Origin of the sequence: Halorubrum halophilum (genome assembly GCF_000739595.1) — an archaeon.
Taxonomy (GTDB): domain Archaea; phylum Halobacteriota; class Halobacteria; order Halobacteriales; family Haloferacaceae; genus Halorubrum; species Halorubrum halophilum.
Window position 1 is genome coordinate 111,659 of sequence record NZ_BBJP01000030.1, and the last position, 56,765, is coordinate 168,423.

General features: G+C 66.6%; 51 protein-coding genes, 1 tRNA gene and 2 pseudogenes (2 of these 54 running past the window's edge). 25 read left to right on the plus strand and 29 right to left on the minus strand.

What is annotated here, in order from left to right:
• The 3 genes from uvrB to ACP96_RS10655 all read left to right on the plus strand — a co-directional run.
• On the plus strand, positions 1 to 498 hold the 3' end of the coding sequence (gene uvrB, locus ACP96_RS10645; protein WP_050033295.1) for an excinuclease ABC subunit UvrB. The gene continues 1,557 nt to the left of window position 1, outside the view; 498 of the gene's 2,055 nt are visible here — the last part of the coding sequence; its start codon lies beyond the left edge, outside the window; its stop codon occupies positions 496 to 498.
• A 115-nt stretch (positions 499 to 613) separates the two neighbouring features.
• Entirely contained in the window at positions 614 to 1,144 is a 531-nt protein-coding gene (locus tag ACP96_RS10650; protein ID WP_050033296.1) for a hypothetical protein, read from the plus strand.
• Between the two features lie 77 nt (positions 1,145 to 1,221).
• A complete protein-coding gene (locus tag ACP96_RS10655) occupies positions 1,222 to 1,812 on the plus strand; it encodes a hypothetical protein (protein ID WP_050033297.1) in 591 nt (196 codons plus the stop codon).
• 53 nt (positions 1,813 to 1,865) lie between these two features.
• Here ACP96_RS10655 and ACP96_RS10660 read toward each other — a convergent pair whose 3' ends face one another.
• Positions 1,866 to 3,095, minus strand: coding sequence for an SPFH domain-containing protein (locus ACP96_RS10660; protein WP_050033298.1), 1,230 nt, complete (start codon positions 3,093 to 3,095; stop codon positions 1,866 to 1,868).
• Positions 3,096 to 3,260: 165 nt separating this feature from the next.
• Here ACP96_RS10660 and ACP96_RS10665 point away from each other — a divergent pair, with 165 nt between their 5' ends.
• A complete protein-coding gene (locus ACP96_RS10665) occupies positions 3,261 to 4,565 on the plus strand; it encodes an O-acetylhomoserine aminocarboxypropyltransferase/cysteine synthase family protein (RefSeq protein WP_050033299.1) in 1,305 nt (434 codons plus the stop codon).
• A gap of 27 nt (positions 4,566 to 4,592) precedes the next feature.
• Here the strand turns inward: ACP96_RS10665 and ACP96_RS10670 are convergent, their stop codons facing one another.
• The 8 genes from ACP96_RS10670 to ACP96_RS10705 all read right to left on the minus strand — a co-directional run bounded on the left by ACP96_RS10670 (position 4,593) and on the right by ACP96_RS10705 (position 12,624).
• On the minus strand, positions 4,593 to 5,003 hold the full coding sequence (locus tag ACP96_RS10670) for a PIN domain-containing protein (RefSeq protein WP_200895673.1): 411 nt from the start codon (positions 5,001 to 5,003) through the stop codon (positions 4,593 to 4,595).
• Complete coding sequence (locus tag ACP96_RS10675) at positions 5,000 to 5,254, minus strand: DUF7557 family protein (protein ID WP_050024415.1); 255 nt, start codon at positions 5,252 to 5,254, stop codon at positions 5,000 to 5,002. The genes ACP96_RS10670 and ACP96_RS10675 overlap by 4 nt, the downstream gene beginning before the upstream one ends.
• 105 nt (positions 5,255 to 5,359) lie before the next feature.
• Positions 5,360 to 6,190, minus strand: a complete 831-nt coding sequence (locus ACP96_RS10680; RefSeq protein WP_050024416.1) for an ABC transporter permease — start codon at positions 6,188 to 6,190, stop codon at positions 5,360 to 5,362.
• A complete protein-coding gene (locus ACP96_RS10685; protein WP_050033300.1) occupies positions 6,187 to 7,152 on the minus strand; it encodes an ABC transporter ATP-binding protein in 966 nt (321 codons plus the stop codon). Before ACP96_RS10685 ends, ACP96_RS10680 begins: the two co-directional genes overlap by 4 nt.
• Before the next feature lie 43 nt (positions 7,153 to 7,195).
• Complete coding sequence (gene ligA / locus ACP96_RS10690) at positions 7,196 to 9,340, minus strand: NAD-dependent DNA ligase LigA (RefSeq protein WP_050033301.1); 2,145 nt, start codon at positions 9,338 to 9,340, stop codon at positions 7,196 to 7,198.
• 106 nt (positions 9,341 to 9,446) lie between these two features.
• Positions 9,447 to 9,776: a DUF7344 domain-containing protein gene (locus tag ACP96_RS10695; protein WP_202593939.1), complete on the minus strand. Its 330-nt coding sequence runs from the start codon at positions 9,774 to 9,776 to the stop codon at positions 9,447 to 9,449.
• 132 nt (positions 9,777 to 9,908) lie between these two features.
• Positions 9,909 to 11,189, minus strand: coding sequence for an RNA-guided endonuclease InsQ/TnpB family protein (locus tag ACP96_RS10700; protein ID WP_050024417.1), 1,281 nt, complete (start codon positions 11,187 to 11,189; stop codon positions 9,909 to 9,911).
• 259 nt (positions 11,190 to 11,448) lie between these two features.
• Positions 11,449 to 12,624: a metal-dependent hydrolase family protein gene (locus ACP96_RS10705; protein ID WP_202593940.1), complete on the minus strand. Its 1,176-nt coding sequence runs from the start codon at positions 12,622 to 12,624 to the stop codon at positions 11,449 to 11,451.
• 113 nt (positions 12,625 to 12,737) lie between these two features.
• Here ACP96_RS10705 and ACP96_RS10710 point away from each other — a divergent pair, with 113 nt between their 5' ends.
• Positions 12,738 to 14,399, plus strand: a complete 1,662-nt coding sequence (locus tag ACP96_RS10710) for an HVO_2922 family protein (protein WP_050033302.1) — start codon at positions 12,738 to 12,740, stop codon at positions 14,397 to 14,399.
• Between the two features lie 43 nt (positions 14,400 to 14,442).
• Here ACP96_RS10710 and ACP96_RS10715 read toward each other — a convergent pair whose 3' ends face one another.
• Together ACP96_RS10715 and mdh are read right to left on the minus strand one after the other, a co-directional pair.
• Complete coding sequence (locus ACP96_RS10715; protein ID WP_050033303.1) at positions 14,443 to 14,715, minus strand: glutaredoxin family protein; 273 nt, start codon at positions 14,713 to 14,715, stop codon at positions 14,443 to 14,445.
• A gap of 497 nt (positions 14,716 to 15,212) precedes the next feature.
• A complete protein-coding gene (mdh, locus tag ACP96_RS10720; protein WP_050033304.1) occupies positions 15,213 to 16,127 on the minus strand; it encodes a malate dehydrogenase in 915 nt (304 codons plus the stop codon).
• A gap of 128 nt (positions 16,128 to 16,255) precedes the next feature.
• On the opposite strand from mdh, the gene ACP96_RS10725 reads away from it, so the two are divergent.
• The 3 genes from ACP96_RS10725 to ACP96_RS10735 all read left to right on the plus strand — a co-directional run bounded on the left by ACP96_RS10725 (position 16,256) and on the right by ACP96_RS10735 (position 20,202).
• The gene (locus ACP96_RS10725; protein ID WP_050033305.1) at positions 16,256 to 16,849 is read left to right on the plus strand and encodes a DUF7474 family protein; all 594 of its coding nucleotides are present in this window, start codon (positions 16,256 to 16,258) and stop codon (positions 16,847 to 16,849) included.
• A gap of 78 nt (positions 16,850 to 16,927) precedes the next feature.
• Positions 16,928 to 18,343: an MFS transporter gene (locus ACP96_RS10730; RefSeq protein WP_394296548.1), complete on the plus strand. Its 1,416-nt coding sequence runs from the start codon at positions 16,928 to 16,930 to the stop codon at positions 18,341 to 18,343.
• A gap of 62 nt (positions 18,344 to 18,405) precedes the next feature.
• Positions 18,406 to 20,202, plus strand: coding sequence for a sensor histidine kinase (locus ACP96_RS10735; RefSeq protein ID WP_050033306.1), 1,797 nt, complete (start codon positions 18,406 to 18,408; stop codon positions 20,200 to 20,202).
• Between the two features lie 55 nt (positions 20,203 to 20,257).
• On the opposite strand, the gene ACP96_RS10740 is transcribed toward ACP96_RS10735, so the two are convergent.
• The 3 genes from ACP96_RS10740 to ACP96_RS10750 form a co-directional block, all read right to left on the minus strand.
• A complete protein-coding gene (locus tag ACP96_RS10740) occupies positions 20,258 to 21,001 on the minus strand; it encodes a DNA polymerase sliding clamp (protein ID WP_050024422.1) in 744 nt (247 codons plus the stop codon).
• Positions 21,002 to 21,062: 61 nt separating this feature from the next.
• Complete coding sequence (locus ACP96_RS10745) at positions 21,063 to 21,380, minus strand: hypothetical protein (protein WP_050024423.1); 318 nt, start codon at positions 21,378 to 21,380, stop codon at positions 21,063 to 21,065.
• A 131-nt stretch (positions 21,381 to 21,511) separates the two neighbouring features.
• Positions 21,512 to 22,912, minus strand: a complete 1,401-nt coding sequence (locus ACP96_RS10750) for a phosphoglucomutase/phosphomannomutase family protein (RefSeq protein ID WP_050024425.1) — start codon at positions 22,910 to 22,912, stop codon at positions 21,512 to 21,514.
• Positions 22,913 to 23,423: 511 nt separating this feature from the next.
• Here ACP96_RS10750 and ACP96_RS10755 point away from each other — a divergent pair.
• The 3 genes from ACP96_RS10755 to rio1 all read left to right on the plus strand — a co-directional run bounded on the left by ACP96_RS10755 (position 23,424) and on the right by rio1 (position 25,682).
• Positions 23,424 to 23,972, plus strand: coding sequence for an NADPH-dependent FMN reductase (locus ACP96_RS10755; protein ID WP_050024427.1), 549 nt, complete (start codon positions 23,424 to 23,426; stop codon positions 23,970 to 23,972).
• 87 nt (positions 23,973 to 24,059) lie between these two features.
• Positions 24,060 to 24,611, plus strand: a complete 552-nt coding sequence (gene hjc, locus ACP96_RS10760) for a Holliday junction resolvase Hjc (protein WP_050033307.1) — start codon at positions 24,060 to 24,062, stop codon at positions 24,609 to 24,611.
• Positions 24,612 to 24,695: 84 nt separating this feature from the next.
• Positions 24,696 to 25,682 (plus strand): serine/threonine-protein kinase Rio1, encoded by a 987-nt coding sequence (gene rio1 / locus ACP96_RS10765; RefSeq protein WP_050033308.1) that lies wholly within the window; start codon positions 24,696 to 24,698, stop codon positions 25,680 to 25,682.
• Between the two features lie 18 nt (positions 25,683 to 25,700).
• Here rio1 and ACP96_RS19800 read toward each other — a convergent pair.
• Positions 25,701 to 26,054, minus strand: a pseudogene (locus ACP96_RS19800) (type II toxin-antitoxin system PemK/MazF family toxin).
• A complete protein-coding gene (locus ACP96_RS10775; RefSeq protein WP_050024432.1) occupies positions 26,054 to 26,422 on the minus strand; it encodes a MarR family transcriptional regulator in 369 nt (122 codons plus the stop codon). The pseudogene ACP96_RS19800 and the gene ACP96_RS10775 overlap by 1 nt, the downstream one beginning before the upstream one ends.
• 181 nt (positions 26,423 to 26,603) lie before the next feature.
• Between ACP96_RS10775 and ACP96_RS10780 the strand changes: the two genes are divergently transcribed.
• The 3 genes from ACP96_RS10780 (at position 26,604) to ACP96_RS10790 (ending at position 30,361) form a co-directional block, all read left to right on the plus strand.
• Positions 26,604 to 27,146: a KH domain-containing protein gene (locus ACP96_RS10780; protein ID WP_004047627.1), complete on the plus strand. Its 543-nt coding sequence runs from the start codon at positions 26,604 to 26,606 to the stop codon at positions 27,144 to 27,146.
• A gap of 599 nt (positions 27,147 to 27,745) precedes the next feature.
• Positions 27,746 to 29,398 carry a thermosome subunit alpha gene (thsA, locus tag ACP96_RS10785; RefSeq protein ID WP_080509926.1) on the plus strand — a complete coding sequence of 551 codons (1,653 nt, stop codon included), beginning with the start codon at positions 27,746 to 27,748 and terminating at the stop codon, positions 29,396 to 29,398.
• 306 nt (positions 29,399 to 29,704) lie between these two features.
• On the plus strand, positions 29,705 to 30,361 hold the full coding sequence (locus tag ACP96_RS10790; RefSeq protein WP_050024433.1) for a lactate utilization protein: 657 nt from the start codon (positions 29,705 to 29,707) through the stop codon (positions 30,359 to 30,361).
• A 365-nt stretch (positions 30,362 to 30,726) separates the two neighbouring features.
• On the opposite strand, the gene ACP96_RS10795 is transcribed toward ACP96_RS10790, so the two are convergent.
• A tRNA-Lys gene (locus ACP96_RS10795) sits at positions 30,727 to 30,800 on the minus strand.
• Positions 30,801 to 30,911: 111 nt separating this feature from the next.
• On the opposite strand from ACP96_RS10795, the gene ACP96_RS10800 reads away from it, so the two are divergent.
• Positions 30,912 to 32,288 (plus strand): M20/M25/M40 family metallo-hydrolase, encoded by a 1,377-nt coding sequence (locus ACP96_RS10800; RefSeq protein ID WP_050033309.1) that lies wholly within the window; start codon positions 30,912 to 30,914, stop codon positions 32,286 to 32,288.
• Here ACP96_RS10800 and ACP96_RS10805 read toward each other — a convergent pair.
• Positions 32,261 to 32,929, minus strand: coding sequence for a DUF7119 family protein (locus ACP96_RS10805; RefSeq protein WP_050033310.1), 669 nt, complete (start codon positions 32,927 to 32,929; stop codon positions 32,261 to 32,263). The two genes, ACP96_RS10800 and ACP96_RS10805, sit on opposite strands and share 28 nt — an antisense overlap.
• Before the next feature lie 123 nt (positions 32,930 to 33,052).
• On the opposite strand from ACP96_RS10805, the gene ACP96_RS10810 reads away from it, so the two are divergent.
• Positions 33,053 to 34,174, plus strand: coding sequence for an aminopeptidase (locus ACP96_RS10810; RefSeq protein ID WP_050033311.1), 1,122 nt, complete (start codon positions 33,053 to 33,055; stop codon positions 34,172 to 34,174).
• Between the two features lie 361 nt (positions 34,175 to 34,535).
• Here ACP96_RS10810 and pheT read toward each other — a convergent pair whose 3' ends face one another.
• Entirely contained in the window at positions 34,536 to 36,305 is a 1,770-nt protein-coding gene (gene pheT, locus ACP96_RS10815; RefSeq protein WP_050024434.1) for a phenylalanine--tRNA ligase subunit beta, read from the minus strand.
• A complete protein-coding gene (gene pheS, locus ACP96_RS10820; protein WP_050033312.1) occupies positions 36,305 to 37,813 on the minus strand; it encodes a phenylalanine--tRNA ligase subunit alpha in 1,509 nt (502 codons plus the stop codon). Before pheS ends, pheT begins: the two co-directional genes overlap by 1 nt.
• A gap of 341 nt (positions 37,814 to 38,154) precedes the next feature.
• On the opposite strand from pheS, the gene ACP96_RS10825 reads away from it, so the two are divergent.
• A complete protein-coding gene (locus ACP96_RS10825) occupies positions 38,155 to 38,457 on the plus strand; it encodes a HalOD1 output domain-containing protein (RefSeq protein WP_050024438.1) in 303 nt (100 codons plus the stop codon).
• A 24-nt stretch (positions 38,458 to 38,481) separates the two neighbouring features.
• Here ACP96_RS10825 and ACP96_RS10830 read toward each other — a convergent pair whose 3' ends face one another.
• From ACP96_RS10830 to ACP96_RS10840, 3 genes are all read right to left on the minus strand, one after another.
• On the minus strand, positions 38,482 to 39,195 hold the full coding sequence (locus ACP96_RS10830; RefSeq protein WP_050033313.1) for a hypothetical protein: 714 nt from the start codon (positions 39,193 to 39,195) through the stop codon (positions 38,482 to 38,484).
• Between the two features lie 68 nt (positions 39,196 to 39,263).
• Positions 39,264 to 39,914, minus strand: a complete 651-nt coding sequence (locus tag ACP96_RS10835; RefSeq protein ID WP_050033314.1) for a MinD/ParA family ATP-binding protein — start codon at positions 39,912 to 39,914, stop codon at positions 39,264 to 39,266.
• Positions 39,911 to 40,738, minus strand: coding sequence for a DUF7857 domain-containing protein (locus ACP96_RS10840; RefSeq protein WP_050033315.1), 828 nt, complete (start codon positions 40,736 to 40,738; stop codon positions 39,911 to 39,913). The genes ACP96_RS10835 and ACP96_RS10840 overlap by 4 nt, the downstream gene beginning before the upstream one ends.
• Before the next feature lie 217 nt (positions 40,739 to 40,955).
• Here ACP96_RS10840 and ACP96_RS10845 point away from each other — a divergent pair, with 217 nt between their 5' ends.
• Positions 40,956 to 41,378 (plus strand): arsenate reductase/protein-tyrosine-phosphatase family protein, encoded by a 423-nt coding sequence (locus tag ACP96_RS10845; RefSeq protein ID WP_268762289.1) that lies wholly within the window; start codon positions 40,956 to 40,958, stop codon positions 41,376 to 41,378.
• Positions 41,379 to 41,383: 5 nt separating this feature from the next.
• Positions 41,384 to 42,361, plus strand: coding sequence for a halo transducer protein (locus ACP96_RS10850; protein WP_050033316.1), 978 nt, complete (start codon positions 41,384 to 41,386; stop codon positions 42,359 to 42,361).
• Positions 42,362 to 42,408: 47 nt separating this feature from the next.
• Here the strand turns inward: ACP96_RS10850 and ACP96_RS10855 are convergent, their stop codons facing one another.
• The 6 genes from ACP96_RS10855 to ACP96_RS10880 are packed head-to-tail and all read right to left on the minus strand — an operon-like array spanning position 42,409 to position 48,965.
• Complete coding sequence (locus ACP96_RS10855) at positions 42,409 to 43,425, minus strand: phosphate uptake regulator PhoU (RefSeq protein WP_050033317.1); 1,017 nt, start codon at positions 43,423 to 43,425, stop codon at positions 42,409 to 42,411.
• 2 nt (positions 43,426 to 43,427) lie between these two features.
• Positions 43,428 to 44,105 carry a phosphate signaling complex protein PhoU gene (phoU, locus tag ACP96_RS10860; protein WP_394296549.1) on the minus strand — a complete coding sequence of 226 codons (678 nt, stop codon included), beginning with the start codon at positions 44,103 to 44,105 and terminating at the stop codon, positions 43,428 to 43,430.
• Positions 44,102 to 45,016: a phosphate ABC transporter ATP-binding protein PstB gene (gene pstB, locus ACP96_RS10865; RefSeq protein ID WP_050033318.1), complete on the minus strand. Its 915-nt coding sequence runs from the start codon at positions 45,014 to 45,016 to the stop codon at positions 44,102 to 44,104. The genes phoU and pstB overlap by 4 nt, the downstream gene beginning before the upstream one ends.
• Positions 45,013 to 46,581, minus strand: coding sequence for a phosphate ABC transporter permease PstA (gene pstA / locus ACP96_RS10870; protein WP_050033319.1), 1,569 nt, complete (start codon positions 46,579 to 46,581; stop codon positions 45,013 to 45,015). The genes pstB and pstA overlap by 4 nt, the downstream gene beginning before the upstream one ends.
• Positions 46,578 to 47,702, minus strand: coding sequence for a phosphate ABC transporter permease subunit PstC (pstC, locus tag ACP96_RS10875; RefSeq protein ID WP_050024671.1), 1,125 nt, complete (start codon positions 47,700 to 47,702; stop codon positions 46,578 to 46,580). Before pstC ends, pstA begins: the two co-directional genes overlap by 4 nt.
• Before the next feature lie 45 nt (positions 47,703 to 47,747).
• Positions 47,748 to 48,965 carry a substrate-binding domain-containing protein gene (locus ACP96_RS10880; protein WP_050033320.1) on the minus strand — a complete coding sequence of 406 codons (1,218 nt, stop codon included), beginning with the start codon at positions 48,963 to 48,965 and terminating at the stop codon, positions 47,748 to 47,750.
• 417 nt (positions 48,966 to 49,382) lie between these two features.
• Between ACP96_RS10880 and ACP96_RS10885 the strand changes: the two genes are divergently transcribed.
• The 6 genes and pseudogenes from ACP96_RS10885 to ACP96_RS10900 all read left to right on the plus strand — a co-directional run.
• Positions 49,383 to 49,871 carry a type II toxin-antitoxin system death-on-curing family toxin gene (locus ACP96_RS10885; RefSeq protein WP_050024675.1) on the plus strand — a complete coding sequence of 163 codons (489 nt, stop codon included), beginning with the start codon at positions 49,383 to 49,385 and terminating at the stop codon, positions 49,869 to 49,871.
• Positions 49,872 to 49,896: 25 nt separating this feature from the next.
• Complete coding sequence (locus tag ACP96_RS19225; protein WP_200895680.1) at positions 49,897 to 50,037, plus strand: hypothetical protein; 141 nt, start codon at positions 49,897 to 49,899, stop codon at positions 50,035 to 50,037.
• Positions 50,038 to 50,206: 169 nt separating this feature from the next.
• Positions 50,207 to 50,389 (plus strand): annotated as a pseudogene (locus tag ACP96_RS19525) (tyrosine-type recombinase/integrase); the annotation flags it as partial.
• A gap of 42 nt (positions 50,390 to 50,431) precedes the next feature.
• Positions 50,432 to 50,710: a ribbon-helix-helix domain-containing protein gene (locus ACP96_RS17710; RefSeq protein ID WP_082222504.1), complete on the plus strand. Its 279-nt coding sequence runs from the start codon at positions 50,432 to 50,434 to the stop codon at positions 50,708 to 50,710.
• Between the two features lie 197 nt (positions 50,711 to 50,907).
• Positions 50,908 to 55,923, plus strand: coding sequence for a DUF4011 domain-containing protein (locus tag ACP96_RS10895; RefSeq protein WP_050033322.1), 5,016 nt, complete (start codon positions 50,908 to 50,910; stop codon positions 55,921 to 55,923).
• Between the two features lie 338 nt (positions 55,924 to 56,261).
• Positions 56,262 to 56,765, plus strand: partial view of an ATP-binding protein gene (locus ACP96_RS10900; protein ID WP_050033323.1) — the 5' portion only. The gene runs 888 nt beyond the window's last position; the window shows 504 of its 1,392 coding nt (coding positions 1-504); the start codon lies at positions 56,262 to 56,264; its stop codon lies off the right edge, out of view.

Consider the following 56,765-nt stretch of genomic DNA (forward strand, 5'->3'; position numbering starts at 1 on the left):
GAGGGGCTCGACATCCCGGAGGTGAGCCTCGTCGCCATCCTCGACGCCGACCAAGAAGGGTTCCTCCGCTCCACGACGACACTCGTCCAGACGATGGGGCGCGCCGCCCGCAACGTCAACGGCGAGGTCGTTCTCTACGCCGACCGAACCACCGACTCGATGGAGGAAGCCATCGAAGAGACCCAGCGCCGCCGCGAGATCCAACTGGAGTACAACACCGAACACGGCTACGAGGCGACCACCATCGACAAGCCGGTCAGCGAGACGAACCTCCCGGGGTCGAAGACGGACACCTCGAGCGTGAGCGTGGGTGACGTCGAGAGCGAAGACGAGGCGAAAGCGCAGATCGAGGCGCTCGAAGACCGGATGGACGAGGCCGCGAGCAACCTGGAGTTCGAACTGGCGGCCGACATCCGCGACCGGATCGCGGAGCTGCGGCGCGCGTTCGACCTCAACGGCGGCGACGACGGCGTGCCGGCGCCGGCGATAGACGAGTAGCGGTCGCGGTCGGCGCGCGTCGCCTCCCGGCGCCGTCGTTCGCGCCGCCGCTCCGATTCTCAGCCGCGTCACCGTGGCGACGGGGTTTTTACCTCGCTGGGTCGCAGTCGGGCACATGTACCGTCGCGCGGCCGTCGCCGGCGCGCTTGCCGTCGCCACCGCCGGGTGCGTCGACCGCCTCCACGACGTCGCCGCCTCGACCCCCCGCGACCTCGGCGTGCGGAGCCGGTACGTCGACGGCAACCCGATGGTCGACAGCCGCAGCGTCCTCGCGCGCCCCGAGGAACTGCTGACGCACGCGGCCTCCTTCCGATCCGCCGCCGCGGCCCGCGGCGCGCTCAAGCCCGACGCGACCGAATCGCGAGCGTTCGTCGAGCGCACCGACTTCGTCGACGACGGCGGCGACGCGATCCTCGTGATCGCACAGCGGCTCACCGTGCCCGAGGTTCGCCTCCGGCTCGGCGGGATCAGCCGCACGGGCGACCACTCGCTCCGGATCGCGGTCGACCAGAGCGGCGTCCGCGGCGAGGTCGAGGCCGACGAGCCGGTCGTCAAGACGCTCCTGATGCGGCTCACCGACGAGCGCGGGCCGCCGGAGCGCGTGATCGTCTCCATCGGCGGCGAGCGCGCCGGCATCACGGTGTGAGCGCGGCCGAGGTTCGATCCCCGCTACCCCGGCCCGGTCCCGCGATCGTTTTGTGCTCGGGCTGCATCCGATCGACCATGTCACTCCGCAGTCGACTCCTCGGGTCGGCCCTCCTCGTGGTCGGCGTCGCCGCGATCGGGCTAGCCGGAACGGTCGCACCCGGCTTCGTCCCCTCGCCGTCGTCGCCCGACGGAATCGCGTTCGTCACCCCTTCCCCCGTCTCTCTCCTCGCCGCTCCCGCGCTCCTCGCGGCCGGCTCGGTCCTGCTCGTCGGCGGCGCGGCCGCCGCGGGCGGCACCGACCGCTCCGCGCGCGCCGCGCTGGTCGCGCCTGCGCTCGGCGCGGCCGCCGCGGTCGCGTTCGGCGTCGGTCTCGCCCTGGCGCCCGCATCGGTCCCCGAGACGGCAACGAATCCGGCGGCGCACGCGGCCCTCATCGGCTCGGGCAGCGGGATCGCCGCCGGCGCCGTCGTCGGCGGCGCCGTGGCGCCGGTGGTTCAGGCGACGGTCGCGGAGGACACCCCCGCCCTGCTTGCGGGATCGACTCTGCTACTCGCGGCGCTCGCAGCGGGGGCGTCCGACCCGGTTTCGCTGATCACCGGCGGAGTCGGCGGCGCGGTCGCCGTCGGCCTCCTCTGGACGGTCGACCCCGATCGCTGGCGGCCCTGACTCGGCTCCGTTCTGGCGTCTCTCGTCGATCGAAAGCGGCGCAACCGCTTCGATCAGTCGCTCGGGCGCTCGCTTTCGGTCTCCAGTTCGATGTCGCGGTCGGCCTCGCGGGTTTCCTCCTCCTGGCGGGCGAGGTCGACGTCGCGGGCCGTGTCTGCGTCGCGCGTCTCGTCGGTTCGGAGATCGCTGTCGGCCACCGTGTCGAGCTGTTCGAGCGCGCTCTCGATGTCTTCCAAGCCGAGCATCTTCTCCGTCTCCTCGTCGAACTCCTTGCTCTCTAACCCCTCCATCTCCTGCACGTCGGAGCCGGAGAGCGCCTTGCCGTAGCGACCGACGAGGCTGGTGAGCTCCTGCGGGAGGACGAAGGTGGTAGACTCGCCCTTGCCGATCTCTTCTAAGGTCTCCATGCCGCGCTCGATGATGGCGCGTTCGCCCATCGACTCGGCGGAGCGGGCACGGAGGACGGTCGAAATCGCGTCCCCCTGCGCTTCGAGGATCTGCGACTGCTTTTCCCCCTGCGCGCGGATGATGTTCGACTGCTTGTCACCCTCGGCCTGCTCGACCGCGGAGCGGCGTTCCCCCTGCGCTTCGAGGATCATCGCGCGCCGGCGGCGCTCGGCGCCGGTCTGTTGTTCCATCGCGCGCTGGACCTCCTGTGAGGGGCTCACCTCGCGGACCTCGACCGCCTCGACGCGGATCCCCCACTCGTCGGTCGGCTCGTCCAACTCCTCGTTGATGCGGTCGTTGATCTGGTCGCGCCGGGAGAGCGTGTCGTCGAGTTCCATGTCGCCGAGGACGGCGCGGAGGGTGGTCTGTGCGAGGTTCGAGACGGCGTTTTTGTAGTCGTCGACCTCTAAAAAGGCCTTTTTCGCGTCCATCACCTTGATGTAGACGACCGCGTCCGCGGTCACCGGCGAGTTGTCCCGCGTGATCGCCGACTGGCTCGGCACGTCGATCGTCTGGGTCCGCATGTCGAACGCGTACGTGCGGGAGACGAACGGCGGGATGAGGTGAACGCCCGGTTCGAGCAGTTTGCGAAATTCGCCGAACACGGTGAGCGCCTCCTTGTCGTAGGCGTCGACGATCTCGACGGCGCTGACGACCGTGACCGCCGCCACCAACACCGCGAGCGCGCCGACCCCGAAGACGAGGCTCTGGCTGAGGAGGGCGAAGCCGACGAGGAGCGCGCCCGCGAGGGCGACGTACCGCCAGACAGCGTCCGGGATCGACCCCGTCGCCTCCCCGATTTCGAGGGCGTCGTCGCGCGGACCTTGAGTTCCCATAGCCGATATTACGGGCCGACGCTGTTAACGGTTGGCACGAGAAGGGTCGTTCGGCTCGAAATTGCCGGGGTTCGCGGATGTCCGACTCCGAGATCCTCTCCGAGGTACCGGAAACGCCCGCAAGGTCCGGGCGGCTTTAAGCGCTCGGCGCGCGGACGCAGGGATATGCCAACCGACGAGGACGACGTCGACCGCGAGTTCAGCACGCGAAGCGTTCACGCCGGGTCGGACCCGGACCCCGCGACCGGGGCCCGCGCGACGCCGATCTACCAGACGACCTCCTACGAGTTCGAGGACGCCGACCACGCCGCTCGGCTGTTCGCGCTGGAGGAGGCCGGCAACGTCTACTCGCGGATCATGAACCCGACGAACGCCGCCCTCGAAGAGCGGATCGCCTCGCTCGAAAACGGGGTGGGCGCGGTCGCCACCTCTTCCGGGATGGCGGCGCTCGATCTCGCGACGTTCATGCTCGCGTCCGCGGGCGACAACATTGTGTCGTCGTCCGCGCTGTACGGTGGGACCTACACCTATCTCACGCACTCGGTCGAGCGCCGGGGGATCTCGACGCGGTTCGTCGACCCGCTCGACTACGAGGGGTACGCCGACGCCATCGACGAGGACACCGCCTACGTCCACCTCGAGACCATCGGCAATCCCGCCCTCGTCACGCCCGACATCGAGCGGATCGCCGACATCGCCCACGAGCACGGCGTTCCCCTGTTCGTCGACAACACGTTCGCGACCCCCTACCTCTGCCGCCCGCTCGACCACGGCGCGGACCTCGTCTGGGAGTCGACGACGAAGTGGCTCACGGGCAACGGGACCACCGTCGGCGGGATCTTGGTCGACGGCGGCTCGTTCCCGTGGAGCGAGTACGCCGAGAAGTATCCCGAAATCGCACAGGACAACCCCGCGTACCACGGGATCAACTACGTCGAGGCGTTCGGCGACGCGGCGTTCACCTTCGCCGCGGTCACCCGCGGCCTGCGCGATCTGGGCGATCAGCAGTCGCCGTTCGACGCGTGGAACACCCTCCAGCAGACCGAGTCGCTCCCGCTGCGGATGGAGCGCCACTGCGAGAACGCCGGGATCGTCGCCGAGTACCTCGACGAGCACGACGACGTGGCGTGGGTGAACTACCCCGGCTTGGAGAGCCACGAGACCCACGAGGAGGCCAGCGAGTACCTCGAGGGCGGCTACGGCGGCATGATCACCTTCGGGCTCGAGGGCGGCTACGAGGCTGCGAAGGGAACGGTCGAGAACGCGGACCTCGCCTCCCTGCTCGCGAACGTCGGCGACGCGAAGACGCTCGTCATCCACCCGGCGTCGACGACCCACCAACAGCTCACCGAGGAGGAACAGGAGGCTGCGGGCGTCACCGGCGATATGGTGCGGCTCTCCGTCGGCATCGAGGACCCGGCCGACATCGTCGCCGACCTCGAAGCGGCGATCGAGCGCGCGTCGGCGTAGGCCGGCAGGGAGATCAGTCGGGGAACGTCACTCCGGTTCGTACACGGCGACATCGAGGACCGACCGCACCGTATCGCTGTCGAACGTCTTCTCGGCGGTCGCAAACGTCCCGCCGTGTTCGACCGCTGAGGCCGCGATGAGCGCGTCGAGCTGATCGACAGGGGAGCCCTCTTCAAGGAGGTCGTCTTGGAGCCGTCGCGCTTCGGTTGCGGTCCGCTCCGTGACATCGAGCACTCGCATCGACCCGGTCACTGCCTGCCGCATTGTTGCGGGCTCGACGTCAATGTAGCCGTAGGTCGCTCCCATCAACGCCTCGTACAACACGATCGACGAGACGGCCCACGGATCGCTTTCGTGTACCGTGAGAAACTCCCTCGCCGCGTCCGTCCCGTTTAGGTAATCGCTGAGAACGTTGTTGTCGAGGACCAGCACGCTCACGCGTCCCGCCCGTCGTGCGATTGATCACCCGTCTGTTCGACGGCCCGGTCCATCGACTCGCGCATCGAGTCCCGCAGGTCGGCCATGCCCTCGCGGCTCGCCTCGGGATCGCCGCTGGCGACGCCGAACCCCTCCCACTTATCCGTCGAAGCGAGTCGTAGGATGACGTCGTCGTAGCTTTCGTCGTCTCGCTTGTGGAGGTCGAGCCGCTCTTTCGCGTCCCGAGAGACACGGATGGAGGTGTCTCCCATTATGTATGCAAATACGTATGCATCAGTGATAAAGATGCGGTCGCGCGGGCTCGGAGCCGTGGGCGCGTCCGGTGCCCACGCGCGTCGTTCCGCTCAGAAACGGCCCTACAGGTCGTCGCTGTCGAACTTCCAGAGCCCGACCAGCGGCGGCGCGATCGTCCAGAACACGAGCATTGACACCGCCGAGATCTGCCGGTTGACGCTCTCGCCCGTGAACAGCTGTTCGCCGAGGAACGCGCTGGACAACAGTTCGACACCAGATATCGGGTTCGAGACCCGCAGGAACACGCGGACCTGCTGTTGGGAGACCGGAAGCGGGTCGATCAGCCCGCTCGCGGCGTCGAGAAGTTGCCCGGTGACGAAGCCCCATAGCACCACGAACAAGACGAAGATCGCGACCCCGCCGATAAGCGCGCGGCGCTGCGTCTCCGCGGCCGCCGAACAGCCGACCGCGATGGCGACGAAGACGACCCCGAGCACCGCCGCGAAAACGGTGTACCCGAGGAACGCGCCGACGTTGAACGTCGCGAGCGCCCCGGTCTGTGCGAGCCCGAACAGCACGAGCGCCGGCAGCAGGAAGCCGGTGAGGACCGCGAGCGCGAGCGCGGCGCCTCGCCCGATCACCTTTCCGAAGACCACGTCGGCCCGGGAGTGCGGCAGCGACAGGAGCAGCTTCAGCGAGCCCGACTCGCGCTCGCCGCTGACGGCGTTGTACCCGACGACGACGCCGACCAGCGGGACGAGCGTCGTCACGAGGAAGGGACCGACGGCGAAGCTCAAGAGGGCCTCGGTCGCGAACTGCTCGCCCTGGCCGGTCGGCCTGACGACGTACGCGAAGACCGCGACGAGCAGCGAGAACAGCGCCACGAGCGCCAACATCCCGCGGGAGCGCACCGCGTCCTGAAAGTCCTTCTCCGCGATCGCGGCGAGGGTCATCGGCTCACCTCCTCGGGCTCTTCACCGGCACCTTCGCCCGGCGCGTCGCCCTCGGTGTACGCCAAGAAGAGGTCTTCGAGCGACGCCTCGCGGGTGTGGAAGTCGGCGACGGCGACGCCGGCGTCCTCCAAGGCGCCGATGACCCGCGTCTTCGCGCCGTCGGCGCAGCTCACGACGAGGGCGTCGCCGTCGCGGTCGACGCGGCTCACGCCGTCAAGGTCGCGGACGGCGTCGACGGCCGCGTCGCTCGCACCGTCCGCGTCGCCGCCGGCGATCGCGATCTCCAGCGTCTCCTCGCCGCCGACTGCCTCGCGGAGCCCCTCGACGGAGTCCTCGGCGACGAGTTCGCCCTCGCGGAGGATGCCGACGCGGTCGCAGACGGCCTCGACTTGTTCGAGGATGTGCGAGGAGAAGAAGACGGTCGCGCCGCGGTCGGCCTCGGCCCGGACGATCTCGCGCATTTCCTTCGCCCCCGCCGGGTCCAGCCCGGAGGAGGGCTCGTCGAGGATGAGCAGGTCGGGGTCGCCCGCGAGCGCCATCGCGAGCGCGAGCCGCTGGCGCATCCCCTTCGAGTAGCCGCCGGCCTTGCGGTCGGCGTCGTCGAGGATCCCCACGCGGTCGAGGAGGGCGTCGGGGTCGTCGTCCGCCTCCTTCGATCGAACCGCGAATTCGACGTGTTTCCGTCCCGAGAGCCGGTCGTACACCGCGAACCCGTCGGGGAGCACGCCGGTCCGCCGGCGGATCGCGACGCCGTCGGCCGTGGCGTCCTGTCCGAGCACGCGCACCGTCCCCTCGGTCGGCCGGACGAGGTCGAGCACCATGTCGATGGTCGTCGACTTGCCGGCGCCGTTCGGGCCGAGGAAGCCGTACACCTCTCCCTCTTCGACGGTGAGATCGAGGCCGCGAACGGCCGTGACGTCGGCGAACTCCTTGGTCACGCCCCGCAGTTCGATGGCGGTCATACCGCCTCGTTGCCGCGTCGCGGGATAAAGGGTTGTGGGTTCGCTACTCCTCGGGCGGCCACGCGACCCCGCGCTCGGCGAGCAGATCGGCGAATCCCTCCTCGTCGACGACGGGCACGTCCTCCGCGTCAGCGTCGTCGCGCTTCGACCGTCCCGGGCTCTCACCGGCGACGAGGTAGTCGGTGTTCCCCGAGACGCTCGACGTGGCGTCGGCGCCGTGGGCCTCCACGTGCGCCTGCGCCTCGCTCCGGGTCGTCGACAGCGACCCGGTGAACACGAACGTCAGCCCGTCGAGCGCGTCGCCGGTCTCGACGTCGACCGACTCGGGATCGACCCCGCGCTCGCGAAGCCCCTCAATCGCCGCCCGGTTCTCGTCGGCGTCGAGGAACGTCCGGATCGATTCGGCCACCTCGGGGCCCACGTCGTCGACGGCGCGGAGCGCCGCCTCGTCGGAGCCGAGGATCGCGTCGAGATCCCCGAAGTGAGTCGCCAGCGCCCGGGCCGTCGTCGCGCCTACGTCCGGGATCCCGAGCCCGGCGAGGAAGTCGTCGAGCGGCGGCTCCTTCGTGGCCTCCAGCTCCCTGATCAGGTTCGCGGCGCTCGTCTCTCCCCACCCTTCCAGCGCGGCGAGGTCGTCGACCGTGAGGTCGTAGAGGTCCGGCAGCGACTCGACGAGGCCCGCCTCGCGGAGCTGTTCGACGCGCTCGGGACCCAGCCCCTCGACGTCGAGCGCGTCTCGGCGCGCCCAGTGTTCGATCGCCCGTTTCAGCTGCGCCGGACAGCCCAGCCCGCCGGTACAGAACGCGAGCGGGCCGTCGCGCTCGACCGGCGCGTCGCAGATCGGGCAGGTCTCGGGGAAGGCGTAGGTCCCCTCGGAGCGCTTCTCGACCACCTCGGGGACATAGGGAATCACGTCGCCGGCGCGGTAGACCCGCACGCGGTCGCCGACGTTCACCCCGAGCGCCTCGATCTCGGCGGGGTTGTGCAGGGTCGCCCGCGAGACGGTGACGCCGCCCACGTCGACCGGATCGAGTTCGGCGACGGGGGTGAGCCGGCCCGTCCGGCCCACCTGCACCGTGACGCCCTCCACCGTCGTCGTCGCGGTGCGGGGCGGGAACTTGTACGCGAACGCCCAGCGCGGCGCCCGCGCGGTCGACCCGAGCGCCTCGCGGTGCGCGCGGTCGTCCACGGAGATGACGACCCCGTCGATCGCGAAGTTCAGGTCCTCGCGCTCGGCCATAAGCCGGTCGCGGTAGTCGAGCGCGCCCTCGATGTCGTCGACGCGCTCGACCCGGTCGGTCCGCCGGAGCCCGAACGCGTCGAAGGCGTCGAACTCCGCCCAGTGGGTGTCGGGGCGCTCTACAGGTGAGCCCTCGCCGTCGTTTTCCCACCCCAACACGTCGAAGAAGAAGACCTCGAGGGGGCGCTCGGCGACGATCGAGGGGTCCAGTTGGCGGAGGGTGCCGGCGGCGGCGTTGCGGGGGTTCGCGAACGGCTCCTCGCCGCGCTCCATCAGCTCCTCGTTGTACGCCTCGAAGGCGTCGCGGGGCATGTACGCCTCCCCGCGGACCGCGAGCCGGGCGGGCGGGTCGCCGCGCAGTTTCCCGGGGACGGATCCGATCGTCCGGACCTGCTCGGTCACGTCGTCGCCCTCGACCCCGTCGCCGCGGGTGGCGGCCCGGGCGTACTCGCCGTCCTCGTAGACCACCTCGACGGAGAGCCCGTCGAACTTCGGCTCGCAGACGTACTCGACCGCGTCCGGGTCGAACCCCTCGGCGTCGAGCCCCCGCCGGACGCGCTCGTCGAACTCGCGGACCGCCTCGGCCTCGGTCGCGTTGTCGATCGAGCGCATCGGCGCGACGTGCTGGATCGTCTCTAGTTCGTCAAGGGGGGTGCCGCCGACCCGGCGGGTCGGCGAGTTCTCGGTCGACAGGTCGAACGCGTCCTCCAGCTCCTCCAGCCGGGCGAACAGCCGGTCGTACCTCTCGTCGGCGATCAGGGGGTCGGCCTCGACGTAGTACCGGTAGTCGTGCTCGCGGACCGCCGCCCGGAGCAGCGACGCCTGCTCGGCGGCCTCGTCCGCGGAGAGCGCCGCGACCGGCTCGAAGTCGGTCGGCGGCGACTCCACGTAGGGGTTCTCGTCCGGGTCCGCGTGCCGGGGCGACGACCCGGAGTGCGCGCTCGTCATCGCCCGATCCTTGCGTCGGCTCGGGTTAAAAGCGACCGTTCGGGGGCGGCTCGTGTTCGGATTCGGTTCCGAGCCGCGTTGCGACGCTTTCAACGTGGCCGTCGGCTCACAACCAGTCGGCGGAGAGTTCGTCTTCGTGGTCGTCTAGCAGTTCGAGTAACGGCCTGATCTCGTCGAATTTCGGTCCTTTCGTCACCTTGTGTGAGTCCTTGTCCCAGTCGATAAACCCGTGGTTGGCCAGCTTCGGCAGGTGAATGTGATGCATCGACACCAAGCGTTCGACGGCGTCGGATTCGCTTTCCGAGTCGACGAGAACGGCCAGTACGTCGTCCTGCGGGTTGTGCTCCAGTAACGCAACCAACATTCTCCGTCGTTGAACGTTGGCTAGCGAGTTCATCATCGCGTCAAATGAGGTCCTCAGCCCAGCTGTCTTCACACCCCAATATCGGCCTGCACGCGGATAACACGCCAACAAGTTCATACCAGCTAGACGTTTGATTGACATCCTCCCCGCGCTGAAGCGCGAGGATTCCCACGGCACCGTGCCGCTTGGTTGGGATATTGTGGTTTACGACGTGACCCGTTCTTGAGGCGCGAATGCGCCAGTTTCCTTGTCAAACAGGAACGTCGATGGCTGTGCCAACCAGCCGTTACTCCTATCACCGCTATCCGTGACGAGACTCGGAGATACTTTCTGTCGAATGTTCTCTGCACCGTTCACATCAGCGTTCGCTACCGTCCCGCAGTCGTCGCACACGTACAATCCGCGTTCGACGCGGTTTGCCTTTCGCGTGCGACCACAGCACGAACACGAGTTCGACGTATCGCGTTCGGACACCTGCTCAACTGCGATGTCTTCCATCTCGGCTTTGTATTCGAGCAGCTCGGTGAATCGGTCGAACGCCCACGAGTGCAAGTCGAGGTTGCCGTGTTTTCCCCAGTTTTTCGACTCATCGGTCTCCTCGTCCTCGCGGATACCGGAGAGGTTGCCAACCACGATGGTTCCAACGCCCTCATCAACACATCGCTGAACGATGTGCTTGGAGAGCGTATGGAAATAGTGAGTGCGGCGAGCAGACTTCTTCTGGTTCAGCCGCGTGGCCTGCTCGGAGTTCGAGTCGTCACACTGAGCGATCCGCTTGCTGAAGTAGTAGTCGTCCTGTTTCAGACAGTTCAGAGGATACAGCTCGGCGTGGCCGTCCTCGTAGGCGAGCGCGGCGAAGTTGTTGATACCGAGATCAACACCCACAGTCTTCTCACCGGGAGATTCGGCCACCTCGCTCTCGACTTTGCACACGAAGTGTAGCTCCCACTCCTCATCCGTCCAAACTGCCCGCACTTGCTGGACGTTCTCCACGGCAGAGAGGTCAACGTCGGGCCGTGTTTGGAATTTGCAGAGGATGAAATCCGACCAATACTCTTTGAGATTCGATCCCTGCGAGAGTCGGACGCGGTCGTGCTGGGTGTCGAGCTTGAACCCAGCGGCTTTGAACGTCACCGTCGAACGCGGGTGTTCGTCACCGTGTTTACGGTAGCCGGGCGGGTTCGCTCTCGCATCTCCGTTTTGTCGTTTGCCGTACCAACCGTTGAACGCCTCAGCGAGTTCTTGAAGGACTCGCTGACTTGACTGAGAATGGAGGTCATCATAGCGTTCGTGATTTTTGAGGTACGTGGTGAGTTCGTTGTGGTTGGGAATGTAATCGATTTCATCCCAGATCCGGCTGCATGTCCACCGTCCGACGTTCCAGAGTTTCGAGGCTGCGAACCCGAGGGCGTCAAGGTCGTCTGACACCCGTGACTGATTCCGAATGGACGCAGTGTAGGTGCGAGTAACGACCTTTTTCGCCATACGTAACCTATGTAGATAAACTTACTTGAAGACTTGGATTGGAGCAGCGTGGAATATCCAGCCGTGCCATCGAACGGTGGACTGTGGAGGTAGTGTCGGATTCATCCCCGCGCTAAAGCGCGAGGCTTTCTCCTCAATACTGCGTAACTGAGTGACAGGTCCGATCAAACGCGTCCCCGTTCGCTCGACACGCGTCCCGTACCGGCCACACCGACCGGACTGCACCAGTTTCCGAGGGGTTCGACGGAGCCGGAAGCGCTTATTCCGTCCGCTCGCCCGCGGCGAACACCGCCTCCGGATCCTGCCACGCGGTCACGTCCTCTGTGGGGTCGGCATCGAGGACGACGAGGTCGGCGCGGTACCCCTCCTCGATCCGGCCCACGTCGTCGAGCCCGAGCAGGTCGGCGGCGTTGACGGTGGCCGCCTCCAGCGCGCCCTCGGGCGAGAGCCCGTGGTCGACCATGTACGCCAGCTCTCGCGGGATGTCCGCGAAGAAGTTGAAGGGGGTGCCGGCGTCGGTGCCCATCGCGATCGACACGTCGGCCTCGAGGGCGTGGTCCCACGCGTCGTCGAAGCGGTCGGCGGCGTCCTCGGCCTTCTCGACGGCGTCCTCGGGAATCCCAGCCTCGACGCCGTGGTCGACGATTCCCCGGAGCGCGCTCGCGGTCGGCACCCAGTAGGTGCCCCGATCGGCCATCATCTCGGCGGCCTCGCGGTCCATGAAGGTGCCGTGCTCGATACTCGTTATCCCGGCCTCGACCGCGTTCTTGATCCCCTGCTCGCCGTGAGCGTGAGCCGCGGTCGGGGTGTCGGTCGGCGCGGCGGCGTCGGTGAACGCCTCGAGTTCCTCCGGGGTCAGCTCCGGGGCGCCGGTCACCGCGCCCTCGGTGAGGACGCCGCCGGTCGCCATGCACTTGAGCACGTCCGCGCCCGCCTTCAGCTGCTCGCGGGCCGCCTTCCGGACCTCGCTTGGCCCGTCGGCCTCGCGCCCGAACCAGTTGCCGTGACCGCCGGTCATGATCACGTTGCGGCCGCACGCGAGGACCCGGGGACCGTCGATCTCGCCGTCGGCGACCGCCTCGCCCGCGTCGAGCGCGAGCGTCCCGCGGCTCCCCAGATCGCGGACCGTCGTGACCCCTGCTTCGAGGGCGGCTCGGAGGTTGCCGGCCGCCCGGTAGCTCGCAGTGTAGTCGCTGTCGGAGACCGCGGTGGCCACGTCGGGTCGCCCATCCATCATGACGTGGACGTGCGCGTCGATCAGCCCCGGCGCGACCACCGAGCCGCTGGCGTCGGTCTCGACGTCGACCGCCTCTCCACCGCCGATCTCGGCGACCGCGTTCGGGCCGACCGCGACGATCTCGCCGTCCGCGATCACGACATCGGCCTCGCGGGTCCCGTCGACGTCCGCCACTCGTCCGCCTCGGATCACGTGCATGTCCCCATGAGAGAGTGTTCGAGTCGTAAACGCTCGGGTCGCGGTAGTCCGTCACAGGGGGATTCGTGTCACACACCCATACTTATAACCGGTCAGCCGTCGATTTCCGGCCTATGGCAAGTGACAAGCAATCGGGATCTCCCGGCGGGCTGTACGCGCAACGCATCGGGACCCCAACCACTAACGACGAGGTGAACGGCTTCTGGCTGTTCGGGTTCGGGGTGTTGCTCGGGCTGGCCGGGGTCGTCCTGTTCTTCCTCACCGAATCGGCGACGACGACTCGGGGGATCGGCTACGCGCTGGCGGCGCTGGCTCCGCCGTTCGTCATGCTCGGCGCGGTGATACGCTTCCCGCTCCGACGAGCGGGGACGTACCTCGGCTACCTCGGGACGGCGGTCAGCGTCCTCGGCGTGGTCTGGTTCGTGAACATCTTCCCGGACGGCTGGTTCACCGCCTCCGGCGACCCGACCGTGATCGCCGTGTATGGGCTCGGACTCGGGCTCATCGGGCTCGCGGGGACGGTCGTCCCGCTCATCACCGACCCGGTCCGCGAGGACTACGAGCGGATGCAGAGCGAGACGGCCGCCGCGACGGCCGAGCGCGACGAGACGAGCGCGGAGCTCGAAGCGACGGAGTCGGAGCTGGAGTCGGCCCGCGAGGACCTGAAAGCGACCCGTGAGGAGCTGTCGGCCACCGATTCGGAGCTCGACGCGGCCCGCGCGGAGACCGCGGCGCTGCGGGAGAGCAAGGCGCGGTTCGAGCTGTTCGAGGACGCCGGCGGCAAGCCGCGCTGGCGGCTCCGCCACCGCAACGGCAACGTCATCGCGACCGCCGGGCAGGGGTACAGCAGCCGCGGCAAGGCCCAGAAGGGGCTCCACAGCGTCCGGCGGAACGCGCTCGGCGCCGGGATCCTCCGGATCGAGACCCCGGTCGCGGAGGCCGAGGCGATCGCCGACGACGACGGCCCCGAGCCCGCGGACGCCGCGGACCCGGACGTTGCCGTCCCGAGCGACGACGAGGAGATCGCGAGCAAGGCGACCTTCGAGCTGTTCGAGGACGCCGGCGCCGAGTGGCGCTGGCGGCTCCGCCACGACAACGGGAACGTCATCTCGGACTCCGGCGAGGGGTACGCCTCCAAGTCGAACGCGAAGCGCGCGCTCGGCCGGGTCCGCGAGCACGCCGCCGCCGCGGACTACCTCCGAGTCGATCCGACCGCCTTCGAGGTGTTCCGCGACGCGGCCGGCGAGTGGCGCTGGCGGCTCATCCACGAGAACGGCAACATCCTCGCTGACTCCGGCGAGGGGTACTCCTCGCGGTCGAAGGCCCGGCAGGGGCTCGACAGCGTGCGGTCGAACGCCGCCGACGCGGGCCTCGAAGCGGACGGCGAGGAGAGCGAGGAGGGGAGCGGGAACGCGACCTTCGAGCTGTACGAGGACGCCGCCGATGAGTACCGCTGGCGGCTCCGCCACCGCAACGGCAACATCGTCGCCGACGGCGGCGAGGGGTACGCCTCCGAGTCGAACGCGCGGGACGCGATCGGTCGCGTTCGGGAGTACGCCCCCGACGCCGACGTGTTGGACGTCGGCAGCGCCGCCTTCGAGATCTACGAGGACGCCGGCGGCGAGTGGCGCTGGCGGCTCCGCCACCGCAACGGGAACATCGTCGCCGACTCCGGCGAGGGGTACGCCTCCCGGTCGAACGCGGTCGAGGGCGTCACGTCGGTGAAGCGGAACGCCCCCGGCGCGGAGGCGGAGACGGTCGACGCGGCCGAGTAGGTCGGCGCTGTCCGGGACGGTTCCGATTTCTTTTAAAAGTCGATTATGACGCCGCCAGAAGCTTCAGCCGCAGTTCCCGCTCGTCGACCTCGTACTTGAACGCCGGGTGGCCGTCGACGAGCACGTAGGGGACGCGCTCGCCGTACTCCTCGGCCAGTTCGGGGTCCTCGTCGACGTCGACCATGTCGAGGTCGATCGCCACGTCGAGGTCGGCTGCGACCTCCTCGATGGTCTCGCGGGCGACCTCGCACAGCGAACAGTCCTCGCGGGTGTACACCGTGATCGGAACGGCCTCCGAGGCGTCCGTCTCGCTCATACGTGGCGGTTGGGGCGTCGAAGCCGAGTCGCTTTCGATCAGTCGGATACTCGGGGGTTGCTGGCGCGGTGAACACCTTCGAAGCCCCAGTCGCTCGCTTATAAATAGCTGACAGCGGTCCGGCGGTGAACACCTCCAAAGCCCCAGCCGCCGAGGCCGCCGCACGCTCGCTGCGCTCCTCACTCGGTCGCTATCGCTCCCTCGTTGCGGTGCTTACGTCGCCTGCGGCGGCCTCGGCGGCTGCCCCTTTGAGTCCCACCCCGCTCCGCACAGCACCGCACCTCTCACCTCCCCAGCCTCGTCGCTGGCGCCGTCGGCGCCAGCGACTCCCTCGTGCGGGCTGCTCGCGCCCGATGGGCGCTCGCAGGCGCACGCCACCGCCGCGTTCATTTATAAGCGATCACTCATCGCTGTCGCAGACTCCGGCTAGCGTCACGGAAAAACGGGAGGCTGAGATCGCGTTGCCGTCGACGACCGACGAGCGCCGGTACGCCTTTTTAAGCGATCTTCTCGTACTGCTCCGAGAGCTTCTCGGCGGCCTCGTCGAGCAGTTCCGACTCGTACTCGTCGAGGTCCCACTCGACGACCTCCTCGACGCCGTTCGAACCGAGCTTCGCGGGCACGCCGAGCGCGGTGTCGTCGTAGCCGAACTCGCCGTCGAGCACGACCGAGCAGGGGAGCACCTCGCCGGTGTCGTTCAGGATGGCCTCGACCGTGTGCGCGACGCCGGTCGCGGGACCCCACTGCGTGGCGCCCTTGCGGCTGATCACGTCCATCGCGGACTCCTGGAGGTCTTCGAGGATCTGCTCGCGCTCGTCGTCGTCGAAGCTCGGGTCGCGACCGTCGACGCGCACCTTCGAGAATACGGGGGCCTGCGCGTCGCCGTGCTCGCCGAGGATCGTCGCCTCGACGTTCTTCACGGGCGCGTCGAAGCGCTGCGAGAGGACGTACCGGAAGCGCGCGGAGTCGAGCCGCCCGCCGAAGCCGACCACCTTGTGGCGGTCGCGGTCGCCCGCCTCGTACAGGTGGCGGTTGAGCAGATCCACCGGGTTCGAGGTGGTGACGGTGACGAAGTCGTCGTTGTGCTCGGCCAGCGACGAGCCGATGTCCTCCATGATCGGCGCGTTGTCGCCGGCCAGGTCGATCCGAGTCTGGCCCTCCTTGCGCGGGATGCCGGCCGTGATCACGACCACGTCCGAGCCGGCGGTGTCCTCGTACTCGCCCTGCCGGACGGTCGTGTTCGAGTCGTAGGCGACACCGTGGTTCGCGTCGGCGGCCTGCCCGATCGTCGTCTCGCGCTGGTCCGGGATGTCGACGAAGACGAGCTCGTCGACCACGTCCCGCAGCGCGAGGTTGTACCCGGCCGCGGCACCGACGGTCCCCGCCGCACCGATGACGCTGACTTTCGTCATACTGTGAACTCGGGGTCGGACGGCGAGTAAACGTTTCGGAACCCCATAAACGTCCATGCGACTCGGGCTGTTTCCCCCGCCGACCCGTCGCGAAACCCCTAACTCCGGCGGCCGCACACACCCACTCAGTGCCGACGTTCCGCTACCCGTGTCCCGGCTGTCGGACGACCAACAGCCTCCACGACGCCGACTGCGACTTCGAGGGCGTGAGCTGGCCGACCATCGAGAAGGCGTACACGGATCTCCTGACCGTCCTCACCGCCGAGCCGGACGGGATGGCCGAGTCCACGCTCCGCGAGGCGGTCCACGGCGAGTGGAGCGGGCTCCACAAGGCCGCGCTCGGCGCCTTGGAACGCGAACAGCGCGTCGTCGAGGACGGCGACCGGCTCCGGCTGCTCACCGCCGCGGAGTTCAAGGAGCGCGTCTCCGAGCCCACCCGCGACCCGATGCGGACCGTCTACGAGCACGGCTCCGTCCCCGGCTGTCACGACAACGCCGTCTTCGCGATGGTGGCGTGGTACGAAATGGTCGGACTCTCGTGGCCCGAGACGCGCGAAAATGTGATCGAGTGGCTCCACGAGTCCGGCGCGTGGGACCGCGGCGGCTTCGAGGAGTCGACCCCGGAGGAGCTCGTCGACGCCAAGCGCCACGTGTACGACGAGGGCTACGGCTGGAAGGAGAAGGGACAGGCCGCGAAGCGCGTCATCGAGCGGCACCTGTAGCGAGGGGCAGATCCGGGACCGACCGCCGAGCTCCCCGGTCCGCCCGCTTTTTAAGTTCCCGCGCGGCGTCTCACCACCGTGACACATCCGGAGGCCGGCGCGGCGTCGATCGGGGACGGCATCGGCGATGTCGCCGAGATCGCGGCGGACGCCGACGGCCCCGGCGACAGCGACGACCCCCCGCAATCCCCCGCCGTCGCCAACCCGAGACGCGCGCTCGCCGTGGTGATCGGCGTCGTCTTCATCGATCTGGTCGGCTTCGGGATCGTGATCCCCATCCTCCCCTTCTACGTCCGGTCGTTCGGCGTCAGCGACGCCTTCATCGGGCTGCTCGCGGCGTCATACTCGCTCGCGCAGTTCCTCGCGGCGCCCACGCTCGGCCGGCTCTCCGACCGGATCGGGCGCCGGCCGGTCCTGCTCGCGTCGCTCGCGACCGCCGGCGTCGCGTGGATGACGTTCGGATACGCCGGCGAGGCCGGGGCGCGCTTCGGGGCCGTCGCCGCGCTCGCGACGCTGTTCGGCTCGCGGACACTAGCGGGCGCGATGGGCGGGAACATCGCCGCCGCGCAGGCGTACGTCGCCGACATCACCCCGCGGGACCGGCGCGCGAGCGCGCTGGGGCTCATCGGGGCCGCGTTCGGGCTCGGCTTCGTCTTCGGCCCGGCGATCGGGGGACTGCTCGCCGCCGATCCCGTGGTCACCCGCGCCGACGCCCTCTTGCCGGCGTTCATCCCGGCCACCGCCTACTCCCTCCCGAGCTTCGCGGCGGCGGGGATGAGCTTCCTCGCGGTCGCCGTCGGGTTCGTCTTCTTGGAGGAGCCGAAACGGACGCGTCCGGCGGAAGAGGCCGGCGGAAAGCGCACCACGGCTGTCGGCCAGTTCCGCGACGCCTTAGCCTCCGCCTCACTCCGCCCGCTGACGGTCGCGTACTTCGTCGTCGCCGTCGCGTTCGCTGGCGTGCAGGTGATGTTCATCCCGTACGTCGCCGACGCGTTCGGCTACGACGCCACCGCCGCGGCGTTCCTGCTCACCTACGTCGGCGTCCTCGGCGCGGTGAATCAAGGGGTTCTCGTCGGTCGGCTCTCTCGGATCGTCTCCTCGCGGACGCTCGTCGCCGCCGGGTCGGTCGTCCTCGCGGTCGCGCTCGTGGCCATCCCGACAAGCGGATTCGTCGACCGGGCTGCCGGCGACGTCGTCCTCGGCGGGCCGCCGTGGCTCACACTCCCGCTCGTCGCCCTGCTCGTCGCGCTCGCGGCGCTCTCGCTCGGGAACGCTCTCGTGAACGTCTCGCTGGCGACGCTCGTCTCGGCGTCGGCCGACGACGCCGGACAGGGGGCCGCCTTCGGGGTGACGCAGGGCGCGTCGAGCCTCGGTCGGACCGTCGGCCCGCCCCTGATGGCCGTCCTCTACACCGTCGCCGTCGCGTCCCCGTTCCTCGTCGGCGCGCTCCTCCTCGTGCCCGTGGCGGTCGCGTTCGGACGCCGAACCGGGTGACGCGAGGGGGAACGATCGCCGCACGATAGCTTTACGCCGCGGGTGTCCTTCGTACCCCACACATGGCCCTCGACCTCGTCCCAGCGTGGCCCGCCGTCGGCTCGCTCGCCGGCGGGGCGGGGGCGATCGGTCTCGCGCTGGCGATCCGCGAACACCGGGGGCGCCCCGGCGTCGACTGGTTCCTCGGGGTGTTCGCCGCGCAGGCAACGTGGTGTTGCTCCTACGGGGTCGGCCTCCTCGTCGCCGACCCGACGCTCCGGACGGCGCTGGAGACGACGATGTGGCTCGGGATCGTCTGGACCGGGATCGGGTTCCTCGGCTTCGCGCTGGAGTACACGGGCCGGAGCGACGTGGTCCGGAGCCGCCTGTTCGCGTCGGTCATCGGCTTCGGACTCCTCTCGACCGCCCTCCTCGCCACGAACTCCCTTCACGGCGCGTTCTGGACCGGGTTCGAGAGCGACCCCGCGTTCGGCGTCGAGACCGTCTCGTACGCGTTCGGCCCCTGGGCGTACCTCGTCGTCGCCGTCGAGACCGTGCTCGTCGCCAGCGCGGTCTTCCTCCTCGTCGACACCCTGCTCAGCTACGGGCCCCTCTACCGCCGCGAGAGCGCCGCGGTCGCGCTGAGCTCGCTGCCGCCCGGGTTCGCCTTGGTCGCGTGGACCCTGGAGCTCGGCCCGGTCCCGCAGCTCCAGCTCGCGCCGCTGATGTTCGTCCCGCACATGCTGCTCGACGCGTACGCGTTCGACCGCGCGGAGATGTTCGACCGCAACCCGACGACCAGCCGCGCCGCCGAGCGCACCGCGATCGACGACCTGACCGATCCCATCGTCGCGCTCGCGCTCGACAGCCGCGTCGTCCGACTCAACCCCGCCGCCGAGACGGTCTTGGGCGTCGACGCCGAGATCGCCCGCGACCGCCCGCTCGCCGACTTCCTTGATCTGCCGGTCGCCGTCGGAGGCGACACCGAAGGCGACCCGAACGCCGACGATCCCGACCCCGACGGCGGCTCCCGCGAGACGGTCGAGGTCGACTCCGCGGCCGGGACCGGCCGGCGCACGTACGCGGTGTCGACCTCGCGGCTGACCGACCCGAATGGGACCCACGTCGGGTACACGGTCGTCCTCTCGGACATCACGGAACGCGAGCGCCGACGCCAGCAGCTGGAGGTGCTCAACCGGATCCTGCGCCACAACCTCCGCAACGACGCCGGGGTCGTCCACGGCTACGGCGAGATCCTCCGCGACCGGCTCGAAGACGCCGAACTGGTCCGAATGGCCGACGCAATCGAGCGCCGCGCGGGCGCGCTGGCCGCGCTCGGCGAGAAGGCCGGCACCGTCGAGCAGCTTGTCGCCGACGGCGACGCGAGCCCCGTCGCGGTCGACGAGGTCGTTGGTTCCGCGGTCGCAGACGCTCGCGAGCGCGACCCCGACGCGAGCGTCGAGTCGGAGATCGCTGACGGCGACTGGACCACGCGCGTCAGAGAGGACGCGCTCCGAGCGATCGTCGAGAACACCGTGGAGAACGCCCTCGACCACCACGACGGCGAGGGGGCCGAGCGCGAGGACGGGGAAGCGTGGGTGCGGGTGTCGCTACGACGGAAGAGTGAGGGGAACGCGGGCGGAAGCGAAGGAAAAGACAGATTCGTCATCGTCGTCGAGGACGACGGCCCCGGTATCCCCGACCACGAGGTCGAAGCCGTCGAGTCCGGGCGGGAGACCGCGCTCGAACACGGCTCGGGGCTCGGCCTCTGGGTCGTCGAGTGGGGCGCCGCGGCGATCGGCGCCGAGGTCGACTACGCCGACCGCGAGCCGCGCGGGACGCGCGTGACGGTGTCTATCCCGGTCGTAGACGAGACGTGAATCGGGAGGAAAACCGCGATCTTCGACAGCTCCGAAACAGTCGAATTCGGCCGTGTTAGTCGCTCTGAATCCTCGGCGCGAGCATATACGTCACGTGCCCGAGCCCCTCGGCGAACCCGTAGTGGAGCTTGACGGGGAACTCCTCGCCGAGCTCGATGGTGACTTCGGCGTCGGAGGGGATCGCCTTGTTCATGTCCTTGAGGTAGTCGAGGCTGAACAGCGAGTCGGCCGGCCCGGCGGTGAGCGCGATGAGGTCCTCGCGGGCGAGCCGCAGGTCGACGTCGTCGGTGTCGCCCTCCGCCTCGATGAAGAACGCTTCGTCGGTCTCGTCGACGCGCAGGCGGATGTGGTCGGAGACCATGTCGGCGGCCTTGATCCCGCGGTCGATCTGGGCGCCCTCGACGACGATCTCGGAGGCGAGATCGAGGTCCGGGATGTCCGGCTCCTGGCGGATGGAGTCGGGGTCGATGAGCGCGAGCGTGTACGAGAGGCCGTCGATCTCGATGTGGAGCTTGCGGGTCTCCTCGTCGAGTTCGAGGTGGACCAGGTCGCCGGAGTTGGCCATGCCGGCGATGTCTTCGAGGCGCGCGAGGTTGACGCCGATGACGCCGCCGTCGGCCTCGTAGGACTCGAACGCCGCGGCTTCGAGGGTGAGGTCGACCATGCCGACGTTAGCGGGGTCGACGGCCCGGATGGAGAGCTCCTCCTCGTTTAATCGGATCTTACACTCGTCGACCAACACGCTCACCGAGTCGAGCGCGTCCTGTAGCGTCGACGCGCCCACGATGGCCTTGAACATATACGTTCGGCTAGGGCGGTATCACCTAAAAAGGCACCCGATCGGACCGGCACGGAAACCCTCAAAGCGACCGGATCAGCCGGGCGACGACGACCGCGAGCGTGACCACGATTCGCAACAGTCGGAGGCGTTCGAGCCGGTATTCCGTCTGTTCGGGATCGCGCTCCTCGTCGCGGTTCTCGTCGGTCCCCTCGTCGCCCTCCAACCGATCGCGTTCCGACCGATCGCGTTCCGACCGATCGCTTCCCACCTCCTCGGGAGGGTCGACGCCATCGCTCGCGCTCGGCCCGTCGCTCATGTCGTCCGATCCGTCGTTCGGGTCGCTCGGATCGTCACTCGGTTCGTTCGGCGTCGGGGGTGCGGAAATATCGTCGTACATGGAACCACTGCGACCGACTCGCCGGTCACACACGACGATACGGAGTTAATTTATAAGTATCTGAGCCGAACGCAAAGTGGAACTGAAAGTCGTCGGACGCAGCCGGTCGGACTCCGGTTCGACTTGGGCGCTCAGATCAGCGGCTCGACGATCTCGCGGCCCTCGGCGAGGAGGTCGTCGACCGCTGCCTCCGAGTCGGCCTCGGCGTACACCCGGAGCTTCGGCTCCGTTCCCGAGGGGCGGACGAGCAGCCACGAGCCGTTCTCCAAGAGGAGCTTGAAGCCGTCGAGGGTGACCACCTTCGCGACGCCGTGGCCCGCAACCGACTCGGGGATGTGGTCTTCGAGGTCGTCGAGGACCGCCTCCTTGCGAGCGTCGGGACAGTCGAGCGACACCCGCCCGGAAGCGATCGCCCCGTGCTCGTCGAGCAGGCGGTCGACCCGGTCGTCGAACGGCTCCGCGGCGTGGGTGCCCGCGGCGAGCAGCGCCATCAACACGCCGTCCTTCTCGCGGACGTGGCTGCGGAGGGTGAACCCGCCCGACTCCTCGCCGCCGAACAGCGCGTCGCGCTCGCCCATCGCCTCGGCGACCCACTTGAAGCCGACCGGGGTCTCGTACACGTCCTCGCCGTGCGCCTCCGCGATACGGTCGACGAGGAACGTCGTCGAGACGGTGCGGACGGCGGGTCCGGAGTCGTTCTCGAGGAGCCGGTCGTAGCAGGCGGCGTAGAAGAGGTTCGCGTTGAGCACGCCGCGCTCGGGTGTGACGACCGCGATCCGGTCGGCGTCGCCGTCGTTGGCGATCCCCAGGTCAACGTCGCTGTCGGGGTCCGTCACGCGGGCGGCCAGCGCTTCGAGGTGCTCGGCCGAGGGCTCGGGGGAGCCGCCGCCGAAGGTCACGTCGCGCTCGCAGCGCAGCCGGACGACCTCGGCCCCCGCGGACTCGAGGAGAGCGTCGGTGACGCCGCGTCCGCTCCCGTGCATCGCGTCGTACGCGACTGTGAGCCCGTCGAGATCGACGCCCTTCCCTCCGGTCGCGGCACCGACGACCTCGCGGGCCGCGTCGGCGTGGTCGCTCACGAGGTCGACGCGGGAGACCTCGCCGCGCTCGGCCTCGGGGAGCAGGTCGGGCTCCGCGAGCCGGTCGACGATGTCCTCGGTCACGTCCGGGAGAGCGGGCGCGCCGTCGTCCGGGATGAACTTCACCCCGTTGTACTCGGGCGGGTTGTGCGAGGCGGTGACCATGCACGCGCCGGCCAGCCCGCGGTCGACGATGGCGTACGCGATCACGGGGGTCGGCGCGTCGCGCTCGGGGAGGAGCACGTCGAAGCCGTTGCCGGCGAGCACCTCGGCGAGGCTCTCGGCGAACCCCTCCGAGGTCTCGCGGGCGTCGTAGCCGACCGCGACCGGCTCGTCGTGACCCGCCGCCGCGAGGTGATCGGCGACCGCCTGCCCCACGATCCGCACGCGCTCGTCCGTGAAGGTGTCGAGGGTGGCCCGCCACCCGTCCGTGCCGAAGGCAATCTCGTCCATGCTGGCCACCTCAACGGCGGGGACAATAAGACTCGGTGTCCTCTTCCGGGTCGCGAACGGTGGGGGAACGAGCCGTCGATTGCGATTTATAAACAACTGCGGTGGCGCGTGCCGACGAACGCCCGAAGGGCGTGAGTCGCACGCGCGAGGGACGCGGCGACCGAAGGGAGCCGCGAGGCTGGGGAGGTGTGAGGCTGTGGTTGCGGTGCGGGCGGGTGGGACTCAAAGGGGCAGCCGTGAGCGCCGCGGAGGCGTTCACGAGAGCTCTGCTCTCGTGAGCCAATCAGAACGCGAAGCGTTCTGATGACGACGTAAGCACCGCAAGGAAGGAGCGGAGCGACTGACTGAGGAGCGCAACGAGCGTGCGCGACTCTCACGGCTGGGGCTTTGGCGGTGTTCACCGTCGATCCGCTGTCAATCGCTTATAAGCGATCGAATGAGCCGTTAGAATCGTTCACTGCGGAGTCATCGTTCGCCCCCGTTTTTTGTCGCCTCGCCTCGAACCCGACGTATGACCCGAATCGTCGCGGTGTCCGGCAGCCGCCGGGAAGCGAGCACCACCCGGGCCGCGCTTCACGTCGCGCTCGACGCCGCGGCGGACGCCGGCGCCGAGACCGACATGATCGATCTGGGTGCGGTCGACCTCCCGCTGTACCACCCGGACGAGGACGCACAGGGCGACAGCGAGGCGCTGAAGCGGCGCGTCCGCGAGGCCGACGGCGTCCTCGCCGGCACCCCCGTCTACCGCGGCTCGTACTCCTCGACGTTCAAGAGCTTCCACGACTTCTGCGGCTCCGACGAGTACGCGAACACCGCGGTCGGACTGCTCGCGACCGCCGGCGGGGGGTCGTACGGCGGGACGCTCGAACACCTCCGATCCACGTTCCGGAACGTCCACGCGTGGACGGTTCCCCACGAAGTCGGGATCGAAGGGGCGTCGAGGGTCGTCGAGACGGACGACGCCGACACTGGTCCGCGAATCGTCGACGACGACATCCGGCGGCGTACAGAGACGCTGGGCCGGGTCGTCGTCGAGCACGCGGAGCGGCTACAGGGGTGACGGCGCTCTCGTCTCCCTCGACCCCGGGACCGCCGACCCGCCGCCCTTTTGACCGCCTCGCGTCTACGACGCGCATGACCGAATCGGGTGACGACGACCGTGTCCGCTAACCGGAAGGGCGACCGCCGCGAGCGCGAGCTGGTGAACGCCCTCGACGAGGCGGGGTTCGCCGTGATGCGCGCCCCGGCCAGCGGCGCCGCGACGGAGCGGGAGCTGCCCGACGTGCTCGCGGGCGACGGCGAGACGTTCTACGCGATCGAGGCCAAATCGAGCGCGGGCGACCCCATCTACCTCACCGGCGAGGAGGTGGAGGCGCTGCTCTTCTTCGCGCAGAACTTCGGCGCGAAGGCGCGGATCGCGGTCCGGTTCGACCGCGAGGACTGGTTCTTCTTCCACCCCGGGGACCTCTACACCACCGACGCCGGGTCGTACCGCGTCAAGAAGGAGAAAGCGCTCGCGGAGGGGACCGACTTCCCCGAGTTCGTCGGCGAGACCAAGAAAGTGACGCTCGGCGAAATCGGTGACGACGGCGGGGACGCCGAGGACGGGGCTGACCCCGAAACGGAGGAGCGCCGGGGGATCTTGGAGGCGGTGCGGGACGGGCATATGCCGGTCGAGGACGCGCTCGACGTGTTGTGACCGTCGCGTCGGCGGCGCTCCGAGACGGCCGCCACGGACCGGGACCCACCCGCTTATCCCTCGCGGCGCCGAACGTCGAGGCGAATGAGCGAGGAGTTCGTCCTGCTAGAGCCCGACGATCAGCCCGGCGACGAGTGGGAACAGCTGGACGTCTCCGACACGGAGGCGGACCGGATCGCCCTCCGGCAGGACCGGGAGTTCGACGAGTTCCGCAAGCGGATCAAGGACACCGAGCAGTTCAAACTGCAGGAGTCGGTGTTCGACGACGCGACGCTGGCGGCCGTCTACAAGCTCGTGCAGGACGGCTACGTCGACGCCTTCGGCGGCCCGGTGTCGACCGGGAAGGAGGCGAGCGTCTTCGAGGCGCTCGGCGGGCAGGCAGGCGAGCGGCCGGAACCGGGCTCGGCCGCGGCCGGGGGCGGCCCGGAGGGCGTCACGCCCGAGCGCGAGGTCGCGGTGAAGGTGTACCGGATCAACTCCTCGAACTTCCGGCAGATGCGCGACTATTTAGAGGGCGACCCGCGGTTCGACGGGATCGCGAGCGACAAGAAGGCGGTCGTGCTGGCCTGGACCCGCAAGGAGTTCGCGAACCTCGAACGCGCGCGCAAGGCGGGCGTCCGCGTCCCGGAGCCGATCGCGGTCCAGCGGAACGTCCTCGTGATGGAACTCGTGGGGCACGCCGAGGACCGGGCCCGCCGGCTCTCGGAGGTCGACGTGGAGAACCCCGAGACCGCCTACGAGGTCGTCCGCGAGTACATGCGCCGGCTCTACCGCGCCGGGCTGATCCACGGCGACCTCTCGGAGTACAACATGATCATCCACGAGGGCGAGCTGGTGATCATCGACATGGGACAGGCGGTGACGGTGCACCACCCGAACGCCGGGGAGTTCCTCGATCGCGACTGCGAGAACGTGGCGACGTTCTTCACGCGTCAGGGGATCGACGTCGACCCCGACGACCTCTACGAGTACGTGACGGAACCGGAGCCCGATCCGAGCGGGGAGCCGGAGCAGGTATCGGGAGAGGGATCGGAGCCGGAATCGGGGTCGAGCGGAGAGTCCGACGAGTAGAGCGCGGCAGTAGAGCGATCACCGACGGAGTTCCGCGACGAGCGCGTCGACCGCTTCGTTGACGGTCACATCGCGGAGGCGTCCCTGCCATCGGTCGATATCGCTTCGTGCGAGCGACTGGATACCCCATGGGACAATGCGACTCGTCGCCGGTGTTCCGCCGCGGATCCACGCTTGTTCGGGGATCTCGACGAGCCCGTCCATTCACGACCGAGTCGTCAGCGTGAGCGCGAGGTACTGCTCTCCATGGAACGGACGACCCTCATGGTTCGACACGACCAGCCACGGGCGTGCCGCTTCGTCTGTTTTGAACGGGTCGTCGCCGTAGACGACATCGCCGCGTTCGAAGATCGGTCGATCGTCGTCCGTCACTACTCATCACCGAGACTCGGATGCGGTTCGTCGGGACTGCGGTCGCGCCACGCCGCCTCGTCTTCCTCGCCAAGCTGGTCGTTGAACAGCTTCGTCGCACGCTCGTACCCGTCGTACTCCGCCAAGCGGTCCGCGTCGTCCGTGATCGCCCAGTAGGTCGCCTTGTGTTCGACGAGCCCGCGGCCCTTCAGCCGTGACAGGGCCGTGCTGACGGTGCCGGTGTCGAGATCGATCCGCGAGGCGATCTCGCGCGCCTCGAACGCCCGGTCCTCGTGCGCGACGAGAAACCCGAGCACGCGCTCCGGCGCCGAGAGCCCCGCGAGCTCGTCCTCGCTCGCGTCCTCGAAGGTGTCCCTGTCAATGGACATGAGCGGCCGATGATTCGGCGTGAAATGATAAAAGCGTTCGTGATGAAAGTACTGTAAGAGCTGTGAATAACGAGTGTCGATCAGTTAAAACCCCTCCGAGAGCGCCGGAGCGGCCCGGCACACGGCCACACACCTCTCGCGGCGGAACACGCTTAAAAGGCTCCGCCGGGTACGCTGTTGTATGCAACACGTGACGGTTCCGCAGGACCGGATCGGCGTCGTCATCGGCGCCGGCGGCGAGACGATGCGGGAGATCGAGGAGCGGGCGAACGTGCGGCTCGACATCGACTCGGAGTCGGGCAGCGTCGCCATCGAGGAGCGCGACGACCCGGTCGCCGCGTTGGTGGCGCCGGACATCATCAAGGCCATCGGGCGCGGATTCAAGCCGGAGACCGCGCTGTCGATCCTCGACCACGACCTCCGGACGCTCGACCTGATCGATCTGTCCGAGCACACCCGCAACGACAACGACCTCCAGCGCAAGAAGGGTCGGATCATCGGCGAGAACGGTCGCACGCGGGAACTCCTTGAGGAGCTGTCGGGCGCCAACGTCGTCGTCTACGGCTCGACCGTGGGCGCGGTGGGACAGCCCGAGGAGCTCGAAGTGGTCCGGCGGGCGGTCGGGATGCTGCTCGACGGCGCCCCGCACGGCGCGGTGTACTCGTACTTAGAGCGCATGTCGAACGAACTCGACGACGATGTGAGCTTCAACGCGCCGCAGTAAGCGAGCGGATTCCTCGGTGTCGTGGGCGACGTCGCCGTCGCTGTTTGTTTATAAACCGTTGTTACTGGCGACGTGGTGACTGCTTCCGAAGTCCCAGTCGACCGCTTATAAATAGTTGCTGACGGCGGATCGACGGTGGACACCTCCAAAGCCCCAGCCGGCGAGGCGGGCGCACGCTCGCTGCGCTCCTCAGTCGGGTCGCTCACTTCGTTCGCTCCCTCGTTGCGGTGCTTACGTCGCCTGCGCCCGCCTCGCCGCCTGCCCCTTTGAGTCCCACCCGACCGCACAGCACCGTAGCCTCACGCCTCCCCAGCCTCGTCGCTGGCGGCTATCGCCGCCAGCGACTCCCTCGCGCGGCGCTCCTCGTGGCCGCCGGTGGCGGCCACTCGGAGGCGCGCGCCACCGCAGTTCATTTATTAGAAGTTCACGCCCAACACTCGATCTGGAGTTCTATAAAAAGCACCGTGTGAACCCACCGCATACAGAACGATACTCCCCACCGTGTGGCGTTTCCGCATGGCCCGAGCAAAAGGTTTATATAGAATCACAAACAATCAATGGTTGTAATGTCACAGCGCCAGCGGATGGGCAATCAGCCCATGATCGTACTTTCCGAGGAGTCGCAGCGAACATCCGGAAAGGACGCTCAGAACATGAATATCACGGCCGGCAAGGCTGTCGCGGAGTCCGTCCGCACCACGCTCGGCCCGAAAGGGATGGACAAGATGCTCGTCGACTCCGGCGGGTCCGTCGTCGTCACGAACGACGGCGTCACCATCCTGAAGGAGATGGACATCGACCACCCGGCGGCCAACATGATCGTCGAGGTCTCCGAGACGCAGGAGGAGGAAGTCGGCGACGGCACCACCTCCGCCGTCGTCGTCGCCGGTGAGCTCCTCGATCAGGCCGAGGAGCTCCTCGATCAGGACATCCACGCGACGACCCTCGCGCAGGGGTACCGTCAGGCCTCCGAGAAGGCCAAGGAGATCCTCGAAGACGAGGCCATCGACGTCTCCGCGGACGACTACGACACGCTCGTCGAGATCGCCGAGACGGCGATGACGGGCAAGGGCGCCGAGAACTCCAAGGACCTGCTCGCGGAGCTCGTCGTCGACGCCGTCCTCGCGGTTCAGGACGACGACGGCATCGACACGGAGAACGTCTCCGTCGAGAAGGTCGTCGGCAGCTCCATCGACCAGTCCGAGCTCGTCGAGGGCGTCATCGTCGACAAGGAGCGCGTCGACGAGAACATGCCCTTCGCGGTCGAGGACGCCGACGTCGCGCTGTTCGACGGCGCAATCGAAGTGAAGGAGACGGAGATCGACGCCGAAGTCAACGTCACGGACCCCGACCAGCTCCAGCAGTTCCTCGACCAGGAAGAGGAGCAGCTCCGCGAGATGGTCGACCACCTCGTCGACATCGGCGCCGACGTCGTCTTCGTCGGTGACGGCATCGACGACATGGCCCAGCACTACCTCGCGCAGGAGGGCATCCTCGCCGTCCGCCGCGCGAAGTCCGACGACCTCAAGCGCCTCGCCCGCGCGACCGGCGGCCGCGTCGTCTCCAACCTCGACGACATCGAGACGGACGACCTCGGCTTCGCCGGCTCCGTGGGCCAGAAGGACATCGGCGGCGACGAGCGCATCTTCGTCGAGGACGTCGAAGAGGCGAAGTCCGTCACCCTCATCCTCCGCGGCGGCACCGAGCACGTCGTCGACGAGGTTGAGCGCGCCATCGACGACTCGCTCGGCGTCGTCCGCACGACGCTGCTCGACGGGAAGGTGCTGCCCGGCGGCGGCGCCCCCGAGGCCGAGCTGGCGCTGCAGCTCCGCGACTTCGCCGACTCCGTCGGCGGCCGCGAGCAGCTCGCCGTCGAGGCGTTCGCCGACGCGCTGGAAGTCATCCCGCGCACCCTCGCCGAGAACGCGGGTCTCGACCCCATCGACTCGCTGGTCGACCTCCGCTCCCGCCACGACGGCGGCGAGTTCGGTGCCGGTCTCGACGCCTACACGGGCGACGTGATCGACATGGAGGCCGAGGGCGTCGTGGAGCCGCTCCGCGTCAAGACTCAGGCCATCGAGTCCGCGACCGAGGCGGCAGTCATGATCCTCCGCATCGACGACGTCATCGCGGCCGGCGACCTCAAGGGCGGCGGCTCCGACGACGGCGGCGACGAGGGCGGCCCCGGCGGCGCGCCCGGCGGAATGGGCGGCGGCATGGGCGGCATGGGCGGTATGGGCGGTGCGATGTAAGCGTCCGATAGGACAACTACACCCACCCACGCCGACCGCAGCCGCTTCGCCGGACCGACCCGCCGACCGACCGTCGCGCGCCCCTTCGGGCCTCGACGACACGCGATTTTTATCGAGACGACCGATCCCTTAGTCCCCGACTTGTTGTTCGAAGCGTAGCGGTCGCTTCGTCGACACGACGATAACACCGGTGTAACCACCCGACACGGGTGTTCGCGAGCCGTTAAGTGTCGTCCGCCCCTCCTACCGATCCACGAGACGGGTGCGTCGCGAAGACGCGGCGCGACCCGTTCGATTTCCCTTACAATGCCACAGCAGAAAGCGGACTACGCGGACGACACCGAGATCGACGAGACGCTGGACCAAGTCGCCGACGACGCGACCGTCGAGGAGACGGTCGCGAACCTCGAAGACCGCGGCTTCGACGTGATCGTCGTCGACGACGCCGACGAGGCGTTGGAGACGGTCCAGTCGCAGATCCCCGCAGGGGTCTCCGTGATGAACGGGCACTCCACGACGCTCGAAGAGATCGGGTTCGACGACCTGCTCAGCGAGGGCGACCACGAGTGGGAGAGCCTCCCCGACGAGATCTGGAGCATCGACGACGACGCCGAGCGGCAGACCGCGCGACGGGAGTCGCAGACGGCCGACTACTTCCTCGGCGGTATCAACGCAGTCGCGCAGACCGGCGAGCTCGTCGCCGCCGACCTCTCCGGCAGCCGTATCGGGGCGTACCCGTTCGCCGCCGGCAACGTGGTCATCGTCACGGGCACGAACAAGGTCGTCCCGACGCTCGACGACGCGCTCGACCGGCTGGAGTCGGTCGCGTACCCGCTGGAGAACGAGCGCGCACAGGAGGCGTACGGCGTCGAGTCGTCGATCGCCAAGCAGCTCATCTACCGCCGCGAGACCGAGGAGGGCCGGACGACGGTCGTCCTCGTGCGCGAACAGCTCGGGTACTGAACCCGACACGACGCGTCGCCGTCGAACCGGCGACGCAGCACGCGTTCTCTCCCCCGGTTTTCACGTTCGTGAGCCGTGGCGCTGGGGCTCGTGGCGTTGATCGCGGCGGTACAGCGGGTCGGGAGGGATTCGGACCACGGTCGCTCCCGTTCGCTCGCAACGCTCGCTCACCTCCCGCTCCCTGATTCGAATCCCACTCCGAGACCTGTCGCTCGCGATATGCTCGCGACAGGACACGGGCCGGGAGGGATTCGAACCAAAGCCAGAGGTTCCTGCTCGCTTCGCTTCGCGGGCTGCCTCTGGCAGGGTTCGAACCCTCCCTCATCGACGGCCTTGCGGCTCGCGAAGTGCTCGCCGCGAGGACACGGGCCGGGAGGGATTCGAACCCCCGACCGTCCGGTTAAAAGCCGGACGCTCTCCCTAACTGAGCTACCGGCCCAGACACGAGCTAGTAGTGCGAGACCACGGATAAACGTTTAGAAACCGCCTGCGGCGAGGGGATTTCACTCGACCCGAAACGGTTTCCCCGAGCGCCGCCGTCGCCGACCGCATGGACTTCGACATGCGCGCGTTCGCCGCCGACCTCTGTCGGTTCGCCTCGACGGCCGGCGCGGAGGCGGCCGCCGCCGACTTCGTCGAGGGCGAACTCGACGCGCTCGGCTTCGAGACGTACGCGTGGGACGCCGACCCGGAACTCCTCGCCGACCACCCCTCCTTCCCGAACGACCTCGACGAGGCGGACGTGGCGGGGCGACGGAGCGTCGCGGGCGTGCTCGCGCTCGAGGGAGCCGACAGCGGCGATCCGGGAGGTGACACCGACACCCCCGCGGTCGTCTTGAACGGCCACATCGACGTGGTGCCGGCCGAGCCCGCGGAGTGGTCGAGCGACCCGTTCGAGCCGGTGTGGGGCGGGATCGAGGGCGAGCCGAGTGGTGAGGGCGAAGGGAACGACGACGCCGACGAGACCCTCACCGCTCGCGGCGCCGCGGACATGAAGTCGGGGGTCGCGGCGTGCGTCGGCGCGGCGCTCGACGTGCGGGAGGCCGCCGAGGCCGGGCGGCTCGACCTCCCGGACGCGGGGCTCCGGGTCGTCGTCGAGGCGGTCGCCGGCGAGGAGGACGGCGGGTACGGCGCCGCGACCGCGGCGCTCGCGAACCCGTACCCCTTCGAGCGCGACGCCGCGATCGTCGCGGAGCCGACCGAGCTACGCCCCGTGGTCGCCAGCGAGGGGTCGCTGATGGCGCGGTTAGAGCTGACCGGCCGGAGCGCCCACGCCGCCACGCGCTGGCGCGGCGAGGACGTGCTCCCGCGGTTCGAGGCGATCCGGGAGGCGTTCGCGGAGCTGGAGACGGAGCGCGGCGAGGCGGTCGAGCATCCCCTCTACGGCGAGTTCCCGGTTCCGTGGCCGGTCGTGTGCGGGACGGTCGAGGCCGGCTCGTGGGCGTCGACGGTGCCGGCGACGCTGACCGCCGAGTTCCGGATCGGCGTGGCGCCCGGCGAGACAGTCGACGAGGTCGAAGAGACGTTCCGCGCGCGGCTCGAGGAGGTAGTCGCCGACGACCCGTGGCTCCGCGAACACCCGCCGACGTTCGAGCGGTTCTCGGTGCAGTTCGAGGCGAGCGAGGTCGCCGTCGACGAGCCGATCGTGGAGGCGGCGAGAGCGGGGCTCGTCGAGGCCGGTCTCCCGGACGCGGAGCCGACGGGCGCGACCTACGGCGCGGACTCCCGGCACTACGTCGCGGCGGGGATCCCGACGGTCCTGCTCGGGCCCGGGACGATCACGGAGGCGCACTACCCGGACGAGACGATCGCGTGGGACGAAGTGGAACGCGGACGGGAGGCGATCGCGGCGGCGGTCGCGCGGTTCGCGGCGGGCTACTCCGCGTCCGACTCGGAGCGCTACGCCGGATCGGACTCGGCGAAGTAGTCGTCGAGCGCCTCCGCGACGAGGTCGCCGGGCTCGATATTCCGGTTCGAGGCGCGGCGCCTGAGCTCCACGTAGGCGTCGAGCGGGAGCCGGATCCCGACGTGGCCGAGCTCGACGCCCGCCTCGCGGACCGCGGCCTCGACGTCGCTCCCGTCGTTGACGGCGGAGGCGACGGAGCGCACCTCCCGGACCGTGAGGTCGCCGTCGATGGTCGCCCACGCCAGCAGGTAGCGGTCGGTGCCGCCGAGCCGCGCGACGTGTTTCGCCGCGCTCGGCGCGATCCGCCCGCTCGCGACCTGCCTGCGGATCGCCTGCGGGAGGTCGTGGACGCGGGCCCACTTCCGGATGAACGCCACCGACACGTCGTCGCCCGCGCGCTCGGCGGCCGCCTTGTACGAGCCGACGCCACGGACGAGCGCGGCGCAGGCGGCGGCTCCCCGGAGCATCAGCACGTGGTCGTCGTCGCCGACGTCGCCGGCCGCGAAGCGGGCGACCGTCTCGGCCGCCTCGGCGACGCTCTCCGGATCGTCGGGGTCGAACCCCACCGCCTCGGCGGCGCGCTCGCCCGTGACCTCCGGGTCCGCCCGGACGACGGGCTCGCCGACGGGAGAGCGTCTGTCCGCGGGTGACTCCTCGTTCATGTCCTACCTCTGCGTGTGCGCGCACATAAGCGGTCGGCACCGGGGCAGGTTTCGCTGACGACGGCGACGGCCGGGTCGACCCCGACGGGTAGCCCTTTTATCCGCAGACGCGGACCTCACGGCATGGACGAACGCGTACGCGAACACGCGGCAGTGCTCGTCGACTGGAGCGCGCGGGTCGAGGCCGGCGACGACGTGGTCGTGAGCGTCGCCGAGGACGCCCACGAGTTGGGCGTCGCGGTCGCCGAGGCGCTCGGCGAGCGCGGCGCGAACGTCACGACGCTGTACGGGTCGGCGGAGATGTCGCGGGCATATTTAAAGGGGAGCGAGCGGAGCGACCGCGCTTTCGACGACGACCCGGCCGTCGAGCGCGCGCTGTTCGAGGCCGCGGACGCCTACCTCCGGATCGGGGGCGGGCGCAACACCACCGCGACCGCGGACGTGTCGAGCGAGACCCGGCGGGCGTACGCGACCGCCCGCCAAGGCGTGCGCGAGGCGCGGATGGACACCGACTGGGTGTCGACGGTCCATCCCACGCGCTCGCTCGCCCAGCAGGCCGGGATGGCCTACGAGGAGTACCAGGACTTCGTCTACGACGCCGTGCTCCGGGACTGGGAGGCGCTCGCCGACGAGATGGCGGCGATGAAGGACGCCCTCGACGCCGGCGACGAGGTCCGGATCGTCACCGAGCGCGACGACGCCCCCGACACCGACGTTTCCATGTCGATCGCAGGCCGCACCGCGGTCAACTCCGCCGCCTCCGTGGCGTACGACTCCCACAACCTCCCGTCAGGCGAGGTGTTCACCGCGCCCTACGGGACCGAGGGTGAGGCGTTCTTCGACGTGCCGATGACGATCGACGCGACGCGCGTCCGGGACGTGCACCTCGTCTTCGAGGGCGGCGAAGTCGTCGACTTCTCGGCGGGCGCCGGCGAGGACGCGCTCGCGAGCGTGCTCGACACCGACGCGGGCGCCCGGCGGCTCGGCGAGCTCGGCATCGGGATGAACCGCGGTATCGACCGGTTCACCGACTCGATACTCTTCGACGAGAAGATGGGCGACACGATTCACCTCGCCGTGGGACGCGCCTACGACGCCTGCCTGCCCGAGGGCGAGTCGGGCAACGACAGCGCGGTCCACGTCGACATGATCAGCGACGTGAGCGAGGACTCGCGGCTGGAGATCGACGGCGAGGTCGTCCAGCGGAACGGCACGTTCCGGTGGGAAGACGGATTCGAGGGCTGATCGGGAGGAGTCGTCGATAGCGATACGATATTTAAAGAACGCGGCAGTGTGGTGGCGTGCGCCTGCGAGCGGGCCATCGGCCCGCGAGCAGCCCGCACGAGGGAGTCGGTCGCCCGGAGCGAAGCGACGGGCGACCGACGAGGCTGGGGAGGCGTGAGGCTGTGCTGGGCGGGTGGGACTCAAAGGGGCAGTCGCGAGGGCGAAGGCGCGCGACGTAAGGACCGCAACGAGCGAGCGTCGCGAGCGACTGAGGACCGCAACGAGCGCACCGAGCCGTCGCGGCTGGGGCTTTGGAGGTGTTCACCGTCGATCCGTCATCAACGCCGTATAAACGACCGACGGCAACCCCGAGATCGACTCCCTAGTTCTGTAACGCGTCGAGGTGGAACTCGAAGGCGGCGACGGGCACCTCGAGGTCGTGTTCGACGAGCACGGCGGGGTGGACCTCGCCGATCACGCCGACCGCCTCGCCGTCGATCACGACCGCTGCGGTCCGGCCGTCGATGAAGGAGGGGTGCTCCGTGCGCGGGGTCTCCACCTCCGCGCCGAAGTCGTCGCAGACCGCCTGTAAGCGTCCTTTCGCGGCCTCGTAGGAGGCGTCGCGGCGGGCGACCGCGCCGGCGACGTGGCGGCGCTCGGCGACGTTCGTGTCCTCGGTCTCGTCGCGCTCGGCCGCGAAGCCGACCTCCGCGACGTCTTGGGGATACGCGTTGTGGGTGTTGCGTTCGAGCAGCATCAGCAGCGACGGGAGCGCCCACGTGCGGAGCTGGGTGTACTCCTCGCTGTACGGCTCCGTGATCTCGACGGGGTCGCCGCCGCCGAAGACGCCGTCCTCGTCGTCGGCGACCGCCGCGCCGCCGGTGCCGGGCTCGATGTTCATCCGGTCGTAGTTCTCGGTCCCGCTCGTCATGTGGAAGTTGAGCAGGTCCTCGAAGCCGAGCCCGACGAGGCTCGTCCGGACCGCGTCCTCCAGCCGGGAGCGCTCGTGGCGCCCGCCGACCGTCCCCACGTCGGGGTAGCGCGGCTCCAGGTTGTCGAAGCCGTACGCCCGCCCCACGTCGTCGACCAGGTCGAGGGGATGGAGCACGTCGACGCGGTACGGCGGAATCTCCACCTCGTAGGTCACGTCCTCGTCGAGGGTGTAGGAGGCGCCGAGGCCGGCGCGCTCGAAGCAGTCGACGACCTCCTCGGGCTCGAAGTCGACGCCGAGCAGCGTCTCGATCCGGTCGTGGCTCACCGCCTTCTCGTCGGTGTCGAGGTTCGGGCGGACCAGCTCTGCGCCGTACTCGCTCGGATGGGTCGCGCCGTCGGCGTAGTGCACCTCGACCTCCTCGATGGTCGCGCCGCGGGCCGACAGGGCGTAACAGATGATGTTGCACATCCGGTCGATCGTCCACTGGTCGGTGCCGGTGAGCTCGACGAACAGCTCGCGAGAGCCCGTCGTCACCTCGGTGCGCTTCCCGTTGATGACGGGCGGGAACGAGAAGAGGCCGAGCTCGTCGTAGATCGCGGGGTAGCGATCGAGGTCCTCGACGAGGTCGGCGTACGTCCGGCCCGTGTCGTGCTCGGCGAGCACCTCGTTCGGCGTCAGCTCGTCGTTCGAATCGAGCGGGACGAACGTGTCGCCGTCGGGGTCGACGCCGCGGTAGGTGATCGACGGCTCGGCGCCCTCCTGGAGCGGTGCGCCCTTGACCATCGCGAGGTCGTGGATCCCGATCGCGCCCTTCGCGCGGCCGCGCCCCATCGTCGCGTGGAGCTTCTCCTGCAGCTGGATCAGCGAGTCGAGCGCGCCCTCGTCGAGGTCGACGCCGCGGACCACGGCGCCCGTCACGTAGGGGCGCTCGTCGGGGACCGACTCGTCGACCTCGATGGTCCACTCGGGGTCGTTCGTCTCGGGGACGTAGACGCCGCGGTCGTCGCCGTAGTGGTAGCGCAGCGAGCGCGCGACGCCCTCGACGGAGAGCCGGTCGAGGCGGTCGGGCGCGAACTCGAACTGGAGGAGGCCGTCGTCGGTCTCGCCCTCGAACTCCAAGCCGAGCCCGAACAGGTCCTGCTTGAACTCCTCGTCGCTCGTGTCGGTGCGACCCGTCAATCCGCGCAGCTCGTCGGTGTCGATGTCGACGACGGGCATCAGTAGCTCACCTCCGCGTCGCGCAGGAACTCGATGTCGGCCAACGTCCCGTGGAGGTCGCGGATGTCCTCCGCGCCCGTCGTCAACATCGCGAGTCGCTCCAAGGCGAGCCCCCACGCCATCACGTCGCAGTCGACGCCGAGCGGGCCGGTGACCTCCTCGCGGAAGACGCCGGAGTTCCCGATCTCGATCTCCTCGCCCGTCTCGGGGTGCTCTCCGAACAGCTCGAAAGAGGGCTCCGTGTACGGGTTGTAGTGCGGCTTAAAGCGGATGTCTGTGATCCCGAACTGCCGGTAGAACTCCTCGAAGGTGCCCATCAGGTCGCGCACCGAGAGGTCCTCGGCCATCACCCACCCCTCGATCTGGAAGAACTCCAGCAGGTGCGTCGGGTCCAGCGTGTCGTTGCGGTACACCTTCTCGACGGAGAAGTAGCGCTGCGGGGGCTCCAGTTCGGCGCCCGCGATCCCCGAGAGGTACCGCATCGACAGCGAGGTGGTGTGACCGCGGAGCGCGACCTCGCGGGCGAACTCCTGCGACCACGGCGAGTGGTAGCCGTCGCCGTCGATCCCCCACCCGTCGCGGTGGGCGGCCTCGACGCGGGCCATCAGCTCGTCCGGGATCCCCTCCATCGGCGGCACGTCCAGCGCGAACCGGTCCCAGTGGGTCCGCGCCGGGTGGTCCTGCGGCATGAACAGGCAGTCGTTGATCCAGAAGTCGCTGTCGGCGTGGGGGCCCTCCATCTCCTGGAAGCCCATGCCGACCAGCACGTCCTTCACGCGGTCCGCGGTCCGGCGGAGGACGTGCTTCCGACCGCCCCGCGCCGCGGGCGCGTCCGCCTCGACGTTGTACTCGGAGAACTCCACGTCGCGCCACTCGCCGCTGGCGAGCAGCTCCGGGGTGACCTGCGCGACCGTCTCGGTTGTCTCGACGCCCGCCATCAGCGCGTCGACGCCGTCGTCGGTGAGCGTCACCGACCGAGTGACCGACTCGCCGCGGTCGACGAGCCCGCGGGAGTCGAGCTGATCGAGCACGACGTCGTCGACCGCGGGGTCGTCGCCGTCGGCGAGCGCCGCGAGCGCGGCCGCCTCGGGGTCGGAATCCGGATCGGCGTCGGAGGCGACCCGAAGCTCGCCCGAGTCGATCGACCCGAATCCCTTGCGCGCGAAGTTCGAGAGCGCGATGTCGACCTCGGGGCCGTCGAGGTCGGCCTCGCCGATGACCCGTCCCATCGAGACCGCGGCCTCGTCGGCGTCGAGCGCGAGCCCGGCGCGGTGGAGCCGCGTCTCGGGGAGCCCGTCGTCGACGTACCGCCGGCCCTCGTCGGTGAGGCCGAGCGTCTCGGCGGCCGTCTCGACGACGGACAGGAGTTCCTCGTCGCGGAGATCGAAGGCGGCGCCGGTAACCGTCTCGGGCTTCAGCCCGGTCTCCGCCGCGATCTCGTCTATCGTCCGTTCGTCCGTCGCGCTCGCGGCCTCGAGGACCGCGAGCTGTCGTTCCGGGAGTCGCATTCGAGTTGTGTGTATAGGCGTCTGGCTGGTTGGTAACGGTTCCGGCACGTCGCCGTCGCGGGGCGAGCGAACGGGGTGGTCCCGCCGCCGTCGCCGCGACGCCCGCCGATCCGCCCGGTTTCACCGCCCCGCCGCGGGGCGGATCCGCCGCGCGCGACTCACACGGAGAAGAACCCGAACGCGTCGCCGTCGGCTCCGGTGGCGATGCTCGCGTCGGCGCGTTCGAGTGCCATGGTACCGCATGGCTATCGATCGGACATAGCTGTTTTGCTCGGCCGCAAAATTTCAATATCGATATGCACGGGAGGGACTTTATATACGCATTCGTCGCAAGGGCGAGTATGAGCAGCGCAACGTCGAACTCACGGGATGACGAGTCCGTCTCGGATGCGGTTCGCGTCGAACACGAGGACGGTCCGTCGCCGAGCCACGCCGTCGTCGAGGCCGTCGCCGGCGTCGCCGGTGTCGACCCGATCGACCTCGGCGACGAGGAGGGAATCCTTCTCTATGATCACGTCGACTTGGACGCGCTGGACGCGCTCGTGGCCAGTCATCGCGGATCCGGTCTCAACGTCTCGTTTTTCCTCCCCGGCTACGAGGTCAGCGTCGACGCGACGGCGGTCGTCGCCGAGCGCACGCAGTAGCACTGCACCCCCCCGAAAGGGGAACTACGACGCCGCCTCCGACTCGTCTCTCTCCCGCAACGCAGCGATCCGGTCGCCGAGCGGCGGCTGCACCTCGAACCACGTCGACCAGTCGCCGGTCGCCGGCTCGACGCCCCGGATCGCCGCGACGCGCTCGAACGCGTCGGCGACCCGGTCCGCGCCGACCGCGTCCGCGGCGCGGTCGTCGGCCGCGTACTGGACCCGCCGCCCGACCCAGAACGCCGCGAGCCCGACCGCGACGAGCGACGCGAACCCCGCCTCGAACGGCACCGTCGCGGTGACGATCGCCGCCAACACGCCGACCACCGCCGCGATCGCGACCGCGCGGAACTCGCCGTAGTACGTCTCGACGCGGCCGGCCTCGGCCGCGAAGAGGCCGATCGCCACGTCGTCGGCCACGTCGTCAAGCACGGCCTCCGAGAGGAACAGCACGCGCCGCCGTGGCGGGCCGCGGACGGCGACCTCGACGGGACCGACGCCGTCGCTCCCGGAGTCACCTCCCGGTTCGTTCCCGCCGACTTCGCCCGCACCGCGTCGCTCGATCGCGACCCGGTCAACGTCGAGTCCGGCCGTCTCGCGGAGGTAGTCGAGGCGCCCGCGCTCGGCGTCGGTCGGCTCCCGGAGGTCGCGGAACCGGTCGGCCACGTACAGGGGACCGATCTCGACGGCGAGAAGCGTCAGGACGGCGGCGCCGACGAGGAAGGCGACCGTGAGCATCGTCCGCGGGTCCGTCCCGGAGCGGTAAAAAGGCGCGACTTCGCGGCGCATCGGCAGCTCGGTCCCCCTCAGTCGGGCACCCGCCGCGCGAGTTCCCGGACCGCTTCCGCCGCGGCGCTGTCGGGCGCGGCGCCGACGACCGGTCGCTCCTCGGTGACCGAGCGCCCAACCCGCGGGTCGGCGGGGACGACCGACGCGGGCGCGCCGAGCGCGTCGGCGATCGCCTCGGTCGGCGGGTCCTCGGTCACCCGGTTGACCGCGCAGCCGACGAGCCCGGCGTCGAGTTCGCGGGCGAGTTCCCGGGTCCGGATCGCGTCGGCCAGCGCGAACGCCCGCGGCGACACGACGAGCAGGCAGGCGTTCGCGACCGCAAGCGGCACGCCAGCGTCCGCGCGCCGCCCCGCGGGACAGTCGAGGACGACGGTACCGCGCTCCCGCTCGATCGCCGTCACCGCGGCGTCGAGCCGCCGAAGGTCGGCCGCCCGCGCGCCGGCGAGGGTCCGGCCGCAGGGGACGATATCGACCGGACCCGCGCGCAACGTCTCGATCGGGTCGGCCGCGCCGGCGAGCGCGTCGTGGAGGTCCGGACCGCGCCCGCCGGGCAGGTCCGCCATCCCGAGGTCGGCGTCGACGACGACCGCGTCGAGCGCTGCGGCGACGTTGTACGCGAGCGTCGTCTTCCCGACGCCGCCCTTGCCGCCGGCGACCGCGAGGATCACACCAGCCGCTCCAGCGCCTCGACCGGCGCGTCGGTCTCCTCCGCTCGCGCCGCGAGCGACGCCGCGCGCTCGCTCAGCGCTCGGAGCCGGTTCGCGTCCGCGGCCACGCGCTTGTCGAGTCCGGTGATCCCCTCGGCGCCGTCGGCCTCCGCGACCGCCTCCGTCGCGGTCGCCAAGTCCGCGTCGGTCAACCGCTCTGCCCGATCGATCCGTTCTTCGACCGCGTTCAGTCGCGCTTCGACTGCGTCGAACCACCCCGTCGCTTCTCCCGGCGGCGACGCGGGGGCGTCGGAACCGCCGGCCGGGTCGGCGATATCGGCCGCGTCGGCACCGTCGACGGCGTGGTCCGAACCGCCGGACTCGGTTTTCAGATCCGGCTCGTCCGTCCGGTCTGCCCCACGCTCGCTGTCCACCTCGGCCGTGACCACGTCACGGGGCGGGCGGTGGTCGCCCAGTCGCCGGAGGGCGGCGGCCGTCGCCGACGCCGTCTTTTCGTCTCTCTCGCTCGATTCCGGCCCTCCCGGCTGATCCGTCGGATCGACCGCCTCCACTTCGGCGACCTCGACCGGCGGGTCGGCCGGCGGATCGGTCGACGAAACGCGGGCCGCGAAGCCGATCGCCCGCCGTTCGCCGGGGTCGAGACGCAGCGTCACGCCCGCCTCGTCCCACCCGTCTTCCGGGACACCGCCACGACGAGGCGGGAGCACGGGGGCGGCGAGTCGGCTCTCGATCCGAACGCGCCGCGGGACGGCGGCGTCGTTGCGCACGCGACACCGGACCAGCGACACGTCTCCTTCCCGGTCGATGTCCCACGCGAAGTCCATACGTCGGGTGCCGCGGTATCGTACTTAAGCTGCGGGCGAAGCGTACGTCTCGGCAGGGGTTACCCTCCGAAGCTCAGTCAGACGGATACAACCCCAATTCAGCCACTACCTCAACATACCCCTCTATAGCACTCACTATCAGTCCCAAGTAACGATTTTAGTGATTCCTCCCACATACCGAGTCGTGAGCCACCACAGCGGTCAACCGGACCACCGAATCGCATTCGTCTGTGTCCAAAACGCAGGGCGGAGCCAGATGGCGACGGCGTTCGCCCAGCGCGAGCGCGACCGTCGTGAAGCGAGTGATCAGATCGAGATAATTACCGGCGGGACACGGCCCGCAGACCACGTTCACGATGTCGTCGTTGAGGCACTGCGTGAACGAGACATCGATCTCAGCGACCGAACGCCGCGAGAGGTGACACCCGAGGAGCTACAGGCGGTAGATCTGGTCGTGACAATGGGCTGTTCGGCAGCAGACGTGTGCCCGGCAACGTGGAACGGTGAGAACCGCGATTGGGGGCTCGACGATCCACACGAACGTCCGCTCGAGGAGGTGCGCGAGATTCGCGACGAAATCGAGCGTCGTGTCGTCGCGCTGTTCGACGAGGTACTGTCGGAAACGGTATCCGCGGAGTGACACGGATGCGGAAGGAACCAGCCGATGATCGGCCGATTGAACCGAAGTCCGACGGCGACTCGCCGGATTTCGACGGACTGTCCGTCGAAAAGGCGGCGGACATCGTTGTCAATACGGAAAGAGAGTCCGACGAGGTGCGCGAAACGCTCGCGATCGTTGCGCAGGACGGGACGATCCGCCGGGCGGCCGTTGACGACGCAGTCGCGAACGCCTCGATGGTGGTGACAACCGCCGAGACACGAGTAGAACTCGCGGCCAAAAAGCTAGATAACGTACGAGAGACGGCCACCCCGGTCTCAGACCTAGACCTCGTGTCGGCACGCATCGACAACTTCGACGCACGTCTCACTACTATCGAGGACAGAGCGGACGACCTCGGAGATGTCATACAGGAGGTACTCGGCATGAAGGAGGACGGCGATCTCTACGAAATTGCGCGACGGATTAGACGGGTGACGAGCGCTGCTACCGAGATCCAACGTGCCGCCGATGACTTTCAGTTTGAGATCGACTCGTTCGAGGAGTGGCTCACCGACGCCGATCGCCGCATCGAGGAACTCACCGCCGACCTCGATGCGCTCGCGCAGTCAGTGGACGAACTCGACGACATCGCAGGGACCCTCGTTGTCGACGACAGCGACCCCGAGAGCGAGACGGCACAAACGTGGGTCGCAGCGATGGTTCGGCACCGTGTCGTGTCGTTGATGATCGCGGATCTCCGAGCAGAACTGGCGGCGCTTCGAACGTGGGCCGAGCGTGAAGGTGGTACTCCGCCGTCGGAGATCGAACCCCGGCTCGACGAGATTCAGACCAGCCATGAGATCGTCGGAGAACAACTCACAGCAGGTGCCGAACCGGAGTGGGTCGAACGGTTCGACGACCAGTTAACCGCGCTTGACGAGGCGCTCGAGGCGATGGAACCGCCGATCGCATGGGCCGAGGTCGAAGCGGTCGCCGAGGAACACCGCCCCGCGATCGAGTAGCGAACGCCGTCTCGAAGCAATAACGATTGCTTGTCCGCCCCGGACCGTCAGATATCGATGTTTTCGGCGCGAATCGTGGTTCTCGCAGCGGTGTCGGCCATATAGCGACCGCAATCAGCCGCCCGTTGGAGGTGAGAGAGCGCGTTCGACAGCGCGACTGCCACGGGCACCGATCCAACTGATTCGTCATATAAACGCCGTTCGACCGCCTCGATATCCTCGACGGCGTCGTCACATTGGCTCCTCGCTCGTTGTGCTTTCGTCATGTCCCTGTCGAGGACGGCGGTTACCGCGTTATCAACGGCGCCCGCGATGTCGTCGGCCACCGAATGCATGTCTGTGGCCACCTTGTCTGCGGGCGGCTCGGGGAGTTCTTCTCCGGTGGTCGCGATCCGAACAGCCTGATCGGCGACGGTTTCCAGACGATGAGCGAGAGCGTAGTAGGCGAACAGCTCAGGCCGGGAGACACCCAGCGCGTCGAGCTCAGCGTGCGAGACCAGTGACCGCGAGAAGTGCCGCGTGACCATCTCCGCGGAGCGGCGCGCTTCGTCAGCACGGTCACGGACTCTCGCGTGTGTGTCAGCGGCGTCAACGAACGCGGTGGTCGCGTCGCGGAGGAGTGAACCGACCACGTACTGGAGTTGTACGATCGACTGGCAGACGGAGACGGACGACGTGTCCAAGAGGTGTCTGATCGTAATCTCTGCATCCGATTCACTGAGAATATTCGTCCCGACGAGGTCCCGAACCGTCGACTGTACGGCTTTGCGCTCTGCGTCGGAGAACCCGCCCGCCCGACGCAGCGTTATCGTCTCGAACCCGACCGCATGGGCCGTTCGGGCGGCACGCGTGACGGCTTCGGTACCGCCGCCGTCGATCTCGACCGTTGCTTCGTCCAGACAGTCGACGTCTGCGTTCGAGGACCGAATGAGGATCGACCCGTCACGATGGGTGTACAACTGCAGTTGCATGCCGACTTCGAAGCCGTGGTTCGTCGCCCATCCTTTCGGAATCGAGACGGTGAACGTGCCGCCGCCGACCTCCTGCAGCTTTCTGGTCTCCATGGTCAGTAGATCAGCTCGGGCTCACCATCGTTCATGTAGAGCGTGCGCGCAGCGATGTTGACGGCGTGATCACCGATTCGTTCCAGATCGCGGATCGTGAGCAGTATTCGCGACACGTCGTCGAGCAGTTGCTCGATGTCCCACCGATCGGACTCGCTGGCGATCAGCTCGCGGACAACGGCTTCGCTGGCGTTCTGACACGACGCATCGAGTTCGTCGTCACGCTCGTCGATCGCTCGACACGCCGCGGAGTCGGCACCGACGTACGCGTCGATGGCGTCTCGGACCTGACTGGAGGCGTTCTCGCCGATCTGTTGAATCCGGACTTCGGAGGTGACTTCCGAGCTACCGGCGAGGGCGTACCGGGCAAGGTTCGTTGCGAGGTCACCGATCCGTTCCAGATCGGTGAGGATCTTGAACGACGCGGCGACGAACCGCAGATCGGAAGCGACGGGCTGTTGGAGCGCGATAAGGTCGATGCAGTTGCTTTCAAGCTCAAGATACTGCTGGTTGATTCGGTCGTCGCTCTCGATCACCTCGTGAGCCATCCCGTGGTTGTCGCTCTCGAGCGCTTCGAGCGCCCGCAGGAGCTGACCCAGCACGCTTTTGCCCATCGCCTCGACATCGGCCCGGAGCTCGTCCAACGACTCGCGATACTCTTCTCGAGGCACGACGATCACCCGAACTTCCCACTGATGTAATCCTCGACGCGCTGGCTCTCGGGGTTCTCGAAGATCTTCTCCGTGTCGTCGTACTCGACGAGTTCGCCGCCGGTGAGGAAGACGGCGGTCTGGTCGGAGACCCGGGCCGCCTGCTGCATGCTGTGGGTGACGACGACGACCGTGTAGTCCTGTGCGAGGTCCTCGATGAGATCCTCGATCTTCGAGGTGGCGATCGGATCAAGGGCTGAAGCCGGCTCGTCCATGAGGATGACCTCCGGGTCGACGGCCAGACACCGGGCGATACAGAGACGCTGTTGTTGGCCGCCGGACAACCCGAGCGCGTTATCGTCTAACCGGTCGTTCACCTCCCCCCACAGCGCGGCCCGCTCGAGCGACCGCTCGACGAGCGCTTCCTCGCGGTCTGGCTCCGCACGCCCCGTCAGCTTGGCGAGCAGTCCGGTCTCGATGTCACCGTGTTTCCGCGGTCCGTAGGAGACGTTCTCGCGGATCGACTTGGGGAAGGGGTTGGGGCTCTGAAACACCATCCCGACCCGCTTGCGGAGTTCGACGAGATCGACGCCGTCTTGGTAGATATCTTCGTCGTCGAGCTCGACCGTTCCGTCGACATTGGCGGCGCGGATACGGTCGTTCATCCGGTTGAGACACCGGAGGAAGGTCGATTTCCCGCACCCGGACGGGCCGATGAGCGCCGTCACGCTCTGCTCGGGAATGTCCATCGAGACGCCCTTCAGCGCGTGGTCGTCTCCGTAATGGACGTCGAGGTCGTCGACGGCGAGTTTCGTCTCGCCGCCGGCCTCGTAGCTCGTCCACTCCGGACGCGTCTCCTCGACGGTCTCGCCGGCGGTCGTGGAGATTCCTTGGCTGTCCGTGCGGTTCGCCGTGGTCTCTGCGGTGTCTGTCTGACTCATTGGTGAAGTTTCCGTCTGAAGTAGTAGCGCGTCGCGATACCGACCGCGTAGAAGACCAACACGACGAGCAGCAGCGTCAGCGCCAGTCCCCACGCGTACTCCTGTGGGTTCTGGATGTTCCCGCTCAGCCCCGCCGTGATGAGCGCGTACAACTGATACGGCAGCGCACTCGTCGCCTCCAACAACGCGGGGTTGCTGACGAACGGTGGTGACGCGCTCAGCTGAAAGCCGCTCAACACATTGGGGGCAGCCGATTTCGCCGGGAGGACGCCACCGCCCATGGTCAGCAGGATAGGGGCGGTTTCGCCGGCGATGCGTCCGACACCGAGGATGACGCCGGTGGTCACTCCCGGAATCGCCGCGGGGAGGACGACGCTGCGGATCGTCTGCCACTTGGAGACACCGAGCGCCGCGCTGGCGTCACGGTATTCGTCGGGTACCGCGAGTATCGCCTCTCGGCTCGTGATCAACACCAACGGTAACAGCATGAACCCGAGCGTCAACATTCCGGCTATCAGCGATTTCTGATTGCCGAAGCGCGGGATCAGGAAGGCGGCACCGAACAGGCCGAACACGATGCTCGGCGTGCTCCAGAGGCCGTTGGTCGCCACCTCGACGGCACCCGTGAACCGGCCTTGTTCGGCGTATTCGCTGAGGAACACGGCGGCGCCGACGCCGGTCGGCACGGCGAAGAGAACGGCACCGATGACCAACCAGACCGTCCCGACGAGCGCGGGGAACACGCCTGCGATATCGGCCAACAGCCCGGCACCGTTGGTCAGGAACGGCCAGCTGATGAGAGCCGCACCACCGACACCGAACCCGTTGAACAGCCCGGGAAGCCCATTCACTGTGACGAACCCGACGAGCCCGATGAGGACGACCAGTATCGAGCAGACGACGAGGTAGATGAGCACGTACGCACCGACGTTCCGTCCCCGAGCGCCGAACCCGCCGTACGCTTTCGCGGCGCTCCAACCGGCCACCAGCGAGGCGAACAACACGATCAGCGGAACGACGGTATCGCCGAACAGCGCCGCGTTGTACCCGACCAGCACCTGCTTCCACCCGGGGCCGACGACGCCGGTGACGAGGAACAGGCCGCAAAGGCCAGCGACGGCCCCCGCAGGGACCGTCGATCCGATATCTTCGCGGGGGAACGCGGTCGCCGCGAACGCGATCCCGCCGAGGATCACCCCGACTCCGAGCCGGCCGCCGGTCCCGAACCCGACCGCTCCCGACACGATCGCGCCCACGGCGAACCAGATCCCCGTGAACGCGGCCGCGGCGACGATCCCCGCGCTGGGTTGGGGTGCCGCGTCAACGTACCCGAACCGTGAGGCGACCCCGAAACCAACGACTGACGCTCCGAGCGCGAGTAGCACCGCGCCAAACGCCACCGACAGTTCGAAGCCGGCAACGGGGTCGTCGATCGTGACAACGCCCAGCAGTGCCGCCAAGCCGACCGCAAACGCGACTCCGGAGAGCCCGACCGCAGTTCCGGCGACGGCCTCGTACAGCGTGCGGTCGTCCCGGACGAGCACACTCTGGGTCGCGCGGCTCATTCGACACCTCCCAGACGGCGACGCATACGCGCCTCGATGTACTGTGAGCCGATACTCAGACACAACACGGTCACGAACAGGACGACGCCAGCAGCGAACAGCGCGCTCTCGTGGACACCGTTCGCGCTGCCGTAGCCGCGAGCGATGAGCGATGTGAGCGTCTCGTAGCCGTAAAAGACGTTCACGAGCGGCTCGCTGATCCGCGGAATCCCGGCCAACATCACCGTCGCAGCCATCGTCTCGCCGATGGCTCGACCGACACCGAGGAGGACGGCCGCTGAGACACCCGAGAACGCGGCGGGAAGCGTGATCGAGGTCATCGACTGCCAGTCGGTCGCCCCGAGCGCGAGCGACCCGTCTTTCATCACGTCCGGGACGCTCGTGAGCGCGTCCTCGGCCACGGAGACGACCGTCGGCAACGCCATCAGCCCGACAACAATCCCGACGAACAGATACGTTGAGCCGCCGTTGAGGGCGAACGCGCCGCCCGCCCACGGGTTGATAATGGTGAACCCGATGAACCCGTAGACGATCGAGGGAATTCCCGCCAGTATCTCGATGCCCGGCTTGACGAGCTCGCGGACTCGCGGCGGTGCGATCTCAGCGATGAACAGCGCCGCGGCGACGCCGAGCGGGGCCGCCACGAGCGTCGCGATGGTGGTCACCATTACCGTCCCGTGAATCATCGGGAGCAGCGAGTAGCGAACGGGCTCCGAGACGGCGTCCCAACGGGCCTGTGTGAACATTCCGAGTCCCGGAACGGAGACGCCGAACACGCTCGCCGTCTCGTACTGAAACGCCGGAATCGATTCGGCGAAGATGAACACGACGATGAGCCCGAGGGTCACGAGCGTCACCGTCGTCATCGCGAAGGTGACCGCGCGGGCGACGAGCGCCTGATGACGCGCCCAGCCGTAGCCGGTGGCAATCAGGAACGCGCCGAGCGGAACGGCGGTCCACGGCGACGCCAGGAGGAACCCGACGAACGCGGCCAGTAGCGACCCCATCGACACGAGGACCACTGCCAGCGCCTCCGGGTCGGTGTCATCGACGAACTCCTGCGTTCTGGTCAGCCGTCGCTCGATGCTAGCGCGCCAATCGGTTTGGGGGGTAAGTGACATATAATGGGGTCGGGCCGCGAAGCGAACGTCCGCGCGGCCGAGGAGTTACGCCTGATCGGGGAGCTTCTCGCGTTCGGCCTCGATGTCCGAGGTCGGCAGCGTGATGTAGTTGACGTCCTCGACGAACGTCTGCTGGCCGAACTCGGTCAGGAACATGTTGAGGAAGGCGGCCTCGCGCATGTCCGTGCCATCGGGCGTCTCGTCGTTGATCCGGGTGTACATGTGCAGGTCGCGGTTCAGCGGGTACTCAGAGTCGAAGATGGTGTTCTCGGCGTCGGCGTCCGGCTCGAACAGCGTCCCCTCGAACTCGATGCCGATCGCTTGGATACCCGACCCGGAGAACGCCAGCGCCATGTAGCCGATGGCGTTGTCGTTGTCTTGGAGCACCTGCTGGACCTGCTGATTCTGTCCGAAGCGACTGTCGACATCCATCGGCGCGTCGGCGTCGCCGAGCATGTTCAGCCGGAACGAGGTGTCCGTGCCCGACCCCTCTGCGCGGCCGACCACGAATATCTCGCTGTCCGGGCCGCCGACCTCGCTCCAGTTGGTGATGTCGCCTTGGTAGATGCCGCGGATCTGCTCGCCGGTGAGCTGTTCGACACCGGCGTCGTAGATGGCCTGACTCACGAACACCGGCTGTCCGTCGCGGCCGACGACGTGGTCGACGTAGTTCTCGTCTCGCTCCTCTTCGCTGATGTCGAGCTCCGCCGTGATCGGTCCGGAAGAATTCCCGATGTCGACGAGCCCGTCTCGAACCGCCTCGCAGCCGGTTCCCGAGTGGCTCAGCGCGACGCGGGTGGCGAACGGCGGGTTCGACCGTTCACCAGACGCCTCGAAGCCGTACAGGCTGGCGAAGTAGTCGGCGATGTTCATGTCGGTCTCGATCTGGTCCCACCCGGCGACCGACGACTCGTCGTTGGCCCCCCAGTACTCGCCGTCACTCGCCGGTGAGTTCGAGTTCCAGTAGGAGCTCCCCTTGTTCGAGATGGGGTACACTGTCGACGACCCTTCGGCCGTCACTGTCGCCGTGCTCACCGACTCGGACTCCGTCGAATCGGCTTCTTCACTCTCGCCCTCGGCGTCGCTGCCGTCGCTGCCGGCGCTGCCGGCGCTGCCGGCGCTGCCATCACCGCCATCGCCGCCGCTGTTGTTCCCGCTATCGCCACTACACCCAGCGAGGCCGGCCGCCCCGACCGCGGCCGACGTGAGCAGATACTTTCGACGTGATACCGTGTCCGCCTGACGCCCCGAATCACGTGACATCAGGTGTTTGGAGACGAGAGTCTATTAAACAGCTTTATAATAGATTACTATACGTCTCATCTCCAGTATCGCGCGGCCACTATCGAATAGTATCAGTTGCTACCGATATTGACTGATATATAGTAAAACGATCTTCCTGATGAGCCCGACGTATCGAACCCAGATCTAGACGTTCCGGTTGCTCCGGGCAAAAGTGGCGAAAACAGAGAGAAGATCACATCTATGGCGTATCCATCTTTGTCGAGGAAATATCTGTGAGAAAGCGGGTATGACGGGCGCTACATCGGCTGTCGAACGAATCGACCTTTCAGGCGTGAGACAGTCGAAATCGCCGTCCTGAAAACGGTGATTTCTGATATCACTCACCCGCCTCATCATAGCAACATCTACACTGGTGCAGTATCGAGATTGGAGCGAATGGCCGACTCGTTGTGGTACCCGTCCGTCGAAGATGTCGTCGTCATCCACGACGACGTCGTCGCGGAGTACCCCGACACGCCCGCCGGTGTTCGATCGCGTGGTGATATCGAATTCGCGTTGAACTACATCGAAGCGGGCAGTTTCGGTTCCGCACCGGACACCATCCACGAGAAGGCGTATCACCTCCTCCGGCTCCTCGTCGCCAATCACCCGTTCGTCGATGCGAACAAACGGACTGCGCTCAACGTGACGGTCGTCTTCTACTTCCTCAACGGGTACCGGTTCGAGTACGACAACGAAGTGAGAACGATCCTGAAAGAGTTCGGCACCGACGAAGCGGCCGTCGATGAGGAGGATACCACCGAGTATCTGCGATCCCACACCGAGGAGCTGGATCTGGCCGGTGAGATCGATGAGTGGCGAGACGAACTCGTCCGGTACGGGCTAGACCGGCTGACCGGCGATTCATCGGACCCGAACGATTAACGGCCTTCGAAGCGTCCGTTCAGGTATGGCCACCGAGGAAGGGACGGAAACAGCATCTCCGCTTGACAACGTGATGGAGGATATCCGGCGGGAACTGGTTCGACGGGTTGCAGCCAACGACCGAGATTCGAACCGGGACATCTACGACGCTCTCGAAAACGAATAACCGGATCCGTTGATATTTCCTGAGTTAACAGTTTTCTACGGTCTTAGTCGGTCAGTACAGGGCAACACATGTCGTTTAACACGGGATATATTACGGAACGTACGTTCAGAGACCACCAACAGATCAGGACGGTGGATCCTCACACAGACGGGTCTGTGTCGTCGCCGAATCCACTGTGAGTCCACACGCTCTCCGCCGTGGTGGGATCACTCACCACCTGAACAGCGATGTTCCGAAAGAGGTTGTCAGTGATCGTGCGAATGTGACACCGGGCGTTCTTGACGAGCATTATGACCGGCGGAGTCAGCGTGAGAAGATGGAGCAGCGGCGGGGATATCTCAGCAATATCTGATTTGCCGTAATGGTTATTTCCACACAATTTCAACACAATAGTATGTCCGAAGCCAGTTCGCCGCCCGAAAAAACGACGGTCAATATTCGAATGACGGAGACGTTTCTCGCCGATGTCGACGCAACGTGGGAAGACCTCGGGTACAACAGCCGTAGCGAGTTCGTCCGCGATGTACTTCGTGACGCGGTGAAACATCCCGAATTCAACCGCGCGGATCTCAAGGCGATCGCTGCAAGCGAAGTCCACGTTAAGGAAGGTCAAACACACTCCAGCGAGGATGTCAAAGCAGAGTATGGACGTGAAGATGCGAGTGATCGATGAGCGAGAAATGGGACTGGGAGCTCATTGACTGGTCGAAGCGACAACTCACCGTAAGTGATTGTCTGGAGGTACGAACGCAGTGAATCAACTATCGTGTTCTTCGAAGAACCGGAGAGTAGGCTCTTCCTAATACCACTACACTAGCTAGAAAGATATATCCATACTGGCCTATCTATACATCCCATCCGACTTCTATCATGAGTGAGCAGACGTTTGTATGCGACGAGTGCCAGCGGACACTGCCGCGGTGGATGAAGCACGAGGGCCGTACCTGTACGCAGTGCGCTGATAATGCGGATGCTAACTGGGACGAGCCAGCTACATCTGGGGATGCCAATGACACGGCAGACACGGGTAATCCGGAAGGCGAGGGCACTGTCGGCTCACTCCTTGATACCCCTTCGGAGCAGGAAGCTAACGATACCGCGTCTGACTCGGAGACGGCCACAGGGAGCCACATCGTGGCGCCGATGTGGGACACTACCCTCGATACCGGGACAATCGAGCGTGCGACCGATCAGACGGCCACCACAACAGACGAGACTGAGACGGCGTCCAACCCGCTCGATAAGAAAATCAACAGTTGGAAGGAACAGCTCCTAGATTTGACGCGGCGGAGCAACCTCGTCAATTTCTCGGCAACGAAAACGAAGTCACTTCCGTTCCATCGTGCTGACCCACTCACGGTTGCGAACACGATCTTCAACCGTGACCCCCTCTACATTCGCCGTTCAGCACAAGACGAGGAGGGTGGTTCACCCGCAGACCCGGACACGCTGGGGACGGACGAGGTGGCATCTATTCGGGCAAACGGCGCGACAGAGAATTCACTCAACAACATTCGCCTGCGAGAGAAACGCTTCCTCCGTGAGCGGGGCGTTGACTCGCTTTTCATAGCGTTCGGGACACTCCGATGGTACGACGTCGACCATAGCGACTCGGAGCTCCGTACGCCGCTCTTTCTCGTCCAAGTCACGCTCGAAGAAGAGACGAACCGAAACGCCGACCGTCACGACTACGAGATCACAAGCGAAGATGCCGATGTACAAATCAATCCCGCGCTCCGGAAGCTGCTGAGCGCGGAACGCGGTATTCACCTCGCGCCGGATGAGGCCTTCTCGCTTGACGAACTGGAAACGGCGTTCGCATATGTTGATGACGTTATCAGCGGCTTTGACCGCTGGCGTATCGCGCCCGAAGTAATACTGGGTATCTTCGACTTCTCGAAGTTCGGCCTCTACGCCGACCTCGAAGAAAATCGGGAGGCCATCAAAGACGATCCATTAGTCAAAGCGATTAACGGCAATCCCGACGCGTTGCCCGAGCCTGCTGCCACACCGAGTGCGGAGGAGCTCGACGAACAGGTGTCACCTGCCGATACGTATCAGGTTCTAGACGCCGATTCGAGCCAGCAAGAGGCTATCGAAGCAGCCAAGCGCGGCGTGAGTTTCGTCCTTCAGGGCCCACCCGGGACTGGCAAAAGTCAGACAATTTCGAACATCATCGCGGAGAAGATGGCTGCCGACGAAACCGTCCTGTTCGTCAGCGAGAAACAGGCCGCACTCGACGTTGTCAAAGACCGTTTAGACGATAATGATCTCGGGCGTTTCTGTTTGGAGGCCCACGGCGAGAAAGCGAGCAAGAAACAGGTGCTTGAAGATCTCGGTCGCGAGCTCAACGCCGATCCACTCCAACACCCGCGTGAACGGGATAGTGTCGTCAACAAACTGGAAACGACGAGACGAACGCTCAATCAGTATAAGGACAAGCTGTTCTACCAACCTGAGGGTCAAGACATAACACCGTACGAAGCGTTTGGGATCGTCTCCAAACGCGATGAGTGTCCCCGCATCGATGCCTCGTTTGAACAGCCAACTACGTACAGTCAATCGGAGATCCAGTCGATTGAAGAGCAGCTCGCATCGCTTGCATCCTACGAAGACGAGTTCAACCGTGACGGGAACCATCCCTGGCAACACGTCGCTATCTCACGCTGGCAGATTGATACCGCCGAGTCAGTCGAGACGACGATCTCGGAGGCTATTACGACGCTTGAGGACCTGAAACGAACACGGGAGGCCGCTGAATCGTTCCTCGACACGTCGCTGTCCTCAATAGCGGACCTGAGTGCGGCTGATGATCTCGTTACGTTACTGGTAGACATGCCGGACGTGGTCCTGACGCCAGAACATCTTGAACGAGACTTCTACGCGCGTAACGATCGTCTTCAGTCTCTCGCGACGAAGAGCCGTGAACTCACCGAGAAGCGAAGTGATCTCACTGAACACTACGAGGAATCGATCTTTAGTACGGATGCCACCGAACTTCACGGCGAGTTGAGTGGTTACGGTGTCCTCCGATATGTGAGTCCCTCGTACCGTCGACTCAAAAAACGCATTCTCTCACACGCAGCTGATGGCTACCAGCCGGGTATCGAGGGACTTCGATCGGACACGAAGGCGTTGATGCGCGTCGATACCCTCGAAGACGAACTTGAGGAGTACGATGCGATGATGGCCCAACTTGGTCATCTCTACGATGGGCCGACAACGGATTGGGAGACAGTATTGGACACCCAGACGTGGGTGGCTGCCGTCGCAGCCAACGATCTCGTAGACGCAGACGTCCTAGATGAGTTAGTCCTCGAACGCGATGTCGACGAGACAGCTGCGCTTGCGACGCGCCTCGATGGAGTCCTTGGTGACTGGGAGACAGCAAGAAACGATCTCGCGGATGTCTTCGATCTCGACGCGGTTTCGATTAACGACGCCGATATCGAAACGGCAGCCATGGATGCGGTCGAATTCTGGCTTACCGCTCGATACGATACTATCGAGGAACTGCAGTCGTGGATTCAGTATCAAGACACACGCGACGATGTTCTGGAGAGTCCGGCGGGTGAATTCCTAGAGCGATACCTTGCAGAAGGTCACGCAGCCGAGACGCTCATCGATACCTTCAAGCGGAACTTCTACACGGAGTGGCTCCACGAAATATATTCTGAGACCGGCTTCGACTCGTTCAGTGCGACGGAGTACAACGATTTACTCGAGGAGTTCCGGTATCTCGACCAACAGCAACGCGAGTACGCAAAAGCCGAGATTCAACATCGCGTCACAAATCGACGCCCGCAAACGGAACTCCAGCATGCGAGTAGCTCCGAACAGGTAACGCTGCGCCGCGAAGTCCAGAAGAGTCGCAAGCACATGCCGCTACGCGAACTCTTCGATGAGGTGTCGACGCTCATCACGACACTCAAGCCCTGTTTCATGATGAGCCCCCTCTCGGTTGCCCAGTACGTACGACATGGCTCGATTGAGTTCGATACGGTCATCTTCGACGAGGCGTCACAAATCATGCCACAAGACGCCATTAGCAGTATTATCCGCGGTGAGCAGGTAATCATCGCGGGCGACAGCAAACAGCTCCCCCCGACATCGTTCTTCCAGGCGGATGTCGAAACCGCTGATGGTGTGCGCGAGGACCTCGAGAGTATTTTGGATGAGGCCTCAACGGTTCTTCCCGAGAAGCGGTTGCTCTGGCACTACCGCAGCCGGACGAACGAGCTTATCGAGTTCTCCAACGCGAAATACTACAACGGCGCACTTCGGACGTTCCCGGATAACAACGCCGACGACGCGATGGGTGTTGACTTCGTTTACGTCGAGGATGGCCTCTACGATCGAGGTGGATCGAGCACGAACCAACCGGAGGCGGACCGCGTCCTGGAATTGGTTCGCGAGCATCTTCAGGAGCGGCCGAATAAGAGCCTCGGTGTCGTTGCGTTCAGTTCTGCACAAGCACAGGCCATTCGAGATACTATCGAGGAAGCGCGTGGCCAAGACCCCGAGTTGGATGCGTTCGTCTCGGAGGATGACGCCCTCGAGGGCTTCTTCGTGAAACCACTGGAGAACGTCCAGGGAGACGAGCGGGACGCGCTCATCTTCAGCGTCGGCTACGGACCGGATGAGGCCGGCAAGATCTCGATGAACTTCGGCCCGCTCAATCAGACGGGCGGCGCACGCCGACTGAACGTAGCCGTGACGCGTGCCAAAGAGCATATCCAAGTGGTCTCCTCGCTTCAGCTGGGCGATATCGACCTCCAGCGCACGGATAAGGGCGGTGTTGAAGACTTCAAACACTATCTCGAGTACGCAAAGCACGGCGAAGACGCATTGACTCGCTCGGACTCGGAGACACAGTTCCTCCAATTCGACTCCGAGTTCGAAGAGGCCGTCTACACAGCACTGGAGAATCGCGGCTTAGATGTCTCGACACAGGTCCAAAGCTCCGGCTACAGTATTGACCTCGCAATCAGGCATCCGGACAAACCAGGCAAGTACGTCCTCGGTATCGAGTGTGATGGCGCGGCCTACCATTCCTCGAAAACTGCCCGTGACAGAGACCGGACGCGCCAGGCCGTGCTAGAGGATCTCGGATGGACAATTCACCGCATCTGGTCGCCTGATTGGGCCTCGAACAAGGGCCGCGAAATCGAAGCCATCGAATCGAAGGTCGAGAAACTCATCGCGGATAGTCCCGTCGCTGATGGTGGCGTCTCGACGGAGGTAGCGGAGGTCACTGTTGATGCCATCCCAAAAGACGAACGAAGTGGTATCCAAGAATACACCACTGACTGGCAGGAACCACAGGTAGCGACACGTCGTGACAAGTCCTTCGACGATGTGTCGTCGCGTCGTGTTGCGTCGACACTTGTGAACGTCGTCGACGAATTCGGGCCCGAGAAACGAGAAACAATATTCCGAGCCCTCATTAGTCGGTGGAATATCACCCGTCTCGGGAAGAATATCCGCCAGTCACTCAACAAGACAGCGCGCAAGCAAAACCGACGGGATGCGGTGTGTCTTCACGACGGCGTTATCTGGCCCGGTGAGCGCCCCAACACGATTACACTCCGAACTAATACTGGGACTGCGAGTCGGTCTGCTGATGAGATTCCCCTTGAAGAGCTCGCACGGGCAGGCCATCTGATACTCGAAGCAGGTACCCGGATGACACGCGAGGATCTCGTACTCGAGATCGCACGTCTCTACGGCTATCAGCGTACTGGCTCCAAGATTAGGGCACACATCAACGATGCCGTCGACATTCTGATCTTCGAGGACTGTGCGAAACTCGGTGCGTCCGGCGAGACAATCGAATTTATCGATGTTGACGCGGACCGTATTCTGCTTAACCGAATTTACGGCTAAGTTGTACCCGCATTGTTTCGCTAACCCAAAATCTCGTTTATAGCCAAGGGACTCTGTTGAACCTCTACAAATTCGCCACCATCTATGAAATGTGAGATCACCCAGAAATAACAAGTTATTGTTATATTTTCTCAAATGAGGCAAACAACTTATAAAATCGTTTCGTAATTTGGGACGAAAGGTAGTATTTCCAACAGACTTGCCGCCGTATATGTCTGGTCTCGGATCTATTCTAATTTTGCGTTGGTTGAATCCTCAGTCGATGATATCTCTAGATATGATATTCCAGAATATGATTATTCAGAATATTTTTATTTCAGACCCACTAACTCAGCGCCATGAAAGACTTCGTGAACCGCCCGGAGGAGTTAGATCGGCTTCACAGCCTTTTCGACTCGGAGAACGCGGATCTCGCTGTCGTGTACGGGCGGCGACGGCTGGGAAAGACGAGACTCGTCACAAAGGCGCTTGAGGGACGAGAGAACGCGGTCTTCTATCAGGCACGACAGAAGACGCGGGAGCTCCAACTGGAACAGTTCGTCGAGGCTGCGGCTGACACAGTTCCTGGTATCGAAGACATTCGTCCCGATTGGGAGCGGCTGTTCAGGTATCTGGCCGACCAGAACGCGATCGTCGTCCTCGACGAGTTTCCGTACCTGATCGAGCAGGACGAGAGTCTTCCGTCGGTGTTACAGGCGTTGTTCGACCACGAGTTCGACGAGTCGGAGACGACGTTCGTTCTGGTCGGATCGTCGATCAGCATGATGGAGGAAGCGACGCTGCTCGGAGACAGCCCGCTATATAGGCGAACATCTCTCACACTCGACCTCCGTGAACTCTCG

Excerpts from the sequence above, each read along its gene's own strand:
- ACP96_RS10650 (WP_050033296.1), top strand. The coding sequence starts at position 614 with ATGTACCGTCGCGCGGCCGTCGCCGGCGCGCTTGCCGTCGCCACCGCC.
- ACP96_RS10655 (WP_050033297.1), top strand. The coding sequence starts at position 1,222 with ATGTCACTCCGCAGTCGACTCCTCGGGTCGGCCCTCCTCGTGGTCGGC.
- ACP96_RS10660 (WP_050033298.1), bottom strand. The coding sequence starts at position 3,095 with ATGGGAACTCAAGGTCCGCGCGACGACGCCCTCGAAATCGGGGAGGCG.
- ACP96_RS10665 (WP_050033299.1), top strand. The coding sequence starts at position 3,261 with ATGCCAACCGACGAGGACGACGTCGACCGCGAGTTCAGCACGCGAAGC.
- ACP96_RS10675 (WP_050024415.1), bottom strand. The coding sequence starts at position 5,254 with ATGGGAGACACCTCCATCCGTGTCTCTCGGGACGCGAAAGAGCGGCTC.
- ACP96_RS10680 (WP_050024416.1), bottom strand. The coding sequence starts at position 6,190 with ATGACCCTCGCCGCGATCGCGGAGAAGGACTTTCAGGACGCGGTGCGC.
- ACP96_RS10685 (WP_050033300.1), bottom strand. The coding sequence starts at position 7,152 with ATGACCGCCATCGAACTGCGGGGCGTGACCAAGGAGTTCGCCGACGTC.
- ligA (WP_050033301.1), bottom strand. The coding sequence starts at position 9,340 with ATGACGAGCGCGCACTCCGGGTCGTCGCCCCGGCACGCGGACCCGGAC.
- ACP96_RS10700 (WP_050024417.1), bottom strand. The coding sequence starts at position 11,189 with ATGGCGAAAAAGGTCGTTACTCGCACCTACACTGCGTCCATTCGGAAT.
- ACP96_RS10705 (WP_202593940.1), bottom strand. The coding sequence starts at position 12,624 with ATGCACGTGATCCGAGGCGGACGAGTGGCGGACGTCGACGGGACCCGC.
- ACP96_RS10710 (WP_050033302.1), top strand. The coding sequence starts at position 12,738 with ATGGCAAGTGACAAGCAATCGGGATCTCCCGGCGGGCTGTACGCGCAA.
- ACP96_RS10715 (WP_050033303.1), bottom strand. The coding sequence starts at position 14,715 with ATGAGCGAGACGGACGCCTCGGAGGCCGTTCCGATCACGGTGTACACC.
- mdh (WP_050033304.1), bottom strand. The coding sequence starts at position 16,127 with ATGACGAAAGTCAGCGTCATCGGTGCGGCGGGGACCGTCGGTGCCGCG.
- ACP96_RS10735 (WP_050033306.1), top strand. The coding sequence starts at position 18,406 with ATGGCCCTCGACCTCGTCCCAGCGTGGCCCGCCGTCGGCTCGCTCGCC.
- ACP96_RS10740 (WP_050024422.1), bottom strand. The coding sequence starts at position 21,001 with ATGTTCAAGGCCATCGTGGGCGCGTCGACGCTACAGGACGCGCTCGAC.
- ACP96_RS10745 (WP_050024423.1), bottom strand. The coding sequence starts at position 21,380 with ATGTACGACGATATTTCCGCACCCCCGACGCCGAACGAACCGAGTGAC.
- ACP96_RS10750 (WP_050024425.1), bottom strand. The coding sequence starts at position 22,912 with ATGGACGAGATTGCCTTCGGCACGGACGGGTGGCGGGCCACCCTCGAC.
- ACP96_RS10755 (WP_050024427.1), top strand. The coding sequence starts at position 23,424 with ATGACCCGAATCGTCGCGGTGTCCGGCAGCCGCCGGGAAGCGAGCACC.
- rio1 (WP_050033308.1), top strand. The coding sequence starts at position 24,696 with ATGAGCGAGGAGTTCGTCCTGCTAGAGCCCGACGATCAGCCCGGCGAC.
- ACP96_RS10775 (WP_050024432.1), bottom strand. The coding sequence starts at position 26,422 with ATGTCCATTGACAGGGACACCTTCGAGGACGCGAGCGAGGACGAGCTC.
- ACP96_RS10780 (WP_004047627.1), top strand. The coding sequence starts at position 26,604 with ATGCAACACGTGACGGTTCCGCAGGACCGGATCGGCGTCGTCATCGGC.
- thsA (WP_080509926.1), top strand. The coding sequence starts at position 27,746 with ATGATCGTACTTTCCGAGGAGTCGCAGCGAACATCCGGAAAGGACGCT.
- ACP96_RS10790 (WP_050024433.1), top strand. The coding sequence starts at position 29,705 with ATGCCACAGCAGAAAGCGGACTACGCGGACGACACCGAGATCGACGAG.
- ACP96_RS10800 (WP_050033309.1), top strand. The coding sequence starts at position 30,912 with ATGGACTTCGACATGCGCGCGTTCGCCGCCGACCTCTGTCGGTTCGCC.
- ACP96_RS10805 (WP_050033310.1), bottom strand. The coding sequence starts at position 32,929 with ATGAACGAGGAGTCACCCGCGGACAGACGCTCTCCCGTCGGCGAGCCC.
- ACP96_RS10810 (WP_050033311.1), top strand. The coding sequence starts at position 33,053 with ATGGACGAACGCGTACGCGAACACGCGGCAGTGCTCGTCGACTGGAGC.
- pheT (WP_050024434.1), bottom strand. The coding sequence starts at position 36,305 with ATGCCCGTCGTCGACATCGACACCGACGAGCTGCGCGGATTGACGGGT.
- pheS (WP_050033312.1), bottom strand. The coding sequence starts at position 37,813 with ATGCGACTCCCGGAACGACAGCTCGCGGTCCTCGAGGCCGCGAGCGCG.
- ACP96_RS10825 (WP_050024438.1), top strand. The coding sequence starts at position 38,155 with ATGAGCAGCGCAACGTCGAACTCACGGGATGACGAGTCCGTCTCGGAT.
- ACP96_RS10830 (WP_050033313.1), bottom strand. The coding sequence starts at position 39,195 with ATGCTCACGGTCGCCTTCCTCGTCGGCGCCGCCGTCCTGACGCTTCTC.
- ACP96_RS10840 (WP_050033315.1), bottom strand. The coding sequence starts at position 40,738 with ATGGACTTCGCGTGGGACATCGACCGGGAAGGAGACGTGTCGCTGGTC.
- ACP96_RS10850 (WP_050033316.1), top strand. The coding sequence starts at position 41,384 with ATGCGGAAGGAACCAGCCGATGATCGGCCGATTGAACCGAAGTCCGAC.
- ACP96_RS10855 (WP_050033317.1), bottom strand. The coding sequence starts at position 43,425 with ATGGAGACCAGAAAGCTGCAGGAGGTCGGCGGCGGCACGTTCACCGTC.
- pstB (WP_050033318.1), bottom strand. The coding sequence starts at position 45,016 with ATGAGTCAGACAGACACCGCAGAGACCACGGCGAACCGCACGGACAGC.
- pstA (WP_050033319.1), bottom strand. The coding sequence starts at position 46,581 with ATGAGCCGCGCGACCCAGAGTGTGCTCGTCCGGGACGACCGCACGCTG.
- pstC (WP_050024671.1), bottom strand. The coding sequence starts at position 47,702 with ATGTCACTTACCCCCCAAACCGATTGGCGCGCTAGCATCGAGCGACGG.
- ACP96_RS10880 (WP_050033320.1), bottom strand. The coding sequence starts at position 48,965 with ATGTCACGTGATTCGGGGCGTCAGGCGGACACGGTATCACGTCGAAAG.
- ACP96_RS10885 (WP_050024675.1), top strand. The coding sequence starts at position 49,383 with ATGGCCGACTCGTTGTGGTACCCGTCCGTCGAAGATGTCGTCGTCATC.
- ACP96_RS19225 (WP_200895680.1), top strand. The coding sequence starts at position 49,897 with ATGGCCACCGAGGAAGGGACGGAAACAGCATCTCCGCTTGACAACGTG.
- ACP96_RS17710 (WP_082222504.1), top strand. The coding sequence starts at position 50,432 with ATGTCCGAAGCCAGTTCGCCGCCCGAAAAAACGACGGTCAATATTCGA.
- ACP96_RS10895 (WP_050033322.1), top strand. The coding sequence starts at position 50,908 with ATGAGTGAGCAGACGTTTGTATGCGACGAGTGCCAGCGGACACTGCCG.